This window comes from Microcoleus sp. FACHB-672, from assembly GCF_014695725.1.
Taxonomy (GTDB): Bacteria; Cyanobacteriota; Cyanobacteriia; order Cyanobacteriales; family Oscillatoriaceae; genus FACHB-68.
This window is the reverse complement of the sequence record NZ_JACJOU010000014.1, coordinates 1-57,671: the sequence shown is the minus strand read 5'-3', so window position 1 is coordinate 57,671 and position 57,671 is coordinate 1. Positions and strand designations below refer to the sequence as shown.

The 57,671-nt window shown below is 46.5% G+C and carries 47 protein-coding genes (1 of these 47 running past the window's edge); 28 read left to right on the top strand and 19 right to left on the bottom strand.

Annotated features, from left to right (window positions below):
- Positions 1–752: the end of a RelA/SpoT family protein gene (locus H6F56_RS09665; RefSeq protein WP_190667268.1), read on the top strand. The gene continues 1,516 nt to the left of window position 1, outside the view; only the last 752 of its 2,268 coding nucleotides appear in the window; its start codon lies off the left edge, out of view; it ends in the stop codon at positions 750–752.
- 81 nt (positions 753–833) lie between these two features.
- Here H6F56_RS09665 and H6F56_RS09660 read toward each other — a convergent pair whose 3' ends face one another.
- From H6F56_RS09660 to H6F56_RS09635, 6 genes are all read right to left on the bottom strand, one after another.
- Complete coding sequence (locus H6F56_RS09660) at positions 834–1,328, bottom strand: KTSC domain-containing protein (RefSeq protein WP_190667266.1); 495 nt, start codon at positions 1,326–1,328, stop codon at positions 834–836.
- 289 nt (positions 1,329–1,617) lie between these two features.
- The gene (locus tag H6F56_RS09655) at positions 1,618–3,147 is read right to left on the bottom strand and encodes a sensor histidine kinase (protein WP_190667265.1); all 1,530 of its coding nucleotides are present in this window, start codon (positions 3,145–3,147) and stop codon (positions 1,618–1,620) included.
- Entirely contained in the window at positions 3,113–5,560 is a 2,448-nt protein-coding gene (locus H6F56_RS09650; RefSeq protein WP_199312705.1) for a GAF domain-containing protein, read from the bottom strand. The genes H6F56_RS09655 and H6F56_RS09650 overlap by 35 nt, the downstream gene beginning before the upstream one ends.
- Positions 5,561–5,770: 210 nt before the next feature.
- Positions 5,771–6,232 carry a response regulator gene (locus H6F56_RS09645; RefSeq protein ID WP_190667262.1) on the bottom strand — a complete coding sequence of 154 codons (462 nt, stop codon included), beginning with the start codon at positions 6,230–6,232 and terminating at the stop codon, positions 5,771–5,773.
- Positions 6,207–12,011, bottom strand: a complete 5,805-nt coding sequence (locus H6F56_RS09640; protein WP_190667261.1) for a PAS domain S-box protein — start codon at positions 12,009–12,011, stop codon at positions 6,207–6,209. The genes H6F56_RS09645 and H6F56_RS09640 overlap by 26 nt, the downstream gene beginning before the upstream one ends.
- A gap of 312 nt (positions 12,012–12,323) precedes the next feature.
- The gene (locus tag H6F56_RS09635; protein ID WP_190667259.1) at positions 12,324–12,902 is read right to left on the bottom strand and encodes a glyoxalase-like domain protein; all 579 of its coding nucleotides are present in this window, start codon (positions 12,900–12,902) and stop codon (positions 12,324–12,326) included.
- 284 nt (positions 12,903–13,186) lie between these two features.
- On the opposite strand from H6F56_RS09635, the gene H6F56_RS09630 reads away from it, so the two are divergent.
- From H6F56_RS09630 to H6F56_RS09605, 6 genes are all read left to right on the top strand, one after another.
- Positions 13,187–13,849, top strand: coding sequence for a sigma-70 family RNA polymerase sigma factor (locus H6F56_RS09630; RefSeq protein ID WP_190667257.1), 663 nt, complete (start codon positions 13,187–13,189; stop codon positions 13,847–13,849).
- 507 nt (positions 13,850–14,356) lie between these two features.
- Positions 14,357–15,061, top strand: a complete 705-nt coding sequence (locus H6F56_RS09625; RefSeq protein WP_190667255.1) for an eCIS core domain-containing protein — start codon at positions 14,357–14,359, stop codon at positions 15,059–15,061.
- 253 nt (positions 15,062–15,314) lie between these two features.
- Entirely contained in the window at positions 15,315–15,665 is a 351-nt protein-coding gene (locus H6F56_RS09620) for a hypothetical protein (RefSeq protein WP_190667253.1), read from the top strand.
- 275 nt (positions 15,666–15,940) lie between these two features.
- Positions 15,941–16,117 carry a CHAT domain-containing protein gene (locus H6F56_RS09615; protein ID WP_190667251.1) on the top strand — a complete coding sequence of 59 codons (177 nt, stop codon included), beginning with the start codon at positions 15,941–15,943 and terminating at the stop codon, positions 16,115–16,117.
- Positions 16,118–16,445: 328 nt separating this feature from the next.
- Positions 16,446–16,736: a nucleotidyltransferase family protein gene (locus tag H6F56_RS09610; protein WP_190667396.1), complete on the top strand. Its 291-nt coding sequence runs from the start codon at positions 16,446–16,448 to the stop codon at positions 16,734–16,736.
- Positions 16,733–17,077 carry a DUF86 domain-containing protein gene (locus H6F56_RS09605; RefSeq protein WP_190667249.1) on the top strand — a complete coding sequence of 115 codons (345 nt, stop codon included), beginning with the start codon at positions 16,733–16,735 and terminating at the stop codon, positions 17,075–17,077. Before H6F56_RS09610 ends, H6F56_RS09605 begins: the two co-directional genes overlap by 4 nt.
- Positions 17,078–17,134: 57 nt before the next feature.
- Here H6F56_RS09605 and H6F56_RS09600 read toward each other — a convergent pair whose 3' ends face one another.
- On the bottom strand, positions 17,135–18,505 hold the full coding sequence (locus tag H6F56_RS09600; RefSeq protein ID WP_190667247.1) for a sensor histidine kinase: 1,371 nt from the start codon (positions 18,503–18,505) through the stop codon (positions 17,135–17,137).
- Between the two features lie 655 nt (positions 18,506–19,160).
- Between H6F56_RS09600 and H6F56_RS09595 the strand changes: the two genes are divergently transcribed.
- The gene (locus tag H6F56_RS09595) at positions 19,161–20,207 is read left to right on the top strand and encodes a S1 family peptidase (RefSeq protein WP_190667245.1); all 1,047 of its coding nucleotides are present in this window, start codon (positions 19,161–19,163) and stop codon (positions 20,205–20,207) included.
- Between the two features lie 175 nt (positions 20,208–20,382).
- Here H6F56_RS09595 and H6F56_RS09590 read toward each other — a convergent pair whose 3' ends face one another.
- Entirely contained in the window at positions 20,383–23,607 is a 3,225-nt protein-coding gene (locus H6F56_RS09590; RefSeq protein WP_190667243.1) for a glycoside hydrolase family 15 protein, read from the bottom strand.
- A gap of 430 nt (positions 23,608–24,037) precedes the next feature.
- On the opposite strand from H6F56_RS09590, the gene H6F56_RS09585 reads away from it, so the two are divergent.
- On the top strand, positions 24,038–24,244 hold the full coding sequence (locus H6F56_RS09585; protein WP_190667241.1) for a hypothetical protein: 207 nt from the start codon (positions 24,038–24,040) through the stop codon (positions 24,242–24,244).
- A gap of 55 nt (positions 24,245–24,299) precedes the next feature.
- Positions 24,300–25,061: a WecB/TagA/CpsF family glycosyltransferase gene (locus H6F56_RS09580; RefSeq protein ID WP_190667239.1), complete on the top strand. Its 762-nt coding sequence runs from the start codon at positions 24,300–24,302 to the stop codon at positions 25,059–25,061.
- 80 nt (positions 25,062–25,141) lie between these two features.
- Here H6F56_RS09580 and H6F56_RS09575 read toward each other — a convergent pair whose 3' ends face one another.
- Positions 25,142–27,220 (bottom strand): ABC transporter ATP-binding protein, encoded by a 2,079-nt coding sequence (locus tag H6F56_RS09575; protein ID WP_190667237.1) that lies wholly within the window; start codon positions 27,218–27,220, stop codon positions 25,142–25,144.
- Positions 27,221–27,396: 176 nt separating this feature from the next.
- On the opposite strand from H6F56_RS09575, the gene H6F56_RS26005 reads away from it, so the two are divergent.
- The 6 genes from H6F56_RS26005 (at position 27,397) to H6F56_RS09550 (ending at position 31,180) form a co-directional block, all read left to right on the top strand.
- A complete protein-coding gene (locus H6F56_RS26005; protein ID WP_206753394.1) occupies positions 27,397–27,630 on the top strand; it encodes a hypothetical protein in 234 nt (77 codons plus the stop codon).
- Between the two features lie 120 nt (positions 27,631–27,750).
- On the top strand, positions 27,751–28,548 hold the full coding sequence (locus H6F56_RS09570) for a hypothetical protein (protein ID WP_190667235.1): 798 nt from the start codon (positions 27,751–27,753) through the stop codon (positions 28,546–28,548).
- Between the two features lie 158 nt (positions 28,549–28,706).
- On the top strand, positions 28,707–29,732 hold the full coding sequence (locus tag H6F56_RS09565) for a hypothetical protein (protein WP_190667233.1): 1,026 nt from the start codon (positions 28,707–28,709) through the stop codon (positions 29,730–29,732).
- Between the two features lie 148 nt (positions 29,733–29,880).
- Positions 29,881–30,603 carry a pyridoxine 5'-phosphate synthase gene (locus H6F56_RS09560; RefSeq protein ID WP_190667231.1) on the top strand — a complete coding sequence of 241 codons (723 nt, stop codon included), beginning with the start codon at positions 29,881–29,883 and terminating at the stop codon, positions 30,601–30,603.
- Between the two features lie 80 nt (positions 30,604–30,683).
- Positions 30,684–31,013, top strand: coding sequence for an MgPME-cyclase complex family protein (locus H6F56_RS09555; protein ID WP_190667229.1), 330 nt, complete (start codon positions 30,684–30,686; stop codon positions 31,011–31,013).
- A 23-nt stretch (positions 31,014–31,036) separates the two neighbouring features.
- Positions 31,037–31,180 carry a hypothetical protein gene (locus H6F56_RS09550; RefSeq protein ID WP_190667227.1) on the top strand — a complete coding sequence of 48 codons (144 nt, stop codon included), beginning with the start codon at positions 31,037–31,039 and terminating at the stop codon, positions 31,178–31,180.
- 15 nt (positions 31,181–31,195) lie between these two features.
- Here H6F56_RS09550 and H6F56_RS09545 read toward each other — a convergent pair whose 3' ends face one another.
- The 3 genes from H6F56_RS09545 to folD form a co-directional block, all read right to left on the bottom strand.
- Complete coding sequence (locus tag H6F56_RS09545; protein WP_190667225.1) at positions 31,196–31,651, bottom strand: divergent PAP2 family protein; 456 nt, start codon at positions 31,649–31,651, stop codon at positions 31,196–31,198.
- An 88-nt stretch (positions 31,652–31,739) separates the two neighbouring features.
- Positions 31,740–32,672, bottom strand: a complete 933-nt coding sequence (crtE, locus tag H6F56_RS09540; protein ID WP_190667223.1) for a geranylgeranyl diphosphate synthase CrtE — start codon at positions 32,670–32,672, stop codon at positions 31,740–31,742.
- 118 nt (positions 32,673–32,790) lie between these two features.
- Entirely contained in the window at positions 32,791–33,669 is an 879-nt protein-coding gene (gene folD, locus H6F56_RS09535; RefSeq protein WP_190667220.1) for a bifunctional methylenetetrahydrofolate dehydrogenase/methenyltetrahydrofolate cyclohydrolase FolD, read from the bottom strand.
- Between the two features lie 512 nt (positions 33,670–34,181).
- Here folD and H6F56_RS09530 point away from each other — a divergent pair.
- Complete coding sequence (locus H6F56_RS09530; RefSeq protein WP_309236487.1) at positions 34,182–34,565, top strand: hypothetical protein; 384 nt, start codon at positions 34,182–34,184, stop codon at positions 34,563–34,565.
- Positions 34,566–34,710: 145 nt separating this feature from the next.
- The gene (locus H6F56_RS09525; protein ID WP_190667217.1) at positions 34,711–35,145 is read left to right on the top strand and encodes an NUDIX hydrolase; all 435 of its coding nucleotides are present in this window, start codon (positions 34,711–34,713) and stop codon (positions 35,143–35,145) included.
- A gap of 56 nt (positions 35,146–35,201) precedes the next feature.
- Here the strand turns inward: H6F56_RS09525 and H6F56_RS09520 are convergent, their stop codons facing one another.
- Positions 35,202–36,239: an ABC transporter substrate-binding protein gene (locus tag H6F56_RS09520; protein WP_190667215.1), complete on the bottom strand. Its 1,038-nt coding sequence runs from the start codon at positions 36,237–36,239 to the stop codon at positions 35,202–35,204.
- 325 nt (positions 36,240–36,564) lie between these two features.
- On the opposite strand from H6F56_RS09520, the gene H6F56_RS09515 reads away from it, so the two are divergent.
- The 4 genes from H6F56_RS09515 to mutS all read left to right on the top strand — a co-directional run bounded on the left by H6F56_RS09515 (position 36,565) and on the right by mutS (position 44,083).
- Positions 36,565–37,905 (top strand): diguanylate cyclase domain-containing protein, encoded by a 1,341-nt coding sequence (locus tag H6F56_RS09515; RefSeq protein ID WP_190667212.1) that lies wholly within the window; start codon positions 36,565–36,567, stop codon positions 37,903–37,905.
- 393 nt (positions 37,906–38,298) lie between these two features.
- Complete coding sequence (locus tag H6F56_RS09510; protein ID WP_190667205.1) at positions 38,299–39,339, top strand: AI-2E family transporter; 1,041 nt, start codon at positions 38,299–38,301, stop codon at positions 39,337–39,339.
- 343 nt (positions 39,340–39,682) lie between these two features.
- Positions 39,683–41,008 (top strand): phthiocerol/phthiodiolone dimycocerosyl transferase family protein, encoded by a 1,326-nt coding sequence (locus H6F56_RS09505; protein WP_190667202.1) that lies wholly within the window; start codon positions 39,683–39,685, stop codon positions 41,006–41,008.
- 387 nt (positions 41,009–41,395) lie between these two features.
- Complete coding sequence (mutS, locus tag H6F56_RS09500) at positions 41,396–44,083, top strand: DNA mismatch repair protein MutS (RefSeq protein WP_190667200.1); 2,688 nt, start codon at positions 41,396–41,398, stop codon at positions 44,081–44,083.
- 180 nt (positions 44,084–44,263) lie between these two features.
- On the opposite strand, the gene eis is transcribed toward mutS, so the two are convergent.
- From eis to H6F56_RS09475, 5 genes are all read right to left on the bottom strand, one after another.
- Positions 44,264–45,436 (bottom strand): GNAT family N-acetyltransferase, encoded by a 1,173-nt coding sequence (eis, locus tag H6F56_RS09495; RefSeq protein ID WP_199312703.1) that lies wholly within the window; start codon positions 45,434–45,436, stop codon positions 44,264–44,266.
- A 98-nt stretch (positions 45,437–45,534) separates the two neighbouring features.
- Complete coding sequence (locus H6F56_RS09490) at positions 45,535–46,767, bottom strand: tetratricopeptide repeat protein (protein ID WP_190667198.1); 1,233 nt, start codon at positions 46,765–46,767, stop codon at positions 45,535–45,537.
- 226 nt (positions 46,768–46,993) lie between these two features.
- A complete protein-coding gene (locus tag H6F56_RS09485; RefSeq protein WP_190667195.1) occupies positions 46,994–47,713 on the bottom strand; it encodes a tetratricopeptide repeat protein in 720 nt (239 codons plus the stop codon).
- A 108-nt stretch (positions 47,714–47,821) separates the two neighbouring features.
- Positions 47,822–49,507: an alpha/beta hydrolase gene (locus H6F56_RS09480; RefSeq protein WP_190667194.1), complete on the bottom strand. Its 1,686-nt coding sequence runs from the start codon at positions 49,505–49,507 to the stop codon at positions 47,822–47,824.
- 178 nt (positions 49,508–49,685) lie between these two features.
- Positions 49,686–50,591, bottom strand: coding sequence for a CoB--CoM heterodisulfide reductase iron-sulfur subunit B family protein (locus tag H6F56_RS09475; protein ID WP_190667192.1), 906 nt, complete (start codon positions 50,589–50,591; stop codon positions 49,686–49,688).
- A 357-nt stretch (positions 50,592–50,948) separates the two neighbouring features.
- On the opposite strand from H6F56_RS09475, the gene acpP reads away from it, so the two are divergent.
- Positions 50,949–51,209: an acyl carrier protein gene (gene acpP, locus H6F56_RS09470; RefSeq protein WP_190667190.1), complete on the top strand. Its 261-nt coding sequence runs from the start codon at positions 50,949–50,951 to the stop codon at positions 51,207–51,209.
- Between the two features lie 135 nt (positions 51,210–51,344).
- A complete protein-coding gene (gene fabF, locus H6F56_RS09465) occupies positions 51,345–52,595 on the top strand; it encodes a beta-ketoacyl-ACP synthase II (RefSeq protein ID WP_190667188.1) in 1,251 nt (416 codons plus the stop codon).
- Here fabF and H6F56_RS09460 read toward each other — a convergent pair.
- On the bottom strand, positions 52,572–52,751 hold the full coding sequence (locus tag H6F56_RS09460) for a hypothetical protein (RefSeq protein WP_190667186.1): 180 nt from the start codon (positions 52,749–52,751) through the stop codon (positions 52,572–52,574). The genes fabF and H6F56_RS09460 overlap by 24 nt on opposite strands.
- 41 nt (positions 52,752–52,792) lie before the next feature.
- On the opposite strand from H6F56_RS09460, the gene tkt reads away from it, so the two are divergent.
- The 4 genes from tkt to H6F56_RS09440 all read left to right on the top strand — a co-directional run.
- Complete coding sequence (tkt, locus tag H6F56_RS09455; RefSeq protein ID WP_190667184.1) at positions 52,793–54,805, top strand: transketolase; 2,013 nt, start codon at positions 52,793–52,795, stop codon at positions 54,803–54,805.
- A 299-nt stretch (positions 54,806–55,104) separates the two neighbouring features.
- Positions 55,105–56,709, top strand: a complete 1,605-nt coding sequence (locus H6F56_RS09450; RefSeq protein ID WP_190667182.1) for a WD40 repeat domain-containing protein — start codon at positions 55,105–55,107, stop codon at positions 56,707–56,709.
- A 203-nt stretch (positions 56,710–56,912) separates the two neighbouring features.
- Entirely contained in the window at positions 56,913–57,269 is a 357-nt protein-coding gene (locus H6F56_RS09445) for an IS630 transposase-related protein (RefSeq protein ID WP_190667180.1), read from the top strand.
- A 28-nt stretch (positions 57,270–57,297) separates the two neighbouring features.
- On the top strand, positions 57,298–57,671 hold a 374-nt coding region (locus H6F56_RS09440), incomplete at its 3' end, for a transposase (RefSeq protein ID WP_190667177.1).

The following is a 57,671-nucleotide window of genomic DNA, read 5'->3' as shown; positions in this document are numbered from 1 at the left end:
ATGTGGCCCGTGGGCGAGAACTGCTGGAAAAAGAACTAGGCAAAAATGGCCTGGAAGCACTGATCAAATCTGAGCCGATGCAGGCGGTGGCCCATCGCAGTAACTATCACAGTGTTGATGATTTACTCGCCGGCTTGGGTTATGGGGAAGTGCCCCTTAACCAAGTGGTAAACCGGCTGCGCGATGCGGTTAAGGCGAAACAGCCGATGGAAGCAGACGCCGAGACGCTACCGCCACCGGCTTCCTCTACACGGGCGCTGCGGGAGATAACCAGCCCTTCAACACCCGGCGGTAAATCTCCAATCGCCGGGGTTGAAGGGTTACTTTATCACCTTGCCGGCTGCTGTCACCCGATCCCCGGTGAACCGATTATCGGGGTGGTGACTCGCAGCAGTCGCGGCATCTCTATCCATCGGCAAGGTTGTCCGAATGTGGAAAATATCCAAGGTGATCGCTTTGTGCCGGTGAGCTGGAATCCTACCACCGAAACTGCGCGTCCCAAAACTTACCCGATTGATGTTCAAATTGAAGCGATTGACCGTGTCGGTGTACTCAACGATATTTTGTCTCGCTTAAAGGATAACAATATCAATGTTCGCAGTGCTCAAGTCAAAACTTATCCGGGATTCCCGGCTTTGATCAACCTGTGCATTGATATTCGTGATGTTGACCAACTTGAACGCACATTCTGTCAAATTAAAAAGATGAGCGATATCTTGAATTTGCGCCGGCTCACTCAAGTAGAAGAGTAAAGTTTACCGCTGTTGCAATCAGGCTGTTTGAATCCCGCTAGAGTGCCGGCAACTCCAACAGCCTAAAAAATTAGATTGATTTCAGCAATCTTCTTCAAAATTGCTGCAATCTAACGTGCCGGTGGCAATCATATTCACCTCATCAATGCGCTCAGAGTAATAACTACCTCTAATCTCAGCATTGAAAAACTGTCCGACTGAATCCGCGCTCTGAAAACATTCCCAAGTTTCAGACTCTACTTCACTATATTGATAAACCGATCCGTTTTTAAATTCGACTTGTAAAACTTTTCGCTCCTCATCATATCCAATTCCATTTGCCATAGATGAGGCAACCGGCAACATGGCAATTGACTGAGCACTTTCTATTTCTTCTTGGTTTTCCAGCTTAGGCGGAAACGCACTGAGTTCATTATTTGCGATGTAATGAACTTGTTGCAGTCCATTGTAAGCGGCAGCCGGCGCGGAAATTTCAATATATTCCACTTCCTCCCCCCGGTCGATTAACAGCCCCAACTGACCGTTAGAATGGCCGATAGCGAGGATATTGGTTAAATCAATTTTGGATAACTTCACGCGAATTTTTCCTCCAAAAATTGAGCCATTAAATAAGTAAGCCTGAGTTATTTAGCGGTTTTCACATCAGTAAGTTGCCGACAATCTATCAGGGCATATTTCAGCAAACTTTCTCAAGTTTGAAAGAAAAAAGCATCTTTCAAACCCGGTTTTCACCTTTGTCGTGGCAACTTGTAAACTGCTCTAAATTGGGCTTACTAAACTCTATTATAACCCGTGTTGATTTTTTAGTCAATAGTTTAATCGGGTCGTTTTTTATAGGACGTAGCTAATAATGATCCTCATTCCCTCAGGACTCAGCGCTCAGGACTCCTCCCTGTGCCAGCGTAAAGTAAAACGTCGCACCGGCATCAACAACCGCTTCAGCCCAAATCTTGCCCCCGTGCCGGTGGATAATCCGCTGTACAGTCGCTAGCCCAATGCCGGTGCCTTCAAACTCAGTTTGTTGGTGCAGCCGCTGAAAAGCATAGAACAATTTATCCGCATCAGCCATAGAAAAACCGGCACCGTTGTCACGCACAAAATACACAGTTTGCCCTTCTTGCTGGATCGTGCCAAATTCAATGCAAGTGTGCGCTTTTTTTCCGGTATATTTCCAAGCATTTCCTAATAAATTTTCCAGAACAATTTCTAATAGACGCCCATCTCCCTGAGCCATTACACCGGCAGCAATGCGAAACTCAACTTGGCGTTGCGGCTGTGTTTGCTGTAGCACCAAGGCAATTTTTTCTACCAAGGAACTTAACTGAACCGTCTCAATCTGCACCTTACTGCGAGAGATGCGCGACAGAGTCAATAAATCTTCGATTAGCTGCTCCATGCGCTTGCAGGCATGATGTATCCGTTGCAGGTAGTGTCGCTCTTTCTCGTCTAGCTTTTGGGCATAGTTTCTTAAGAGCAATGCGCTAAAACCATCAATTACTGACAGGGGATTTCGCAGATCGTGGGAGACTGAATAATTGAAAGCTTCCAATTCTTTGTTGGCAAATTCCAATTCAACAGCTCGACGCTTTAAATCTTCATGGAGCTTGCGAATTTCCACCTCAGCTCGCTGGCGTTCCGTTAAGTCACGCGTGACTTGGGCGAAGCCTCGCATCTGCCCACTTTCATCGCGTAACGTGCTGATGGCAACCGCCGCCCAAAACCGCAAGCCGCCTTTACGCACCCGCCAGCCTTCCTCTTCAAATCGCCCTTCAGCGGTTGCTAGTTGTAAATCTTGCTGCGGCTTACCGGCATCAATTTCTTCAGGCACGTAGAAACCGGAAAAATCTTGGCCGATAATTTCTTCAGCTGGGTAGCCGTGGGTGCGTTGCGCCCCAGCATTCCAACTCATCACACATCCATTGGGGGCGAGGGTAAAAATAGCATAATCCTTGCCACCGGCAACCAGCAGGCGGAAGCGCTCCTCACTCTCTCTCAGCGCCTCTAAGCTGTGCTTACGCTCAATCGCATAGCGGATGGCGCGAACTAACAAATGGGCGTCTACCTGCCCTTTCACGAGGTAATCCTGCGCCCCTTGGCGAACTGCGTCCACCGCTAACTCTTCATTGTCTAAGCCTGTCATGACTACGATTGGGACAGAGGGGGCTTCTGCCTGCACTTGTACTATCGTCTCCAGCCCTTGAGCGTCTGGGAGCGAGAGATCCAGTAAAATGACATCAAAACTGGCTTGTTTCAGCTGAGTGGTTGCCGCACTCAAAAACTGTGCCGGCACGACGTTAAACTGAACCGTGCTGACTTCCGAGAGCAACTCTTGCAGCATCACGATGTCGGCGCGGTTATCTTCAACTAGCAGAATTTTGATAGTTTGAGCGTCCATCTCTCGCCTGTAACTCCAAAGCCGATGCGGTGACGGCGGCTGGGGTGAGCGGTAATTCTACTGTAAAGCAAGTCTCACCCAAAGCACTCGCCACTTGGATCGTTCCGCCTAAATGTTCGCTAAGTTTTTCTACCAGGGCTAACCCCAAGCCTGTTCCTCCTTGCTTCCAGGGATCGTTACTGGGGATGCGATAAAACTTATCAAAAATGCGGCCTAACTCAGTGCTGGGAATTTCAATGCCTGAATTTATAACTTGTAATTGCAGTTTACCTTCTTGAGCGCAAACTTTAAGTGTGATGTGCTCGCCTGGGGGTGTGTACTTATGAGCATTATTCAGTAACTCTGTCAAGATCCGACCTAATCCTAAAGTGTCACAGACAACTGGAGGCAGTGCAGGAGAAATATCAATAGATAGGATTTGCTCGCTACTCTCAACTCGTTGTGTAAATGGCTCAACGAGATGGGGAATCCAATTTTGCATTTGAATCACGCTCAACTCTAAAGGTTGAACACCGGCATTGAGTCTTTGCAAGTCGAGTAGATCGTTAATCAAGTTAATTTCTCGGTTACACTCGTCGTGCAAAACCTCGAAGTAGTGAGTGGTTTTATCAGTAATTGAACTGTAAGCGTGATCATGGACTGGGGAATTCTGTGCAGACAGCACAGATCTGACAGCAGATTGCTGGTGGCTAATGGCGACTTCCAACATCTGAATCCCCATTTTTATATTGGCAATCGGTGTGCGAAGTTCATGGGAAACGGTACAGAGAAAATCATCTTTTAAGCGATTAAGCCGTTCGAGTTCCTTAACTTGCGCTTGAGCTTCCTGGTAGAGTCTGGCTTGCCGTAAAGCGATGGCACATTGATTGGCGACTTGCTGCACCAGCCGGATTTCTAATTGATTAAAAGTTTCATCTGCCGGCTTGAACAACCACAAATCCCCCAGCACTTCTTGATCGTCAACTAAAGCGCTGGCGAGAATCATTGAACGAGACTCATTGCGCGTGGGGACAAACTCGCAAAACTGAAAGGGTGGATTTTGTTGAAAGCTTCTCGATTGAACCGCCGGCTTATCCGCGTCCTTGTCGGCTAAACAAGGCAACAACTGAGAGTATATCTCGGCAAAGTCAGACAAATCTACCTCATGCCCCGTCAGCGCCGGCTCTATTTGGCTGTATTCATAGCGGATCGTTGCCGTTCCTTGCTCAAGATCATACAAAGCAGCCTGACAGCTTTGTGCGCCCAATCCTAAAGCTAACTCCCGCACAGCCGTTGGCAAAATTAGGTCTTCATCTAAACTATCGCGAACCTTGTCGGTAATCCGCTTTAGCATCGCCTCCAGATGCAGCGCCTGTTGCAGTTGTTCAAGCGCTTGTTGTAGCTCGGCGGTGCGCTCTTGCACTTGGGTTTCTAAGCCGGTGTTGAGCTGCTGTACCTGCTGGTAAAGTTCTGATTGTTGAATGGCAATTCCCACTTGGGTTGCAAGGGAAGTAAGCAGATCTAGTTCCCAAGGTTGCCAGGATCGATTCCCGCGACACTGGTGAGCAATCAGCAGCCCCCACAATTGCGACTTGGGTGTTGAAGTTGCAGAATCGAGGGTTTTTTCTCCCTGTTTAACTTTTAATTCTTCATTGAAAAGAATGGGAACAACCAAGTTAGCTCTGACCTGTAAACTAGCCAATAACTTGAGATGACACGGATCTAAACCGGCCTCATAAATATTCTCGATAGCCCGCACTCGTCCCTCTCCGTAGCGGCGCGCATAGCCTTGTTGAATAAAGCAGGTTTCTTGAATGGTAATTCCATAAATTGCGTTGCAATCATTGGCTACGGATTCTGCTACAACGAGCCCGCTCCAGTCTGGGTTAAAGCGGTAAACCAGCACGCGATCTGTGTGGAGAAAATGCCGGATTTCCGTGACCGTTGTGTGCAAAACTGCCCCTAAATCCAACGACTGGCGGATACGCTGGGAAATTGACCCCAACAGATGCGCTCGCTCAACTTGCTGCCCCAAAGCTTCTGCGGTTCGTTTGCGTTCAATGGCATAGCGGATAGCACGCACGAGTAGCTGGCAGTTAACTTGCCCTTTAATCAGATAGTCTTGCGCTCCTTGCCGAACCGCTGCCAGAGCTAACTCTTCATTATCTAGGCCGGTCATCACCACAATCGGCAGAGCCGGCGCAGCCAATTGCACCTGTAGGAGCGTCTCTAGTCCCTGCACGTCTGGAAGCGAAAGATCCAGCAAAATAATGTCAAACGCTTGTGTCTGGAGCCGGTTGAGAACTTCAGTGAGTTGTTTTTCATGCGTCACCTGAACCGGCACTGCTGGGTCTTCTGCCAAAAGCTCATTTAAGATAGCCACATCCGCGCAGTTGTCTTCTACTAAAAGAAGTTGAATCAAAGCATTTTTCATACTTGTAAGTCAGCCATATTGTCGGCAACCATGCCAGTTCAGACTTTCTATAGGGTTCGGCTTGTAGGGCAAATTTTTTTTGCTGCTCTTTAGCTCGCTTTCCCGTGAGTTTCTGCTATTACAAATTTTAAGATAAGTTTCGGGTTTGCACCTTGGCGGGTAACATAATTTATTTTTTATTAAAAAATAAAAAAACTGTTTTGAGATCAATCAGTCCATTCCTGCATCTGAGGGCAAGGTAACAACGCTGAGCCAAAAATAGGTAATTGCTTGGACGATCTTGATAAACTCATCTAAATCTAAAGGTTTGATAATATAACAGTTTGCATGGTGTTTATAGCTGCTAAGGATGTCAGCAGCGGCAGGAGAGGTGGTGAGAACCACCACAGGGATTGTTTGCAGAAGGGGATCAGATTTTATTTCGCAGAGCAATTCCTTACCGTCCAGCTTAGGCAAGTTCAAATCGAGCAGGATCAAACCGACAGCCGGCGCGGATTGATAGTGACCCTGCCGGCGCAAAAATTGCAGCGCCTCAACACCATCACGGACAATGTGCAAGTGTTCAACCGAGCTAGTTTCCCTGAAAATTTCGTTCATCAGGTAAGCATCGCTGGGGGAATCTTCCACTAATAGAATTTCAATGGGTTTATTGATGGCTGTCGTGTTCCTCATGAAGCTCTTTCCCATCAGGAATCGTGAAATAAAAGGTTGAGCCTTCAGCTAGACGCGAATCAACCCAAATTCTACCTCCGTGCCGCTCAACAATCTTTTGGCAAATAGCCAAACCGATGCCGGTGCCAGGATACTCTTCCCGCGTGTGCAAGCGCTGAAATACGAGAAAAATCCGCTCGGCGTATTTGAGATCAATCCCGATCCCATTATCACAAATAGACAACTGCCATTGCTCGTCTTGTCGCTCAGCGCTGATATGAATAATTGGTGGCTCTAGGCTGCGGTACTTGATTGCATTACTAATAATGTTTTGTAACAATTGCACCAATTGTGTGGAATCACCTTGGACAGTTGGCAACTCGCTGTGGGTAATGGTGGCGCTAGTTTCTGCAATCGCAACCTGGAGATTCGCCACAGCCGTGTTCAAGACACTTTCCAATTCTACCGGCCTATAGGCTTTAGCCCGCCTCCCGACGCGAGAAAACAGCAGCAAGTCTTGAATAAGTTTCTGCATCCGAGTTGCGCCATCAACGGCAAAGGCAATATATTCGTCAGCTTTGGTATCCAGTTGGCCGCTATAGCGTCTGGCTAAGAGCTGAGTGTAGCCGGTGACGGCACGCAATGGCTCTTGCAAGTCGTGGGAGGCAACATAAGCAAATTGTTCTAACTCGGCATTGGAACGCGCCAAATCTGCCGCCCGTTCTTCGAGAGAGGCGATCAGTTGCGTTTTTTCCTCTTGGGCGCGCCGGCGTTCCATTGCCGTCACAATAATTTCTCCAACAATTCTTAGCAGGGTGATATGGTCTTCTGTCCAGGCTTTGCCGGCGGGTACGCTATCACCGCCAATAAATCCCACAACTTCTCCACCGGCCACGAGGGAGACATTCACCATTGATTGAATGCCTGCCAACTCACACTCAGCTTTTTCCGCCCTAGCTTCCGGTGGCAGTTCAGCCAGATCAGAGATTTGAATCACTTCGCCCCGGCGAAGGATTTCCACTAGCCAAGGAAAGGTACTCACCGGCACATTTTGCAATTTGTGGATGTAAGGTTCAATGCCGGGGGCACACCATTCATGGGTGTTGCTCATCTCGGTGCCGGATTCGTTGAACAAAAACACATAAGTGCGCTCAACATTGATAAATTCTCCAAGGGCATACAGCGCCTCATTAATGCCTTTATCAATCTCAGCCGGCGGCAGGTTGAGAAAGTGAGTTGAGATATCGCTGATCAGTTGTTCCAAGACAAGGCGATATTTAAGAGATTGCTCTGCCTGCTTGCGCTCGGTAATATCAAAAGCAGCAGAAAGGGCAGCAATTTGCCCATCAAACTCCATGAGGGCAACTGACAAGTTTACCCAACGTTCTTGGCCGGTTTTGGTCAGCAGTTGCAATTCATAGCGCGAAGCGAGTTGCTGACCTTGCTGGCGCAGGTAGGGCAGAGAAAATCCCTCTCCTATTCGATTGATAAAGAATTCTCGAAACTTGGGGTGGATCAGTTCTGTGCCGCCGGCAAGCAACTCTTCTCGCGTGTAGCCGGTGAGTTCTTCGGCTGCCGAGTTGACATAGCGCAACTGGGTGCCTTGAGAAATGAAGATCGCGGCTGTAACGGTTTCCGTTAATGTGCGAAATCTCATTTCTCGTTCTTGCAGCGCTTCCAAAGTTCGCTTGCGTTCGCTAATATCTGTATGAATACCAACTAGCCCGATCATCTGACCGGAATTATCTTTAATAGCATACGCCCGCAGCAAGATGTCTAAGATTTTTCCCTGCCGGCTTTGCATCTTGACTTCTCCACTCCAAAAGCCCCCCTGGCTAATTGTCTCAAACACTTGTTTTGCAACCGCCTTGTCGCAGAAGAGAATCGATGCACCGCCAAAGGCGACAAGTTCCTTAATCGTGTAACCAAACAATTCTTGAAACGCTGGGTTTTGGTAGATATGTTGCGTCGTTATATCCACAATATTCACTGCATCGCTAGCACTTTCCACCGCTTGGCTGATGCGAATTAGCTGAGCCTCTGCCTGCTTGCGTTCGGTAATATCTATCCAAAAACCAACGACTTCCAAAGGGTTGCCGGACTCGTCGCGCACAACCTGCGTCTGCTCATACATCCACCGATAAGTTCCGTCCTGATGTTGAAAGCGATATTCAAAGGTGCCCTGCCCCCTTTCAGATACCCTTTGCATCTGGGCAAGAACCCTAGTGGCATCTTCTGGATGAATACGCTCAATCCAGAAACTTGAGTTTTCTATAAAATCTCGCGCTTCGTAGCCTAGTTGAGTCTTGATGTTTTTGCTGATAAAGGTGGCACCGTAATCCTCTGATAATGTGCAGCTGTAGATGACGGCTGGGCTAGCAGTGAGCAAATGTTCCAGACGAGCCTGAGCAATTTTTAGCGAATTTTCCATCTGTTTGCGCTCAGTCATATCGCGAGTGATGCACAAAGTTGATTGCACCTCCCCGTCTGGATGCCGTTCCCCATCTATGGAAAATTCTGGTACGATTCGAGCTTCATAATATTTAATTGTATGAGCGGTGGCAAACTCAAATTCGATAACCGCTTCAGAGCCGGTTTCAAATACCTGCTTCATTGCTTTTTCCCAAGCAGATACAATGGTTTCTGGAAAGCCTAGCTCGCGGTTGGTTTTGCCGATTAATCCTTGAGGCGACAATCCACTTGCTCTTTCAGCAGCGGGATTCGCATAGAGATGGCGTAATTGTCGATCAAAGCGAGCAATAATATCAGGAATATGTTCGGCTAGGGTTCTAAATTTTTGTTCGCTGCGGCGTAATGCTTCTGTTGCCAGTTTGCGTTCAGTAATGTCAGTATAAGCAATTGCCACCCCATAACCTTCAAGGGGAATGGGAGCGGTGGTAACACTGAGCCAGGTAATTTTCTGATTGTCTTTAACAAGTCCAAATTCTACATTTTCAAAAACTTTGTTTTCTCGCAAAGCTTTCACACAGGGAAACTCATGCAATGGCATCGGTGTTCCATCAGCGTGTATTCTATACCATTCTGGGCTTTCACAATTTCTTTCGATCTGTTCTTTTCGGGGCATTCCCAACATTTTTTCTGAAGCAGCATTCGTATCAATAATATTGCCAACTTCATCTGTTATTGAAATACCAATGGGGAAACTTTCAAATAATAGCTTGTATTTTTCATGGTTTTCTGTAAGTGCTGCTTCGGTTAGTTTCTGCTCTGTCATATCGCGAGCAACTATATAAATCAACTGTTCTTCTAGAACCGGAAATGCTGTCCAAGATATCCACTTGTAAGCGCCATCTTTACAGCGGTAGCGGTTTTCAAAATAAAATGTTGGATTTCCGTTTCTTAATTTTTTTAGCTCTGCTACGGTAACGTCGTACTCGTCGGGATGAATAATCTCTAGAAACCGGATTGCGAGAAATTCTTCGGGGGTATAGCCAAGAATGGTAGAGATAGCGGGATTTACACGCTTGAAATAGCCGTCAAAACCGGCAACTCCTAAAATATCGAGAGAAAGACTAAAAAAGCGATCCCGTTCTTCTGTTGCTTGCTTGGCGAGGGTGATGTCTTGGGAGATGCCGACGATGCGGTAAACTTCTCCCTGTTCGTTACAAACTGGAAAGGCGCGGGTTCTGATCCAACGAACTGAGCCGTCGGGCTGAATGACTCGATATTCTTGATCAAAATTGTCTTGGTTTTGGTTTTTACAGAGGGTAATGATGCTCTGGCGATCATCTGGATGGATGGCGTCTACAAAAGAGGAAGGTTGCTCGTATAAACTCTCGCAAGTTCGGCCCCAAATTTGCTCGTAGGCAGGACTGACATAGAGGAACTGCGTTTTGTCGGCATTCATCATCCAAAATACATCGCTGAGGTTTTCTGCAAGCTGGCGGAAGCGTTCTTGACTTTCCCTGAGTGCTTCTTCTGCTCGTTTACGTTCGCTAATGTTAATCGAGTAACCGATCATTCCGATGTTCTCACCGGCCAAATTTTTTTGCAGCGACAGCGACAAATGAACCCAGAGAGTTTCTCCGCTCTTGTTAAGCTTCAGCAATTCTATTTCATGACTGCCTTTTTCTAGAGCAGGATAAAACACTCGCTCTCGCACAGCTTCTCGGTGTTCTAAGGGGTAGAGGCAAGAGATATTCTGCCCGATTGCTTCTGCTTTTGAATATTCAAATAATCTTTCTGCACCTGAATTCCAACTGGTGATATAACCCTCTAAATCGGTAGAAATTACTGAGTCATGGATCTGGCTAATAATTTGCGCTTGCCGTTGCAGTTCCTCTTCCGCTTGTTTACGTTCGCTGATATCGCGAACAAAGGCAAAGAAAAATCTCTCTTGATTAATTTCGGCAAAGGTAATGCTGACTTCTGCACTCACCGTTTTCCCGTTTTTATGACGCAGCACCAGTTCAAATCGAGCCGAGCCGGTTTGAATCAGGGTTTTGATGTATTTGGGGCAGGCTAGGGGGCTTTCAACGGCTTCTAAAACACTGACGTGTATTCCAAGGAGTTCTTGCCGCGAGTAGCCCACAAGGACGCAAAATGCCGGGTTAACTTCCAGAAAGTGCCGGCTTAGATTGAGAATGCAGAAGCCATCGAGAGCAGTTTGCAGAATCACATCCGTGCGCTGTATTTGCACTTGCAACAAGCGCTCAGCTTGCTTACGATCTGTAATGTCGCGCACAATCGCTAAAACTTCATTTCGAGCTTTGCCACTAGCGGCGATCCGGGCTTCGTAATCGAAGGAATTGCCTTGCACCGGCATCTGAAATTCAAGGAGTTGGGTGTTGCCGGTTTGCAGAGCTAGCTCGATGGCGTTGATGAATTCTACCGCTACCGCAGCCGGCAGTAGGTCTGTTACTTTTTTGTCTAAAAACTCATAAAGGGGTACATCCATCGCGATATCTGCGGCAGGGATGCAGTCCAAAAAGGTGCCATCTCTGGCGATGCGGAACAGGAGATCAGGAAGCGCCGAGATTAAAGCGCGATTCATGGCTTCACTCTCGCGCAGCGCCTCTTCAGCAAACTTGTGGGCAGTGATATCCAGGTTCAATCCGTCAAAGACGATCTCGCCGGTGTCTGTGGCGTGTACCCGTGCAATCGCCCGCAGCCATTTCCACTGTCCTGAAGGGGTACGGAGACGGTATTGATGATTGAGGGGTGCCAGCGTTTTCCTTGAGGTTGCCAGTGCCTTTTGCAAAGGCGCGAGATCCTCAGGATGAACTGCATCGAACAAGCTTTCAGGATGTGCCATCCTTTCCTCTGCCGAAATGCCGAGTAGTTCTAACAAGCCGGTGCTGACATAGGGGATAGAAATTTTGCCGGCGGCATCAAACACCCAGCGATAGACGACTCCAGGCAAATTGCCGATGATGGTGTACAACCGTTGCTGGCTCTCGCGCAGTGCTGCTTCGGTGCTTTGACAGTCGAGAATATCTTGCCTAACGCTGGTTGTATTTAAGCACGCTACAGGAATGCAAACGCTGTCTGCCATCTGCGCCTCTTCAAAGATGGGGTTGTCATCCCGCCATGTGCCGGCTGCGGTGACAATCGGGTTGAGAGCGCTTTGTAAGGAAGCAATCAAGGTTGCTGTTTCACCGGCACTGTTTTGCGCCAGATGCTCTACCTGCTGCCGGTATTGTTTGAGTTCGGCTTCGGTTTGCGCGAGGGCGGTTTCCATTTGCTGGCATCTCGCTTGCCACTGTGCCAACTGCTGCCGCAGAGAAGTGTCTGAATCCTCAGAAGGGTTAGGATCTAGAGAGCCGGTGTGGGGGTTCATCGTTAGTCCTGAGTCGAAGCGTCAGTCAAACAGTGGCTAAAGTCTAACGCTTGTTTCTTTGCCAAAGGGCAGGACTTTACAAAATAGAAATCTTGACTGCTGATTAAACAACGGTGAGTGTATCGTTATTTATTCATAAACTCTTTATGTTTTTTCCCTAATAACGTTGACTGCAACCCTTAACGAGTAAAGGTTGCAGTCTTGATAGGAAATGGAAATCCCATTTTTGTCAATTTGTAGTGCCGGCATCTTGCCCGCTTAGGGAGCAAGATGCTCCCAGTGCCAATACTTTTGTTAGAAAGTCTCAGTTTTTTAATTGGAGACTTCAGATATCTCAAGCACGCGACTTTCAAGATCCTTGACCAAAAAATTCAGCGGCTTTTCCCGACGAATTTTGTATTTAATGCCTCGTGTCTGGACACGCATCAGCACCAGTTCCAAACACTCGCTGTCAAAACAGACATGACGCTGCCGATTTTTTTGACCGAGACTCGCTCCTGAAATAATGTGCAATTGGGTATTTTTTTGCATTTGATACCACAATCCGTCTGGGGTATCAAGATTTCTTGTGGGGGTTGCTCCCATAGTGGTGGACATATACAGGGGATCGATGCCGGTGGCACCGAGGGTTTGCTCGTAGTTGTAGTAGTAGTGCAGGGGCACATCTGCCACCGGCAGATCCAGCAAACCTTCATAAAACTGTCGCGCGACTTCCAGATCGGACACCATGATGGTGTGAACTTTGGGGGCGCTGGTGAGAAACATCCACATCGCCCCGGCATAGGCAGCCAGCAGCATCACCATGATCCCCTGGGTGGATAACAGGCTATCCAGGGGCAGGGATGGCAAAAAGGCACTCAAGGTAGGAGTAATACTAAAGGTTAGAATCATGAACCAAGAAGGGATGAACAACACTCAGCGGTATCAATCGGCAGCCGATCTGCTTTTAGGGACTTTATAGGACAAAACGATAGCATTGTTAATAATTTTATCAAGGCCGCATCGATCTGGTTGCGTCTCGATGAGTTTTCAGCGCCGGCAGCGCTTCCCCAGGAAAACCGCGCAAAGTGGAGGCGCAACAGGGATTTTTCTGTTTTTTTGGCGGCAAGGGAGTTTGTAATTGTGGGAAACACTGGATATATTTATTTAGAAATCGCTGTTGGTGGGTAGAAACTGTGCAACCGCCTAATTTTTCTGAAAGCAATCATCCTCTTGTCAAGTCCCTGTTTCATCACTCGGATGGGGAGTTGCTGACGCTGTTTCAGCGCCATCCTGAGCAGGGCAAGTATTTTACAGCAATTTTCTGCCGCTACAGTCCAATTGTCTATAGCCTGATTTCCCACGCTTGCAAGTCGCCTGTGCAGGCTGATTATCTGTTTGCTTTGACCTGGCGGCATATTTATTATGAATTGCGGGGTCTGGATTTGCGGGAAAATCAAGAAAATGGCGCAAATGAGCCGGCTTTGACGCTACAAAATTGGTTGATCAATATGACGGCTTTGTGCGTTAACTCCGTGGAGTTGCCGCCGGTTGAGTCGATCCACTATTCACTACAGGCGGCATCGCCACCGTTATGGTGTTATATCCAACAAGCGCTGGAAGTGCTGCCGGCTTTGGCGCGGGTGGTGGTTTTAATGGCTGAGACTTTCCAGTGGAGTGAATCCCGGATTGCCGGCTATTTGCAAGCTGAGGGCGATGAAATTACACCTGCTGAGATTAAACGGGTACTGAAAGAAGGCCACCACCTGCTAGAAAAAGAGTTGCCGGTGGATATTCGAGAGATCTATCTCGATACCCTTCCCACTGAATTTGGGCAAACCTCTGCGGTTAAGGCTTGAAGGGGGATAAAAGTCTGACAGCCGGTTTCTAGATGAGCCGGCAGCAAGGTTTATCCTATCAATTTGCGGTAATTGAATAGCCTTGGAACCGGCGATGCTCAATGAGCGTCGCCAATTTTGTTGCGAGCAAGCTGAGCGTTATGGATGTGCTTGCTTGAGGCTGCTGTGCCTTCAAGTTTGTCCTGACAGTAAGCCTGAGTGCTGTCAAGCTTCTGCTTCTCCACATCTAAGTTGCATACTGATGTTGTACGGATATCAGGATGAAATCCTTGGGTTTAACGCTTATGCTTGAGATTGCTCCTTTTTTGAAGCGCTCAAGACCGGCACGGGTGCGCCGGCAAGGGGGGAGTTTCTGTACGGGATCAATCTAAAAATGTAATTTAACCGTTCATTAACTTTCAACTCAGTAAATTTACTGTAAATATTTAAATTTTAAGAAATATGAATATTTGACGAAATTGAAAATATTTTAAAGAATAAATAGAGAAGAGATTGAGCGATTAAATTATGAAACTAACTGAAAAAATTGGCATTGGCGGAGCGTTGCTCAGCTTAGCGATTTTTGTTTTAGGAATTTATTATCCTTTAGCTAATAATTCGATTGATATTGAATATTCTTCTGAAACTCTTGCGGTAAAATTGGGGAAAGGAAAAGTCCCGAAAAAGTATTCCGAGGCAGCGTGGGGAAAGGTGGGTGCTGGCGGATATCAGGCAGCAGCTCAATGGATGACATCACATAATGGAAAAGGCCAAGGCTTAGATGAAATTCAGAAGGAATACTTGCGGCCCCATTTTGGGGATTTAGTTGATCGGGTAGATGTTGTTTATAATGCCACATTACTAGATGAATGGGCGGCTGCGAGTTTAAGATTAAATTTTGGCAAGTCTAATGCTCAGGTTTATGGGGATAAAATTTATGTAAAATCGGCTTATAAAAGAGGGAGTGTTAAGCAATTAATTTTACTCGCCCATGAGCTAGTTCACGTTGAGCAGTATGAAAAATTGGGCAGTTTAAATGAATTTGGTTATGAATATTTTAAGGAATACGAGCGGGCGGGACAAAGCTATCGGCACAATATCATGGAACGGGAGGCTTTTGAGTTTGAAGCAGAGTTCGCCAAGTGGCTATCTCTGGAACTGAGAAAGCCTTATGAGAAGCCCAAAGTTTTAGATTTAAAAAAAGACTTGTTTGAAAGCCGACAACTTGACTGACAAAACCACTGAACTGGCTTTTTAAGTTTTTAAGAATGTAACAATTTTTCTGATATTGCTGTTGGATTGGGATCTATCAGCCCTCCGTCCATTCAAGCCAACGTTAGTATCGATTATAATAGCGGGTGTGTTAAAAATCGGGAACTCTCTGTCAGCGAAGCGATTCTCAGAGATTAATGCCGGCATAACTTTAGCGAAATTGTCTGCCGGTTTCTATTGCAGTTAAGTCAAATTGTCCTTCTAGTTTATCAGTATGAAACGAGCAATCCTCTCTTCTTGTCTGGCTTTCGTCTTAACCGCTGCTATTGCTTTAATTGTTGGGTTAGCACAACCCCGCTTAGCTGCTTACGACACCGGCAGCTTTGTCGCAACCTCTACGCATCAGCTTAATTTAAACACGGCCAAACCCAACCGTAGCGTAAATACTTTAGCAACGGCAAAGTCACTCAACTCGGTGCGCGGTAGCATCGCTCAAGCTTGGCTAAATCATGGAGAATTCTCAGATGCGGTACTGATCGGAAATTCAGGTGCCGGTGATTCAATCAAAGATCAACTTCGGTGTGGGTGTGCAGCTTGCAATGCTCAGACAAGTCTTGCAGCATAGTACACTTTTGGTTGTTGGATTTTGGATGAGCATCTCAATTTTATAGGTCAAAGCATTCGGGTTGGAAATGTTGAGTTTGAGCCATCATTTTTCGCCCGAATTGCTATTTTTCTTTGTTTTTTTATTTAATTTTTTAATACAATTTAAAGAGTGATAAAAAATTTTGAAGTGACACAATGAGGTTAAATTATGCAGTTAAAAGGCATTAAGCGTGGTAAAACTATTGAACTGTTAGAAGAGGTTGATATTCCGGATGGGCAAGAAGTTTTGCAGTGATGGCAAGTTTGTGGAGTGTAGAAGATACTTCAACGAAAGATTTAATGGTTAAATTTTATAACAACTTAAAGCAAGGAATGAGCAAAGGGGAAGCCCTGCGGCAAGCAAAAATTAGTCAAATTAACAAGCATCCTTTTTTCTGGTCTCCATTTATTTTAATTGGAGATGCCCAGTAAGTCTACTCACTTGGGGGCATTTCAGATTTGTCAAAATATGGAAGTGGGAGCATCTTGCTCCCTAAGATCACGGCAAGCTACCAATTTACAAAAATGAGATGCTCTCCATTTCTGAGGCAGTTTCAACAACGATTACGCTATCATATTGCTTGGCTTAATCTGTTTCCTCAATATCGTCGGTTAAATACTATTACTGAAAAGATGGCGAAGTTAATACCGATGTTTAAATTTAATCACTTGGGTTTACAAAATGCGATTAAATTTTTAAGGGGAAGTGTTGTAGATTACTATGCTTAATCACTTTGACAAGAACATCACGATTGAGAGTATGAAAATTAGAGAAATCCTGCAACAAAAGCGAGAAGAGATTCTACTCCTCGCTGCTCAACATGGAGCATCCAACGTGCGAATATTTGGCTCAGTCGCCAAAGGTGAAGAACGAGAGGATAGCGATGTAGATTTTCTGGTGGACATGAATAGTGATCGCAGTTTACTTGATCGGATTGGTTTAATCCAAGATTTAGAAGACTTGTTAGGACGGAAAGTTGATGTGGCAACGGTTAAGGGATTGCGAGAATATTTTCGAGAACGAATTTTGAGCCAAGCTATCCCCCTATGACAGATGACAGGATGTATTTACAAGATATCTGTGAGCGCATCAGTCGCATTGAGACTTATACTCAAGGGGGAAAAGCAGAATTTTGGCAATCTTCTTTAATTCAAGATGCAGTGATTCGCAATTTTGAAGTGATAGGAGAAGCGGTGAAGCGGCTTTCTCCCAAGTTGAGGCAAACTTATCCAGAAATTCCTTGGCGAAGAATTGCTGGATTTCGAGATGTCCTGATTCACGACTACACCGGCATAGATTTAGATGAAGTTTGGAATGTGGTTGAACGGAATTTGCCAGAGTTAAAACCGAAAATTGTACAAATTTTATCGGAAATAGATGATGAGACTTGAAATTGCCAAACGTCCCATAGCTGCCTTTGAAAAACAGTTTGCTTCTAACCCCAATTTCTATAATTTTTCAACATTCAACCACAATTCATCGGGTTTAGACACCGGCAGCGTAACGGTAACAGTCGTGCCGCGCTGCAACTGACTTTCAACGCGAATGTGTCCTTGATGATTCTCCACAATTGCCTGAGCGATTGCCAACCCTAACCCCGATCCTGCGGCTGCCCCATGCGTACGGGCAGGATCGACTCGATAGAAGCGATCAAACAGGTGAGGCAAGGCGTATTCGGGAATACCGGCACCTGTATCGCTGACACTCACCTGCAAATGGATGCCGGTGCTGCGGGAGAGGAGAGAACCGGCACGCAATTCCACCCGCACCTGTCCGCCGGCGGGGGTATATTGCACCCCATTACTGACAAGATTGGTAAATAGCCGCGCTAACTGATCCCAGTCTCCCTGGAGGGTGAAGAGATTCGACAGTTCAAAGTTGCCGACAAGTGGGGCGGGAGGATCGAGCAAGTCTAGGGAAAGGGTGACGCCTTTTTCTGTGGCAATTGCCTGCTGTTCTTCCATTACTTCCATGAGCAGCGCGTCCAGAGGCACCTCAACCCAACTGCGCTGCACCATGCCGCTATCCTGTCTCGCCAGAAATAGCAAATCATCCACCAGACGCCCTAACCGGCGCGTTAGCCTTTCGATCAGCTGGAGTTGCTGCCGGTGGGGTGGCGAGTTTAACTCTGGGTCAGAAAGCGCCACTTGCACATTGGTTTGAATCGTGGCGATGGGATTTCTCAGTTCGTGGGAGGCGTCGGCGGTGAACTGCTTTAACCTTTGGTAAGACTCTCGCACCGGCTCCATTGCCAGTCCGGAAAGCAACCAGCCAATCCCGCCGACACCCAGCACCATGAAACTTGTGCCTAAGCTGAGATCGACGAGCAGCTGGCGGATCGGTTTTGTCACCTCAAACCAAGGATGACTGACGCGCAGGTATCCCAGCACTTGACGCCCGATTTGCACCCGTTCCGTAACCTGTCGCAACAGATGACTGCCGGGGAGTTGTACGGTTTCGCCGGTGCGGTTGGGATGCAGGGGAATGTTGATTCGTACCGGCAGGGTTGACCACAGCAATTCGCCGGTGGGACTGAACCATTCTAGGTCGATGTGGTCGTCTTCTAAGGCGTCTGAATTGTCTCGAAAACTGGCTTCCACGTTGATTCGCAGTTGCGGTGCCGCAGCGGTTGCCGGCCCGACTGGTTCAATCACAAGCGACCGCTCCACCACTTCCACCACATGGTTCAGGGTGTCATCAATCCGCTCAATCAAGGTGCTGCGGACATAAAGGTAGACGCCGGTGGCAAAGAGCAATAGCAGCACAGCAGTTACGGCACTATACCAAATTGCTAACCGCCGGCGAGTCGCTTGAAACATAAGAATCGCTTTTAAATTTTCTCTTCTCGATTTAACATTTAAACTTTTATGAGAATTTTTGTAAAATCTTATTGAAAATCTTTCTTATTTTTTTAACAATTTCGCGCCATTTGACAAGGTTTAAGTTTTATGTTTTTATAGTAAACCAGATTAATTTTTTATAGTTAATTTCTAAGTAATTATCTAAGCAGTCATAGATAACCAATAATCACTTATAGCACAAAACCCTAATTCTGCCGTTGGCTGGCCCTGTCTAAATCATCCCGATTCCGGCAACCCGCTCAAGTCAGCTTCTGACTAAGTAAATCTTACAGATTGACTAAAAACATTAAATATGTAAATAAACTAGAATCGGCGCGATTTAAGATTACAGAATCAATAAACCTATACAATTAATTTCTTACAAAAATTCCCAGATAGAAGATTCAGCTTCATTTATCCATCAGATTTATCTGTGAAGCCGGCATCCTGAAAAGCTTACTTCTAAGGTTTTAAAAATAAATCCTTCAACAGATGTAAACAAAGCAGAACCCTGCCTTTATCAATTATTAATAAAACTTACGGAAGACTTTATACAAGCTTTAAATGCCATCCGAGAAATCAATGTTACGGTAAATACTGAGAACACCAAAAAAATTAACCTAAGATGGGTGCCGTGCAAACTAATCGCCTGATCGCCTCAACACTTGCCGCCGCAGTCGCTACAGTCGGCATGAGCGCGATTGCTGAAGCCGGCACGATTCGTCACGACCGATCTGACACTGACTACCGAACCCGGGCAAACTTGTTTCCCAACGTAGGCCGGCTGTCTTTGAGAGGCCCTGCGAGCACTTGGAGTTGTTCAGGAACGCTGATCGGTTCAAATTGGTTGCTCACCGCCGCCCACTGCTTGGAGGATCAAGCAGCGAATTCCCAAAACGTTACCACTGGGAGTTTTTCAATCGGCGGTAACAGCTATTCCATTCGCGGTGGCGTTAAATATAGTGGCTGGTTAAATAACAATCGCAATCCAACTGCCGGCGCTGACATTGGACTCTTGCAGCTCAGCAGTAATGTCTCAAATGTCACAGCGGCTTCGCGGTTCACCGGCACAAACGAAGCGTTGCAGGTGGGAACTTATGTGGGGTTTGGCAATCGGGGGACAGGTTTAACCGGCCAAATTGCCGGGACTGCCGGCACGAAACGTGCAGGGGAAAATACAATTGCCAATGGCACCATTTTGGATTGGTCTAGCAACTTACTGCTCTCGGATTTTAGCGATCCTCGCAGAGCCGGTTCCAACGCCCGAAATTTAGAATATGGCATCGCCCAAGGAGATAGCGGCGGGGGATTATTTATTAATGGACTTCTTGCCGGTGTTAGCACAGTCGTTTATAACAGCAACGCGAATTCCATGTGGAGTGATTATAACGATTACTCCCTGGCAACTCGCGTTTCATCTTTTAATCATTGGATCCAAAATGTGATGAATCAGGGATTGGTATCGTCAGGAATTACGACTGCCGGATTGCCGGCAACTACTTCCACTACTAATACTTTAATGGCTGCGGATATGGCAGAGTCAGAACGATTAGAAGATTTACTGACAATAGCCATGTATGAGGATATTTATAGTAACTCGGCCAAAGTGCCTGAACCTTCCACAGCGCTTGGTTTGCTTTCGTTAGGTGGGTTGCTAGGTTTGTTGCGCCGGCGCAAGTAATTCAATAATTCCTCTCAAGTATATATACCCTGAATTACAAGCTTTTATCAATACAATTTTGCCTAGGTGCGGGTGAACTCATTTCTTAATACCTATTCGCAAAAATAAAACGATTAATTACAGGGAATGGAGCAGTCGTAACTTTGCCCATTCCCTATAAATTTAACTAATTCGGCTAACCGGCAATTCCCCCTCCAAATCGCGTTAAGAAGCGGAATGCTTTAACAATACTGCCGGCACATTCAGTTGGGGACGTGTTATAAAAAGCCCGCCAAGCCGATGCCTTATCCTCATCATATCGATCCGCCTTCTCTGGAAAGCTGTCTAACCAAGCTTGCCGCACCGCATGACCGATTAAAACATCGAGAACGATATATTCTTCGATTTGCAAAGTCGGGTTACGTTCGACAATTGCTGCCAATTCCATCAGGGTCTCAATATTCGCTTGCCGATATTCTGGTGCTTCGATTTTATTTAGTAAATGCTCGACTTTAAGGGCAAAATTCTTTTCCCCAGGTGTCATTTCCGAAAGAATTAATTCGCTATCTAAGCGATTGCGTCGCTCTAATTTATCCCCAATAACCAAGCCTTTGCAGTGCTTCATTAAAATCCAAATTCGTTTGAAAAAGTCTTCGGGAACGCGACCCCGTGAACCGTCCATCTGTCGCTGCCGGTGCCAGTTGCCGGCTGCTAATTGGGTGTCATTATCTGCCGGCATCACCACCCATTCAATTTCTTGCTCTTGCTGTTTAACGTGCAAAGATTCTTGCTGTTGTAATAGCCGGTTCATCCCCTCATATCCAGCCAAAACCTGCCGCAGCCGCATCTTCACTTCAAACGGACTTAATTGCATTAATCGCTCATAAGCTTCATCTTGAGTCACTCTTAATTCTTGCGCCAGTTCGCTTGTCAGCAACAAGATAAAATATCCTACGCGCAGCGTCAGTAACCCATCAAATAATTCAGGTTCCGACTTAATTAAAATTCCCAAGTAAATCAGAATTTCCTGAGTGAGAACGCGATCTCGAATATCTTCTCGACAGAATTGGGAAATTTTATCGATAATTTCCGTGTGCGGCTTTGGACGAGTCATTAAGGAGGCTTCACTGTAAGCTTTACCTACCGCAATTTGTTTCTGTCGCACTAAAATATCTGTGACTGAATCGGATAAACTAATATCAACCTTATTCAACAAGCCGGCAGCCCGACGTACCACCGCCCAAGCGATTTCAGATTGCGAACCTTGACTGGCTTTGGAATACACTTCATTGAGTAAATCTGCCACAGTTACCCGATCATTTGGCCCTCCAAAGCCGGTATCAAAGTCTAATCCTTCTCGGCGATTCAGGGTGTGCAATAACTCAATTTGTTCGTATAAGTTTTCAGATTCGCGCAAACTTTTCAGCAATAAGCTTAAATTGGTCTCCGTTTCTAATGTGAATTCTTGGGTATGGTTTAACGGCCAATTTTTCCCCGGTTGATAGGCTAAATAATAACAGCTTGGCGCTGCATCTTTCACAGGTGATTGGGTAAAATCAAAATTATGTAGAAAATCAATTCTCTCCGTTCCGGCTGTCAGCAAGAGTTGATTTAACTGCCCTAACCTCACCGGCACCCCATTACACTCGCCTCCTTGAAGTTCCTGCATGAGTTCCAGCAGTGCTGTCGTCCCAGATTCCAGCATAGCTTCCGTTAATAATAAAGTCATTAAGGGTCGCCCTAACTGATACCAGTGTCGATAAACATAAGCCAGTTCACTTTTTATTTGAGCCACTAAAAAGTGATAATCTAGGGTAATATAAAACTGCTGTAAATCTAAGAATGCCGGCAGAAAAGCAATCGTTTCTCCTTTAATGCGAAATACTCTTGAAGTTGTCAAACTTCGCAGCCGGCGCACAGGTCTGCCAGTAAGATTAAGTTTATCATTGCGCCCGATTTGAGTGTAAGCGGCTGAAAGTTCTGTGGATTGACGAACCTGAATGGGTCCTACTTGTTTCGGTGTTTGGGTGGCAATCCCATGCGTTGCTAATTTGTCTCGTAACTCGTCATTTTCTGCTAATAAAGCAATTTGCACAATGGGCTGCCGGTATTTTCCTACACATAAATGACGCCCCAAGGGATCGATATCTCCGACTGCAATTAATCCCTCATCTAACAATTGTCCTAACATGAACAAAGACTGCGCCCAAACCAAGGGAAGATTTTCATTCGGCAAGCGCGTTTGGCTCTGAGGATTTTGCCTTTCTGCTTCCACCTTTTCCGCCGGGACATAATACAACTCTGGCAACAGTCGCAATCCTTCCCGTTCCACCAATAAAGATTCTAAACGTTCCTTATATTCCTTGGTTTGCTCCCTATCTCCCCGACATAAGCCATCTAAAAATAGGTAGGTAAAAAATAACGGCCACTCGCTTTCAATATGCTCAAATTGTTTCAATTCCCACGGTTCATAATGCAAGCGTTTCGTATCTTCCAAAACCGTTTGATGCCCATCTCGCAGAAAGCGTTTGCAACCGTATTTTCCCTGAAGCTTGTTAATAATATCCGTGCGCGTGCGATTCATTAAATCAAGGTTTTCTACGGCAAACGCAGGAAAACTAATAATGCTTAACAAAGCTGCATCAATTTCTTTTGACAGTGATTCCCTCGGCAACAACGATTCCAAGGTCATCCGCGCCCGCGCAATTTCATCTGGCAGCACATGAATCACCGATGCTTGAGAACCGCGTACCCCAAAAAGATTTAGACCATTAATCGCTTCCAAGGCGGCTTTTGCCATGCCAATTGAACTAGCATTTAATTCGGGATTGCCAACATTTATTTTGTTGCCCCGTTCCCAAATTCCATAATCGGGCGTCCGGTAAGCTCTGCCAATGTAATAAACTAAATTTTGAATAAAATTAACTTCATCAATACTATAGATGATGTGCAACCCAGAAGCGGTCATTTGAGCCAGCATTAATAAAAAGAGTGAGGTTGCATCTACTTGCAAATGCCCCCACTCTCGATCCCCCACCACAACATCGCCCGTGCCGGTGTTATATTTGGCGTGCAAGCAATCTAAGAGAGATTGTGTTTCTTTAAAACGCTCCACTTTGTCAGATTGCCGCATCATACAAAACAGCAATCCACGCATGAGTTTGACAACGCTGTGTTCGAGTTCAAAACTGCGTCCGGAATAATCATCGATTTTGCGGTAAGCCAGCGCTAATCCCCAAACTGCTAAAATGCTGTAAACGTTATCTCTCACCCAGGCGTCGGTATAGTCGCCATGAGCATTAATTGCTGTGGAAGCCGGCAACAAGCCGGTGATAGGATTCTGACGGGCGACGATCACTGTCGTAATTTGCTGGTAGTAATCATCGAGACGGGCTTGCAGTTGGGTTGCTGTTTTTGACATAGTATTCACCGGCAATTTCCGGACTTTAACGCACTCAGCTTGAACTGATTGATCACTAATTGGGGAACACGCTTACAAGATATTCTCTGGGGCTTTAGCTTTGAGGATTTCTTGTGTGTAAACGTTGTCAGCAAAAAAAGTTGTCGGAGTTTCGGCTAAGGGGTAGCGTTGAATTTTCTCCTAAATCCCTTTCTTGCCTCACCGGCATTGGAACAGATGAAAAACGACTGGCTGCCGGCGCTAGCCCGTTGTTTATCCAAATCTTCATCAAAAGCCGACTCATGCCTTTCTTATCTTTAACTGATTTTGGAGAAAATAGAAATAAGATTAAGAAAAGTTTAATGTTAAAAGCGACTTCTTTAAAGACTTGGCAAAAAAATCTTTTAATCGTTCACTTTGAACAGACATTAAGCATTAATATGCTTAATCAGTGCCGGCAAAAACAATTACAGTCCTCAAAAGTATCCGGTTTAAAGTCAGGAGTAGTGGCAAAGTCGAAGTCGTGCCGGTGAAATCATCAGATGGCTCTATCAAACCAATTGTAAACAAATGGGGTGTAGAGAATGGCACAGAGCAATTGCAAAAAGGCAATTCGCAAGAGAGCAAAGCATCAATAATCGCTGACGCCCCTTGCTAAAAGCCCGTCCTTCGAGATAATAGGTTGATGAGGTGTGGTTGTGAGAGAGTGGATAATGTCAGAAGTGCCAAAACAACTTTCGGTACTAGGACTGCCGGTTCATTTGCTAGATAACTATCCAGACTGGTTGATGTCGCGTTTGCATCAAGGGCTAGGATGTCATGTAGTGACGCTGAATGCGGAAATGACCATCCAGGCAACCGAGAATGCAGCCTTGGCAAATGTGATTCATCAAGCGGAACTCGTGATTCCAGATGGTGCCGGCATTGTGCTTTACTCGCGGCTGAAAGGCCAACCCGTACAGCGCTGTCCGGGAATTGAACTAGCAGATTCTCTGGTGCGACAGGCAGGAGAAATGGGAAATGAGTGTCCCGTGTTTTTCTTTGGCGGTGCACCGGGAGTGGCTGAGACAGCAGCCGAGTTATGGCACCGGCAAGTTCCCGGCTTAAACCTGGTGGGAGTGCAACATGGTTATATGTCCCCAGAGGAACAGCAACAACTGTGTCAAACGCTGCAACAGCTCCAGCCGCGTTTAATTTTAGTCGGTTTAGGCGTGCCGCGTCAGGAATTTTGGATCGCCCAAAACCGGCACCTGTGTCCCCAAGCAACCTGGATCGGCGTCGGTGGCAGCTTCGATATTTGGGCCGCCATCAAAACTCGTGCGCCGGTTTGGATGCAAAATCTTCACTTAGAATGGCTCTATCGGCTCTATCAAGAACCTTGGCGCTGGCGGCGGATGTTAGTTTTACCCGTATTTGCGTGGAGAGCTTTATTAGCAACACGCGAACCCAGAAAGGCGGTTAGCCAAGAAAATTAAGAGAATAATTGCTAATTTTCAATGCTAGAGAAAGTAGGTTGGGTTGAGGCAGAAAACCCAACTTACTTCACAATATTCCTTCACTTAACTCTTAATTCTTCCCGTGCCGCTTGCTGCTGCTGAATTCGCTCAAGGGTGCCGGTGGGAATCGAGGCAATTAGCTGGCGTGTATAAGCCTGTTTCGGTTCGCGGTAAAGTCGCTCAGAAGAGCCAACTTCTTCAATTTTCCCTTTATTCATCACGACAATTCGATCACTCATAAACTTAACCACACTTAAATCGTGAGAAATAAAGATGTAAGTCAGGCCAAACTCACCCTGCAGCTCTTTTAACAAATTCAGCACTTGCGCCTGCACCGACACATCCAGAGCCGAAACCGATTCATCACAAACAATAAACTTAGGGTTTAAAGCCAAAGCGCGAGCGATAGAAATTCTTTGCCGTTGTCCCCCAGAAAATTCATGGGGATAGCGCTTCATTAACCCCGGATTCAAACCCACCCGTTCTAACAAATAGGCAGCGCGTTCCCGCTGCTGCCGAGCATTTTTCTCCGCAGAGTGAATCTTTAACGGTTCCATCACCGCGTCGCCAATATTCATACGCGGGTTGAGAGAACTAAACGGATCTTGGAAAATAATTTGCATTTCCCGACGCAGCCGGCGCAGCGCGTTCCCCTGAAGGCCGGTAATATCTTGCCCTTCAAACATCATCTGACCGCTCATCGGTTCGATCAGCCGCAATAAGGTTCTTGCCAAAGTGGTTTTGCCGCAACCCGACTCACCCACCAAACCAAGCGTTTCACCAGGATAAACATCAAAGGAAACCCCATTCACAGCCATCATATAGCGCTTAGTTTGGCCGAACATCCCCCTGACCGGGAAGCCAACTTGAAGCTCGCGGATGCTGACGAGGGGGGCTTGCTGCTGCAATTTTGCCAGCCGTTGATCCATTTCCGCCTCACTCACCTCCACCGGCACTACCTCAGAATTGGAGGCAATCTCATAGCTAGTGCCCATAACCGGCGCTTCTTCTGTGCCCATATCAAGCAGGGGAGCCGTGTTTGTAAATGGCACCGGCGCACCGCTAGGGGGTACAGGGACGCTACCGGCACGGTTCTGTTCACCCGGTAAGTAGGGAAGCGCTGTCCCAACTCCTCCATTCCCTTGAGTCTTTTCTCGAATCTCAACTTCGCCGCTGCCGGTGGTGACAATTTCCATAAAGTCAGAAACCGTCGGTAGATAACGCAATCGCCTGTTTAACTGGGGCCGGCAAGCCAGCAACCCTTTGGTGTATGGATGCTGCGGGTTCGAGAAAATCTCCAACACTGAACCGTACTCGACAATTTTTCCCCGGTACATCACTGCCACCGAATCAGCAACTTCGGCAATGACGCTCAAATCGTGGGTGATAAACATCATCGTCATCTGCCGCTGATCCCGTAACTCCCGCAGCAGCGCCAAGATAGTCGCTTGTACCGTCACATCCAAAGCAGTCGTGGGTTCATCGGCAATCAGCAAAGTCGGATTGCAGGAAATAGCCATTGCAATCGTTACCCGCTGAATTTGGCCGCCGGACAGTTCGTGGGGATAGCGCTTAAGAATGGCTTGTTTTTGCTCGTTGATGTGCTGCTGAATTTCTCGCTCATCGGAGGTTTGGCGAGTTTCTAGGTAACGCTGGCGCAATTCTTCATCGCTGGGGAGGAGTTTCACTTCTTGCAGCAAGGAAGTAGCTAGACGACGTGCCTGTGCCGGCGAGACATTTTGGTGCAGCCGAATTGCTTCTGTGAGCTGAAATCCGATGTCATACACCGGATTGAGTGCACTCATCGGTTCTTGGAAGATCGTGGCTAGCTGACCCCCTCTGTACTGCTGCATTTTTTCTGCCGGCAACTGTAGCAGATTCACGGGTTCTTGCAGTTCCCCTGCCGGTGTTACTCCCCGAAACCAAATTTCGCCACCAGCAATTTTGCCCGGTGGACTCGGCACTAAACCCATGACGGCGAGGGACGTCACGGATTTGCCTGAACCCGATTCGCCCACAATCCCTAGGGTTTGGCCTCGCTTGACCTCAAAGGAAATGCCGTCAACGGCTTTGAGCAGTTTCTCGTCGGTTTGAAACAGGACTTGCAGGTTGCGAACATCTAAAACGGTTTCGGTCATGTCATGGAGCTTCAGCACAGAGGTTAACTGGATTTTAACAGCGTCTCCAGTTTTGATTCCTTCAATTTATACCTTTTTGAATTTTTGATGGGCAGATGCCGGCGGAAAGCTGAGATTGTTGCCTCTTGGCGAGTGCCGGCATCCTCCGAATTTTTGCCCATTTGCATTAAATATTGTTGCAAAGGCCACATCTGCCGGCACTCTCATTGCGATGGAGAACCCTAGAGTCGGGCGAACTACTCAGGCCAAATGATTACACCCTGAACATTTTCTCAGATCCTAGGCCGGCATCGTCAATTCCCCAGTATTTGCCATACAGTTTAGATAGCATCTATTTATCACTGACTTTATGCGATGTCCTGGTTATTATTCGTTATTTGCGTTTTCTCATTTACACCCTTGACAAATAACGAATAATAGAGAAGAAAGGACGATATGCTATCAAAAAAATAGCAATTATACAGTAACTTTTACTTAAATTAAAGAGTAAAATTACTTAAGGTTTTCCTTGTCAATTATTTATTTCTATTATGACGAAATCAACGCCCGACACCCTAGAAATTGCCAAACAAGAAAATGCCCAAGCGCTTGCAACCTTGATGAACCGTTGGCTGAAACCTAGAGGGATGACTGCAACAGCGACGAGAGAAGAGAATTGCTTGCACGTAATCTTTGAGGCAAATCAAATCCCCAACTTAAAAGTTTTGATAACTTTTATTCGCAAAGTTATTCTAAATTTAGGAGTGGTTGCGATTAAGACTGTAAAGATTTCTGTATATTTGCCAGGAGAAACTTCACCCGTATGTTACGAAGAAATTGCACTGAAGCCACAGGCCAAGTTGCCCCTAGATAGGGATGGGAGCATCACACCGGCAGCCGGTTGGGAAATCGCTGAGCCAACAACGAATAAGATAGATCAATCAGTGGGTGCTTTAGCAAAATTGCAACCTCCCAGTTGGTTAGATACAAAGCGAGAGAAAATGCTGGTGATCTTGCCAGTTTTTATCGTTGCCGGTGCAGTTTTATTGCTTAACTTCAAGCGAGAACCGTCTTTGCCTACCCAATCTGTGCCGGCACCGACAACCGCGTCGCCATCGGCGAATTTCCTACAGCAAGCTGTTAACCAAGCCACCCGCGCCTCCAACCAAGCTCAAACCGCTAAAACGCGACAAGACTGGAAAGCAATCGCCACTCAGTGGCAGGAAGCACTGAGGTTGATGCAAGCAGTGCCGGTGTCTGATCCCAAACACGAGTTAGCCCAGCAAAAAGTAAAGGAGTATCAGCGCAAGTTAGAATATGCCCAGCAAAAAGCAAAGACTAGCCCCTAAGCTTGAGGTTAGTTCGCCCCTAAGCACGGCTACCCCTGCATTCAGCTCTCAGGCGTATGTAACACGCACACCGCAAGCAAGCAAAGCAGCCGTTAAATAGAGGGTATTCTGATTGGTAAGAACACTCACCCACTTCTGTGCGCCTACCCTTGCGATCTATGTCATCATCAAAATCTAACCCCCTCGAACTTGCTAAACAGGGCGATCCGAACGCCATCGCCGCCCTGCTCAACCGCACCCTTCAACCCAAAGGCATCACCGCCTCAGCTGAGCAGGAAGATGGTTTTTTACAAATCATTCTGAAGGCGGCTCAAGTGCCCAATCAACAAGCCGTTGTTACCTTCATCCATCAGGGAATGACGAAGTTGGAGAGCGAAGCGATACACACGGTCAGAATTGATGGGTATCAGAACGGACAAGATACTCCAGCTTGGAGCGACGAATTTGGCCTAGAAACGGCTGCTCTATTCCACTCAGACGTGATGCCGCCTATTGAGGAGACTCAATCTTACGAGGATGAGGATCTGCACTCACCCGGAATTGATGATGAGTATCCTGAGTCAGCAGGAATTGACGATATCAATGGTTACGAAGTTGAGGAGGATGGGGAAGAAGCAGAAGAAGCCCCACCGGCTAAGGGTAAGCGTCCCATCAATAAAGGGCTGCTGCTTGGAGGCATTGGGGCGCTTGCTGCCCTTGCTGCAGTTGCGGCAATTGTAGTGCTCAAGCCGCCTATCCCCGGTTTACCGTCTGGAAATGACGCTGAAGAGGCTTCAGCGCCAGCCGACCCTCAGACAGCCCCAGCAAAGCCGGCAGCACCGGCAGCACCGGCAGCAACAGGGAATAAACCGGCAACTCCCGTGCCGGCAGCGACAGCAAACAAGCCAGTAACTCCCGTGCCGGCAGCAACACCGAACAAGCCGACAACTCCAACTCCCGCGCCGGCAGCTCAGTCTGATCCCTGGCGTGAGGGGGTTAACAACGCCACAAAGGCAGCAAATTTGGCTCAAACCGCTAGCACTCAGGCAGAGTGGGATGCCGTCGCGGCTCAGTGGCAGCAAGCAATTGAGCTGATGAAAAAGGTGCCCCAGTCCAGCCCTAATTATCAAGCGGCTCAAGATAGGGTGGTTAGCTATCAGTCCAACCTTAACTACGCTCAGCAAAATGCAGCGAATAGCTACTGAGTGTTAAGCGGTTTCGCGCCTCTTTCCCTCCAGGCGCGAACCGTCTGAAATCAGCACTTTTGACATCAGGGGTTATCACGACAAGAGGCTGGAGCGATTTCAGGTAAGATCAAAGGCGAAAAACTCTGGTTTGAGGGAGAGATTCAGCTTGCCTACACTTGGCGTCAACATTGACCATATTGCCACGATCCGGCAGGCGCGGCGGACGGTTGAGCCAGATCCGGTTGCCGCAGCGGTGCTGGCAGAACTTGCCGGCGCTGATGGCATCACCGTGCATTTGCGAGAAGATCGGCGGCATATTCAAGACCGAGATGTGCGCTTGCTGCGGCAGACGGTTCGCACCCATTTGAATTTAGAGATGGCAGCGACATCGGAAATGGTGGCCATCGCACTCGATATTCAACCCGACTACGTCACCCTCGTACCGGAACGCCGAGAAGAAGTGACCACTGAGGGAGGGCTGGATATTAACGGCCAAATGCACCGCCTCGGTGAGATTGTAGGGACTTTGCAAGGGGCGGGAATTCCGGTTAGCTTGTTTATTGACGCCGATCCCGTTCAGATAGCAGCATCGGCGATTGTGAAGGCGAAGTTTATTGAACTGCACACGGGTCGCTATGCTGAAGCAGCAGATGAAGTGAGCCGGCAGAAAGAATTAGCGGTGTTAGCCCAAGGCTGCGAACAAGCACTCGCTGCCGGCTTGCGAGTGAATGCCGGCCACGGTTTGACCTACTGGAACGTTTATCCCATTGCCGGCATTGAAGGCATGGAAGAGCTCAACATTGGTCATACAATTATCAGTCGAGCTGTTTTAGTGGGTATGGAGCGAGCCGTCCGCGAGATGAAGCAAGCCATGCGAGGAGAATTTTAAATCTCTGAATTTTGAATGTATTCAGAATTTAAAATGTCAACTCAAACAGCCACATCTGACAACAATTGGAATAATTTGAGATGCAAACTTACTACTTCATTCTGGCCAGCCAGCGCTTTTTGTTAGAGGAAGAACCCTTTGAAGAAGTTCTCCAAGAGCGTCACCGTCACTACAAAGAACTGGAAAAAGAAATTGATTTTTGGCTAGTCAAAGAGCCGGCATTTTTAGAAGCGCCGGCGATGGCACCCGTTAAAGCCAAATGTCCACAGCCGGCAGTTGCGGTCATTTCTACTAATCCCCAGTTCATTACCTGGTTAAAATTGCGCCTGGAATTTGTACATACCGGCGAATTTCAAGCACCTTCAGAGGCGATCCCAGAACCCTTGGCATCCCTAACGCCGGCATCTTAAGCAACGTCAGGAGGGAGGCTGCGGTGTCTTTTGTAAGAACACTGTTGGGCATGGGGCATGGGGGATTGGGCATGGGGCATGGGCACTCCCACTCCTCCACTCCTCCACTCCCCCACTCCCCCACTCAGAACTTCAGCACTCAGCACTCCCTCATAGATATTCTCTAAAGGGCAAGGGAACAATTAATAGGCCGGCCCTGCTAAGCAAGAGATGGCAGCGCCGAGAGTGGAACCCACTATTACCTGAACAGGAGTGTGCCCTAGCAATTCCTTCAGGCGGTTTTCGTTAAACTTGGGGTGTTCTTGAAACAGCTCATCAATAATTTGATTGAGGATGCGTGCCTGCTTGCCGGCAGCTAAGCGCACGCCTGCTGCATCGTACATGACGATAATCGCAAAAATTGCCGCAAGGGCAAACTCAGGTGTTTCCCATCCCACAGACTGCCCGACACTGGTAGCTAGGGCAGTCACCAGCGCAGAATGAGCGCTAGGCATTCCGCCGGTGGTTACCAAGACGCGCAGATTTACCTTGCCATGTGTGACTAATTCAAAGATCACCTTTAATATTTGAGCGATCAGACACGCGGTGAGTGCAACCGCCAGCACCTGGTTGTCGAGAATACGGCCAAAGTCCTGCATAAGAGTAAAGAATGAAGAATGAAGAATGAAGAATGAAGAATGAAAAATTAAATTGCTTTTTTCTCAATTCTTAATTTTTCATTCTCGCTTAATGATTGCGATTGGTAATGAAATCTGCGATCGCCTGAAGCGGTTGAGCCTTTGGCCCAAAGCTTGCAAGTTCTGCCTTCGCGGCTTCTACGAGTTGGCGGGCTTGACGTTCAGATTCTTCTAGTCCCCAAAGGCTGGGATAAGTTGCTTTTTGGGCTTGCAAGTCTTTACCGGCAGTTTTGCCCAGTGCTTCTTGGGTGGCGGTGATATCCAGAATGTCATCGACAATCTGAAATGCCAAGCCAATATTCTGGGCGTAGCGAGACAACCGTTGCAAATCTTCAGCCGGCGATCCGGCCAAAATCGCCCCACAAACCACACAAGATTCTAGTAGCGCACCCGTTTTGTGGGTATGGATAAAGTTGAGGGTTTCCAAAGAAATATCCGGCTTGCCCTCAGATTCGAGATCCACCACTTGCCCCCCGACCAATCCAGCCGCCCCAACTGCATTGCCCAGTTTAGCAATCACCTGTAAGACTCTTTCGGCGGGAACGCCTTGAGTTTGGCCGGCAATGAATTCAAAGGCATAAGCCAGTAAGCCATCTCCTGCCAAAATCGCGATATCTTCGCCGTATACCTTGTGATTGGTCAGTTTGCCCCGCCGGTAATCGTCATTATCCATTGCCGGCAAGTCATCATGAATCAACGACATGGTGTGGATCATTTCCAAGGCGCAGGCGGTCGGCATGGCCATTTCCAGGGTGCCGCCGGTTAGTTCACACGTCGCTAGACATAAAATCGGACGTAGGCGCTTGCCCCCAGCTAAGACGGAGTAGCGCATAGCCTCATAAATTTTTTCAGGATAAGTGAGGGGGATGGCACGGTCAAGCGCCGCTTCCACCTGAACTTGTCGCCCTGCTAAATAGGCCGATAAGTCAAAGGTCGATTCCTCTTCCTGCTGAGGCGAATGAATGTTCTTTATTGATACCATCCCGATCACCTTTGTGCTTTTGGATACCACTGCTGAATTCAGCCTCTCATCATTCTACGTGGCTTGGGGATGCCCGAATTTTGGATTTTAAATTTTGGAGTTGAGATTACTCTAAAATCTAAACTTCTCCACCCTGGCTGTAGCTGAAAACGGTGTTGCACAATAGCATTGCCACTGTCATCGGGCCAACCCCACCCGGCACCGGCGTGAGAAACTGCGCTACGGTTTGAACCGATTCAAAGTGGACATCTCCCACTAAGCGACTTTTGCCGGCACCATCGCTGACGCTGTTGATCCCCACATCCACAACCACCGCCCCAGGTTTAACCATTTCTGCTGTAATCATTTCCGAGCGGCCTGTTGCCGCGACTAGAATATCAGCGCTGCGAGTCATTGCGGCTAAGTCTGGCGTTCGTGAATGGGCAATCGTAACTGTGGCATTTGCCTCTAACAGCATCAGCGCCATCGGTTTACCTACCAAAATGCTGCGTCCGATAATCACCGCGTGTTTGCCGGCTGGGTCAATGTCATATTCTTCCAGCAGTCGCATCACCCCTGCCGGTGTGCAACTGCGTAAACCGGCTTCTCCCCGCACCAGTCGCCCCATATTAGTCGGGTGGAGTCCGTCGGCATCTTTTTTGGGATCAATTTTATTCAGTGCCGCCACAGCGTCCAGATGTGCCGGTAGTGGTAATTGCACGAGAATTCCATCCACGCGCTCATCTTGATTGAGCTGTTCAATTAATTCTTCTAATTCTGTCTGGGTGGTTTGTGCCGGCAAATGTTTGCCTAAAGAAGCAATGCCGGTTTTCTCACAAGCACGCTCTTTATTGCGGACATACGCCGCACTCGCGGGATTATCTCCCACCATGACTACGGCTAGTCCCGGCGGGCGTTCCCGTTTAGCTTGCAGGGTTTGGATGCGATCTCGCAGTTCGGCTTGGATTTTCTGGGCGAGCGCTTTACCATCTAATATCTGAGCAGTTTTGGCATCCATCGCGGTTCAAACAGCGTCTACATCTGCGGTGCGTTTCCGCTTTACCAGTTTCGCAGATTTAGTTACTTTTTGAGACTTTTTATAAACGTAATATTAATTTTTGCCGGTTGCCCTTTCTTGGGATTGAGGGAAGAGGGATTGAAAAGAGAGGGGGAGTCGAGGAGAGAGGGAGGAAGGGAGAGAAATTAATTGCAATTATTTTTTAATTAAAGAATGGTGAAGGAACTGCGTCCTCATTGAGAGCGTGAAAAACTTTTGTAAATGCTTTTCTCTGCCTATCCCTTATCTTTCATAGAATTGACTGTCATAAATTTTAAATGAGTGAAAACTCCTTAACAAGCGTCAAAAAGTCTTCTGTCGGTTGCCGGCTCTACCTTATCAGCCTTCTTGATCAATTTCCTTGATGTTTTCAGGCAAGGATGGCAATATTTGAAGATTATAGACTGCCGGCACACGCTGGGCATTCCCCAGTTTGGCGCCGTATAAAACATTAAGTGGAGAGTGGATTGAACGTGGGAACTGCAATGATGACGGCAAAGCAACAGGGATGGCAGCTTGGAACCCTCACACTGCTGCTAGGGGGGTTGATCAGTTGCGGGCAGCTAGCCAAAATTGGTGCGAATGTTAATATCACCAACATCCGCGATCTCCAGCAAAATCGGACAGCTTACTCGACAGTTTACCTAAAAGGACGCGTAGAAAATCAAGCTCCCTTCTTAGGCACCGGCGCTTATGAAGTGCGAGATGCTACCGGCAGTATTTGGGTGATTACCACAAAAGCTTTACCCAATAAAGGAGATGAAGTTTTGATTAAAGGTGAAGTTCAGTATAAAAGCATTCCGGTAGGCGGACAAGATTTAGGAGAAGTTTATCTAACGGAAGTTGAGAAACTGTAGCGCCCCCGCCTGAAAATCATCAGAGGGATGCTACTAGGGCTAGGGAGAAAAAGCGGTTAGGTTAGAATTTGCTTGAATTTGAAGTTTTCGGTTGGGTTATTTGTGATAATTAACCTTGAAAAATTTAAGGAAAAAACCAGTAATTATGGGTGATGAACTCGTTCATGTGGCAATTGCAATTTTATATCGAGATAACAAGTTTCTTCTGCAACTGCGAGATAATATTCCGGGAATTGCTTATCCAGGGTATTGGGGATTTTTTGGGGGACATATCGAAGCCGGCGAAAAGCCAGAAGATGCTCTAAGGCGGGAACTACTCGAAGAAATCACTTACACTGCATCGGTAGTTTCAGAATTTGGCTTGTATTCAGATGCTAAAGCAATCCGCCATGTCTATCATGGCCCTTTAACGGTAGATTTAAACGAGTTGGTACTTAATGAAGGGTGGGATATGGGACTACTGACTCCTGAAGAAATCAGGGCGGGTGAACGTTATTCAGAACGTGCCGGCCAAGTGCGGCCATTAGGGCAAATCCACCAGAAAATTTTATTAGATTTCATGGTCGGCGCAGAGAAATAAAACTTAAAATAGAAGAACTCAGCGTTAATTTTTATTTTCTGGGTTCCTTTGCGTTTTTAACCGCTACTTTTAACCGCTTTTACAAACTCAGGAGCTAATAAATTAGAAAAGTCGGGTACTCGGTTAATTTGATTTTGCTGTTTCAAAAACTCTGTCATGTTTTGCATCGTTTTCAGCAAGTACCGCTTACTGGCAGGGTTTCCCAGCATTTCTAAATTCATCTGAAGATCTGGCAACTGCAACAATTTTAAGTTTTCATCTAACTCGGCAGAGGTAATATCAAGGTATTTGGCTGCAATTTCCAATCCTTCCTGTCGGTTTGTCTTCAAAAACTCCAAACCTTGAAAAATGCCTTGCACAAATGCACCTACTGCTTCCGGGTGGCTTTCAATAAACTTTGTCTCGAAGACATAAAGATCAACAATGGCACTTGGCATTTGGGAAGAATCATAAATCACTCTGCCATCTTTTTGCGTGTTCTTGGCTTTATCTAAATAAGGCGAATAAGTTACAGCAATATCAATTTCGCCGGCTTCATAAGCGGTTGCTGCCGCAGATGGGGTCATCGCCACTAGGGTAATATCGGCAGCACTTAATCCAAATTCGTTAAGCACTTGCAGCAAGAAATAGTGGCTGACACTGCCTTGATCTACAGCAATTTGTTTGCCTTTAAAATCTTTAATATCTGCTATGCTATTTCGCGCTAAAATGCCATCAGCTCCAACCGAAATATCTTCCACTAAAACAACTCGAAAATTGACGCCATTTGCAGCCAACAGCATAGCCTCCGATGTCACCGGCGCAAGCCCCCGAAGGTTTCCTGCTGCAAAAGATGCCAGAGAATCGGCACTAGCGCTGAAGTCTTTAATTTCTAAATTGATGTCTAGTTCTTTGAAGAAACCTTTCTGCTGAGCGATGTAAAACGGTGTCAGTCCCACCCAAGTCACGATTCCGATTGAAGTGGAAAGGGTATTTTCTGGGGGCGTTGGGGTGACTGTCGTGCAAGCGTGGAGGGCACCGGCACCAGCAGCACCAACGAGAAACCAAAGCGCTTGCCGGCGCGTACAACTCATTGAATCTCCCACTCGGTTCATCGCTTTGCTCGCGCCTCGCACACCGAACAAAAGTATAGCATTCTCACTAAATTGGGTTTAAAAGCCTTAAAATCGCCGACATTCCATTGTCTGTGAACGTCGCTTGAAATCTCTATCAAGACTTCTTCCTGAATTTTGTTGTTATCTTCTTCATCACCATAAAAAAGATTGAACGGGCCTCGCAGTGATAACGATCACCCGAAAACAGCGCTTTGCATCCTTCGCGAGGGGCCAAATTATCACGCCGGCGAATCATCCCTATCACCAGACTCTTCTGCAAAAAGCCTGATAGTTAACTTTATTAAATATTCGATATCAGGGAACAATGAAGCTTTATTTCCAGGATGCGACGACTGACCTCACACACCTGCAAGCCTTACTAGACTTGTCTTGTGAGCTGTTTTGCTTGTGGGGATCGCAACCCTACTGGCAACCACTTAATTGTGCTTGGGAACGAGTGTTGGGTTGGACAGCAGATGAAGTGAGGGCGCAACCTTGGATAGAATTCGTGCATCCAGAGGATGTTTCAACCAGTTTGGCGACGATGGAAAGCTGTGAGGGAGAAACGGTGAGGGAGTTTGAGCAGCGATGCCGGCACAGAGATGGCAGCTACAGGTGGCTGGCTTGGCGCGTTTTATTTATTAACGAAAACAACGCCTGTGCGGTGGCGCAGGATATCACCGAGCAACGGCAGAGCAAACAGCCGGAGCAAATGCTTTCAGAACTTACCTTAGAGTGTGTGTTTTCCACAAAAATGACTTCAGATAACCAAGAGATGGCAAAAAACGATGCCTTCTATTCAGCGCGGTGGCAGGAAATCCTGGGGTATGAGGACGCGGTTAAAAAGCACCTCGACGCGTGCGCGACTCTGGTGCATCCTGAAGATCAGGCTAGAGAGTTGGGGTTTGTTCCGATTCGACAGGGCAGCAGGGATGCACCAGAGTGGGGCAACACAACCGGGGAATTCTTTCCGGCTTCTTATGTTTGGGGATTGCCGCTCGCTGATCACAGTCGCGCCTCCCGGCAGTGGCAACCGTTGGAAACTGAGTTGATGGCATCTTTAGGAAACCAGTTAGCAATCGCAACTCAGCAAGCAGAACTGTATCAACAGATGGCGCTGGCGAATCAGGAACTTCAGCGTTTGGCATCGTGTGATTGTTTGACGCAAATTGCCAATCGCCGCCGGCTGGATGAGTATTTGAAGCAGGCGTGGGGCAAATGTGCCGGTGAACAAATGCCTTTATCCCTGCTGCTGTGCGATGTTGACTTTTTTAAAGTTTACAACGACACTTACGGACACCAAGCGGGAGATGAGTGTCTTAAACAAGTGGCGGCTGCAATTAGTCAGGTTCTCAAGCATCCAGTAGATTTAGTTGCTCGCTATGGGGGTGAAGAATTTGCTGTGGTTTTGCCAGGAACTGATTTAGAGGAAGCGATGGGTGTGGCGGAAGCGATTTTAGAGGCTGTCAAGGCGCTGGCAATTCCCCAAGCGGGATCTGCGGTGAGGGATTGTGTTACGCTCAGTGCCGGTGTTGCAACTGTGGTGCCGGCACCCAATGGGAGTGTGGCTGATTTGATTGCTACGGCGGATCGGGCGCTGTATCAAGCCAAAACGAGGGGACGTGATCGCTGCTTTGCCGATGCCGGTGAAGATGGCGCACGGTAAGTCAGAATGCCCGAAAGCCTTTTTGACACGTCTAAAATTGCTTACAAAAATGCTTGGCTTGCTTTCTCAGCTATCCTTGTTAAAATTTACAGCAATCACGTTTATGGAGAGCCGGTGAATCTATCTTAGATTTGCTTAAATCGGTTACGCAGTTAAAAATTTACGCAACTAAACAAGTCAAATTCCTCAAAATTTACCAGTCATTTAGGGCATTTGCAAGTTATCGGCTCGGTTTGAAGGATTGCTAGATGAGTTGACAGACATTATTCGATGCCGGCTCGCCAGATAAAACAGGGATTTTTTAACCGCAGCTCAACGCAGATGAAGTTATTTTTTAAGAGGTCTGATAAAAATAAATTTCTTAAATAAACACCAGCCAATCGACGCTAAATTATGATTGCTCTTTTTAGAAATCTGCCAAAATACATAGTTTGGACATTAGCTTTTCCAGTATTTGTTCTATATGGCTGGCTTGCTCTTCTAATTTTTAATTATTTTCAACCACTTATCAGTCTTTTTATTGCTTCTATTTTATTTGCTTTTATTTTAGATTATCCGGTTAAATTTTTACAAAAAAGAGGCGTACTCAGAACTAATGCAGTTGTTTTAGTTTTTTTAATTGCACTTTTAGTATTTTTAGCTTTAGCAATTACTCTTTTTCCGTTAATTATTGAACAGCTAAATGAGTTTTCTAAGCGTCTTCCAAGTTGGATAGATTCGGGAATTAAACAACTTCAAGTTTTGAACAAATGGGCGGTGACGCGAAATTTACCTCTCGATCTAAGTGAAGTAGCAACCAAACAAACGGAACGATTATCAGGACAGATTGATAGCGTTACTGGAAGTATTCTTGGGTTTGCCATCGAGACGCTTGGCAGTGTTTTAAATCTATTTCTAACGGCAGTCCTAACTTTCTATCTGGTTTTGCATGGAGAGCGTCTTTGGGATGGAATTTTCCTGTGGTTTCCTCCTAATATTGGGCCGATTGTGCGGCGTTCCCTTCGCCAGAATTTCCACAATTATTTTATCGGTCAATCAACATTAGCTGCTTTGAGCGGAGTGGCAATGACTTTGGCATTTTTGGCTATACAAGTTCCTCTAGCACTGCTGTTTGGATTTGGATTGGGTTTAATGGGTTTGTTTCCTTTAATGACTGGGGTAGGAATCAGTTTAGTCGGGTTACTGTTAGCATTACAAAACTTTTGGTTAGGAATGAAAGTTTTATTAATTGCTTTTTCGATAGATTGGGTTAATGCAAATTTAATTGCCCCTCGAATTCTGGGGGGATTCACCGGCTTAAATCCAGTGTGGATTTTAGTCTCCTTATTATTAGGGGCAAAAATAGGCGGAGTCTTGGGACTTTTAATTGCTGTTCCACTAGCAAGTTTTATTAAAAGTACGGCTGATAGTTTACGTGACGGCACCTGGAATTAAAGATTAGTATTGTGCTGAAGTGCTAGCCGGCACTTTTGCAAGAGCGACTGGACATTGAGATATTGCCCGATTATCATGAGGTGGTGAGACGGAATTTTGAAGAATTTATCACCCAGGGGTAGTTTAATCTGAATCAGAGCCGGTTTTTAATGCCGGTGTAGGACGTGTTTTTGAAGGATTGCCGTAGGTGGTAGACTTTTATGAAGAACCGTGGGATTGGTTTAAGGAGAAGGCCGTTGATGGTTGATTTAGGAGGAAATGATGGGTTGATGAAGTTGATCGAGCAGTTTGCAGGTTAACAACTAATGATTGAGTTTAGATAAATGAAGGATTTATTTAATTTATGAATAATAACAGAACGCTTTCATTACCAGAACAAGCAATGGAGCTATTGAACCGCCATAATGGTTCATTTAATATAGTAACAATTAGTCGGATAAAAGGCGAAATTAGTGAAGAATGCTTGAGGGGTGCACTAGATGCAGTTCAAAGAAGACATCCTCTACTTAGCTCTCGGATTGTTGGAACGCTGGATAATCTTGAATTTACATCTGAAGGAACAAATAGAATACCTTTACGTGTAGTTTTAAGTGGCAACAAGGAAAGCTGGGAAGATATTGTCAGAAAAGAATTGAATGAAAGCATTGATAGCAGTAAGGTTTTGCTCCGGTGCCGTCTTATTTCCAAACCATCTGAAAATAACATAAGCTATTTGATTACAACTGTACATCATGCCATATCAGACGGGTTATCTTGTATAAGCCTACAATCAGAAATTTTTAAATATTACCAAATAATTGCTTCTGAAAATTCTATTGATGTTGATTGTTTGCCTAATCTTCCATACCTAGAGGAACTACTACCTATATGGATGAAAGGCAAAAAAGGGGTCAGTAAAGGAAAATGGTTTTTGCTAAAACTTAAATTACAAATGCTTTTGCACAAACCCGAACGATTAGAATCTGAAGAGGTGGTTCCCCTAGAGTCTCGTAGTTGTGGCATGACTCATAGATTTTTAGAAAAAGAATTAACCCAAAAATTAATTGAAGTTTGTCGTCAAGAAAATACAACAGTACAGGGTGCTTTATGTGCGGCAATGCTAATTACAGTAGCTAATAAAATTAGAATGGGAGAACAGAGAAGTATTAATGTTTCATCTCGTTCTTATGTAGATTTACGCAGGCATCTTGAACCTCCTATTAATCCTAATAATATGGGGTTTTTAGCTTTGTTTTTAACTTCACTACATAATATACAGCCCCATACATCATTTTGGGAGTTATCAAGGAAGGTTACTCAAAATATTAAATTAGGTTTAAAGCGAAAAGATTTTTTTAAGCCTCTAATGCTATTTCGCAAGATTGTTGAATACTATATTGATCATCCAGATGAATCTCCCTTGACAATTGCTGTTACTAATATTGGAAAAGTCAATATCCCTCGTTTGTATGGAAATCTAGAAATAGAAGAAATAAGTTTTGTTTCCAGTAATGCCATATTTGGTAAGATATTTACAGTTGCCGTGGCAACTTTTAACGAAAAAATGTTTCTTAATTTCATAGCCTCTAAGCCTTCACTTAGTCAGGAGACAATAGAGATGCTTGCTAATGATGTTATTAATTGTCTGGTGGAGGTTTGCCAAGAGAAGGTAGTAAGGACTATTAAATAGTCTCAAAATAGACTTAACTTATGCTTTTTGACTCAGAACTGCCTTCAAAAGTTGAGCAAATTTGGGATAGATTATGGTCGCCGAGCCTCTCGAAGCTGATTGACTCCATTAAACGATTCCATGATCTGCTGTTCCTCAAACGCCTCAATAATGCAGAGAACCGGCAGAAAAAACCAGCAAAACGCCCCAATAAACCCTTTGACCTATAAATTAAGTCAGAATTGCGCTGATCGCATCAAAAGCATTTAAGACGCTGTCCATCAATAAGCCGTCATAAAATTTACGAGAAAAAATCGAAATTTTACTGTATAAAGCAAGGGTACAGAGGCTCGTCATCAAAAACCGGCCTATTACAATGATCCTAATCCTCGCAGCCCACTTCTGGCCATGACCCTTTACTCTGCATCTACCCCCAACCAACCCAACCAACCGACTATAAAAAATGCGGACTACCGGCTGATAGATCGTGAACAGCTATCACCCATGTACCGGCATTATGCGGATATGAAAGATAAATATCCTCATGCGATCCTGCTGTATCGGGTTGGGGACTTCTTTGAAACCTTCTTTCAAGACGCAATTACCGTCTCACGAGAACTCGAACTCGTCCTCACTAGCAAAGAAGGGGGTAAAGAAGTGGGGCGTGTGCCAATGACCGGCGTTCCTCACCATGCCTTAGATCGCTACTCTACGCAACTCGTCGAAAAAGGCTATGCGATCGCAGTCTGCGATCAAGTGGAAGACGCCGCAGAAGCCGCCGCAGAACGCCGCATCGTTGAACGCCAAATCACCCGCGTCATCACGCCAGGGACGGTTCTAGAAGAAGGAATGCTGAAAGCGCGGCGCAATAACTTCCTCGCCGCCGCCGTGATCACCGGCAGTCATTGGGGTTTAGCCTATGCAGATATCTCCACCGGCGAATTTTTAACCACCCAAGCGGATGACTTGGAACAGCTAAGCCAAGAATTGATGCGGCTGCAACCCTCAGAAGTGCTGATTCCCACGGATGCGCCGGATATCGGCAGTTTGCTGCGTCCCGGCGAAACTTCTGAACACTTGCCTAGCTGCCTGCCGCCTTCTTTTTGTTACGCCTTGAGATCGCAAAGACCGTTTACTCAAGTCGAAGCACGTCAACGACTGTTGCAACGCTTTAAAGTGAGATCGCTGGAAGGGATGGGGTGCGAACATTTACCCCTGGCAGTCCGCGCCGCCGGCGGTTTGCTGGAATATTTGGAAAATACATTTGAACAGGGAACCGGGGAAAAGCTGAAATCTTCCAATCCCCAATTTACCGCCAAAACCAAAATTCCCTTACAGCCGGTGCGAACCTACACACTTGCTGATTTTCTGATTATTGATCATCAGAGCCGGCGCAATTTGGAAATTACCCAAACCGTCCGGGATGGCACTTTTTATGGTTCACTGTTGTGGGCGCTGGATAAAACCGGCACTGCAATGGGTGGAAGGGCATTGCGCCGGTGGTTGTTGCAACCTTTGCTAGATATTAAAGGCATTAGCGCCCGACAAGATACGATTCAAGAATTGGTAGACAATAATTCCTTTCGCCAAGATTTGCAACAGTTATTACGGCAAATTTATGATATTGAAAGGCTGGCAGGGCGGGCCGGCTCTGGTACAGCGAATGCAAAAGATTTAGTAACTTTAGCAGAATCTTTAGGAAAACTTCCAGAACTGGCAAACTTGGCATCTGCCGGCACCTCGCCTTATCTTAAAGCCTTGCAAAATGTGCCGCAGGTACTTGAACAACTGGCACATCGCCTGCGCGAACATTTAGTTGATTCCCCCCCCATCCATCTGACTGAAGGCAATTTAATTCGCCCTGGCATTCACCCTCAGCTTGATGCCATGCGCCAGCAAGTTGAGGAAGATCGGCAGTGGATTGCTCAATTAGAAGTAACCGAAAGAGAACGCACCGGCATTCCCAATCTTAAAGTTGGATTTAATAAAACCTTTGGCTACTATATCAGCATTAGTAAGTCTAAAACTGAGCAAGCCCCGAAAGATTATCTCCGCAAACAAACCCTGACGAATGAAGAGAGATATATCACCACAGATTTAAAAGAAAGAGAAGCTCGAATTCTCACCGCACGAGATGATTTAAACCAACTCGAATACGAAGTTTTTGCCGGCTTGCGTGCAGAAGTGGGAGAACAAGCAGAACTAATTCGCAAAGTCGCCAAAGCCGTTGCCGCAGCCGATGTCCTGTGCGGTTTAGCAGAAGTTGCTGTGCATCTAGGTTACTGCCGGCCTACGATGGTCGAAAGCCGAGAAATTGCAATTATTGACGGACGCCACCCCGTCGTTGAGCAATCTTTACCTGCCGGTTTCTTTGTCCCTAATTCAGCGCATTTAGGAACTCCAGAAACTGCCTCTCCTACTCCTGATTTAATCATTCTCACCGGCCCAAATGCTAGTGGAAAAAGCTGTTATTTAAGACAAATTGGTTTAATTCAATTAATGGCACAAATTGGTAGTTTTGTGCCGGCAGCTTCAGCAACCTTGGGAATTTCTGACCGCATTTTCACCCGTGTCGGTGCCGTCGATGATTTAGCAACCGGACAATCTACCTTTATGGTAGAAATGAATGAAACCGCAAATATTCTCAACCACGCCACACCAAAATCCCTTGTTCTGCTTGATGAAATTGGCAGAGGAACGGCAACCTTTGACGGTCTTTCAATTGCTTGGTCGGTTGCAGAATATCTGGCAACGGATATCGCTTCACGGACAATTTTTGCGACGCATTACCATGAATTAAATGAATTGGCATCAATTTTATCCAATGTCGCCAACTATCAAGTAACAGTGAAAGAATTTCCGGATAGAATAGTGTTTTTGCATCAAGTTCATCCCGGAGGCGCTGACCGTTCTTATGGAATAGAAGCGGGAAGATTAGCTGGTTTGCCGGCTTCTGTGATTGAACGTGCAAGGCAAGTCATGAGCCAAATAGAAAAGCACAGTAAGATTGCGGTTGGTTTGCGTCAAGGCGGAGCGAAAAAAGACAATAAAAATGGTAAGCCGATTCTTGAACAATTAGATATTTTTGAAAAGTAAAACAGGAGAATGTTCTATGAAAACAACTAAACAATCGAGATAAATTTATCTACATTGAGCAGAAGCGCAGGTAAAATTTGAATAGAGATAACTGCTTTTGGTATTTTCACTAAGCAGCATGATTTAGAATATTGGGGAGTTTTAAGTTAAGGCACATTAACTCCCTAATTAAATTAATCATCAAAAAAAGTCTGGCATCCAAGGCTGAGAACCGGCAAATATTTGAGTCGCAAGAGATAACGCATTCTCCGTTGCTTCTAATTGGCCGTTTGCGTGCAGTTGATAAGCTGTAAATAAACCCGTGTAAAGCGGTGCGAGGGCGCGAATGTCTAACTGTAGTTCGCCTTTACCGCCTTTAGTGACTTCGCCTCGCCCTCCAGAAACCTTTAAAACAAAATTGCCATTGTTTGCCGGCAGTAAATTGTCAGTGACAGATAAATGTAACTCAGCAACCATAGCCGCCGGATAGCCGCGTTTTTCCAAGGCAAGCGCCACATTCACCACTCGCAAAAACCAGATGTCTAAACTGCGAATTTTAGCGGTTTGTTCTGCAAGCAGAAACAGACGAGAATCGAGAGTTGAACCCTGCCAAATAACCTTGTCGATCTGAGATCGATGATCTGCTAAAAACGCCCACAAACGACGTTGCGCTGCCGGCGTTACAGCCGCCCAATCCCATATTGTTAATAGATTGCTACCGACTTCCTGTTTGGGACTAAAAATAATGTAACCTTCGGGTTGGCTTTCACTGCCGGCAATATAGGCATAAACCGCATTGTCTGGGTGTTGAACAGCATTCTCCCAAATGGCTGTATTGCGATCTAAATTCCCGTTATTTCGGCTTGCCTGCTGCCGGTAAAGTTCGTGAAAAACTTCATGCTGAGATGATTCTACAGAACGAACCGGCATACTGCGTTCACTCATGCGAATACTCTGAGTTGGCAACTCCCAGGTGCAACGGGTGCCGGCTTGTTCATATCCCACTTTCCGGTAAAGGCGCTGAGTGGCGGGATAAAGCGAAGAAACCGGCACCCCACTGTCATAAAGTTCTTTGAGGGTTTGACTCAGCAGTTCAAATGCCACGCCGGTTCCCCGATACTCCGGCGGCACACCCACAGCTGCAATCCCCGCCATTGGCACAGATTGCCCCCCAAACCACTGCCCCATCTGGTAAATTCCCAAGCCGGCGGCAATTTTGCCCTCTTGACGCAAAACTCGAAAACTCTCTAATCCCAAACGATCTCGATAAAAAGGCCAATCTTTCGTAGGAAAGTTGAAGCACTGGCAGAGAATTTCCCCTAGGCGTTGTGCTTCTTCAGGATTCGACACGTTGCCAAATTCAAAATTAGGCATGATCTCAACTTAAATTAAATATCGTGCCAAAGTTGGAAATTTTGATCTTAACCACAGATGCACACAGATGATAAAAGATGCCGGCACCCTTCTCTCCCTCATCTCCCCTGAATGAGCATTTGGAATCGGCTATCCTTTCGGATGTTGTCAAAGTCCGAGTCGGTTTCTGCAAGTTGCCGATATTCGTCAGGGTTGAGTTGGATAGCGTGCTGGAGGTTTTCCAGGGCTAAATCAATGTTGCCTTGTAAGGCGCTGTAGCAAGCTTTGTTGTACCAGGCTTCATGAAAGTCCGCTTCAATTTCAATAGCTTGGTCAAAGCAAGCAATCGCTTCTTCATAGCGTTCTAATTTGCCTAAGGCATTGCCCCGCTTGTTCCAGGCTTGATGAAAGTCCGGTTTAATTTCAAGTGCTTTATCGTAGCAAGCAATCTCTTCTTCATAGCATTCTAAATTATATAAAGCAAAGCCCCGGTTGCACCAGGCTTCATAATAGTCCGGTTTAATTTCAAGGGCTTTATTGTAAGAAGCAATCGCTTCGTGATAGCGTCCTAAATTATTTAAGGCAAAGCCCCGATAGAACCAGGCTTCATGATAGTCTGGTTTAATTTCAAGTGCTTTATCGTAAGAAGCAATCACTTCTTCATAGCGTCCTAAATTAGCTAAAGCATCGCCCCGCCAGTACCAGGCTTCATGATAGCCAGGTTTAATTTCAAGTGCTTTATCGTAGGAAGTAATTCCTTCTTCATAGCGTCCTAAATTTCCTAAGATAAGACCACGAATGTACCAGATTTCAGGAAAGTCCGGTTTAATGCCAAGTACTTTATCGTAGTCAGCAATCGCTTCTTCATAGCGTCCTAAATCACTTAAGGAATCGCCCCGCTTGTTCCAAGCTTCATCATAATCCGGTTTAATTTCAAGTGCTTTATCGTAGTCAGCAATCGCTTCTTCATAGCGTCCTAAATTTTTTAAAGCATTGCCCCGGTTGTTCCAGGGTTCAGGAAGGTTCGGTTTAATTTCAAGGGCTTTGTCGTAGGATTCAATCGCATCTTCATAGCGTCCTAAATAATCTAAGGCAATGCCCCGGTTGTTCCAGGCTTCATGATAATCTGGTTTAATTTCAAGTGCTTTGTCGTAAGAGGCCATTGCTTCCTCATCGCGTCCTAAAAAATAAGCTAAGACAAAGCCCCGGTGATACCAGGCTTCATGATAATCTGGTTTAATTTCAAGTGCTTTGTCGTAAGAGGCCATTGCTTCTTCATAGCGTCCTACATTGGCTAATGCTATACCCTGTTCAAACCAAGCTTGAGCAATGTCTTGTTGATATTTGTGCATAATTATAAATAAAATGTGTGGTCTGTGAATGGTTGACTGAGCTTGCTCTAGCAGTTTTTAACTTTCCTTTTGTAACGAGTTAGTTCTTAATAAGTTTTTTTTTATAAATCTTAGCCCAGACTCAAACAAAATACAAGAATAACTATCTACTAATTCCCAAGCGCATTAGGAAATATAATTCAGGGAATGCCGGCAATCAGTCAAGATGCCGGCATCCTTCTCTCCCTCATTTCCCCTGAATAAGCATTTGAAACCGGCTATCCCCTCGGATGTTATCAAAGTCCGAGTCGCTTTCTGCGAATTGCCGGTATTCGTCAGGGTTGAGGTAAATAACGTGTTGGAGGTTTTCTAGGGCTAACTCAATGTTGCCTTGTAAGGCGTAGCAGTAAGCTTTGCTGTACCAGGCTTCATGATAGTCTGGTTGAATTTCAAGTGCTTTGTCATAAGATGCAATCGCTTCTTCATGGCGTCCTAAATTATATAAAGCATAGCCCTGCCAGTACCAGGCTTCATGATAGTCTGGTTGAATTTCAACAGCTTTGTTGTAGGAAGTAATCGCTTCTTCATGGCGTCCTAAATTAACTAACGCATGGCCTCGGTAATACCAGGCTTCATGATAGTATGGTTTAATTTCAAGGGCTTTTTCGTAAGAAGTAATCGCTTCTTCATCACGTCCTAAATTATATAAAGCATTACCCCGATTGTTCCAGGCTAAATGATAAGTCGGTTTAATTTCAAGGGCTTTTTCGTAAGAAGTAATCGCTTCTTCATCACGTCTTAAATTATATAAAGCATTGCCCCGACTGTTCCAGGTTTCATAATCGTCCGGTTTAATTTCAAGGGCTTTATCGTAAGATGCAATCGCTTCTTCAGTGCGTCCTACATTGCGTAATGCTATGCCGTGTTCAAACCAAGCTTGAGCAAGGTTTTGTTGATCTTTGTGCATGATTATCAATAAAATGTGTGGTTTGTGAATGGTTGCCTGATATTGCTAAAGCAGTTTTTAAGTTCCCTTTCGCAACGAGTTAATACCTCAATCTTTATTCTCTTCCCCTCATCTCTCTAAACACCGGCTCTCTAAACGCCGAAACCAGGCTGAGCGCAAAATAACCACAATTACCGCCACCGGCAGCAACACCATCTGGCTAATTAACTGCAACACCAGTAACCCGCTACCGGCTGCCAGGGAGAACACGCCATCCTGAAGGCGCTGATGCACAATCAGAACCAGCAACAGCACCAGCACCCCCAGCAGGCCGGCTGAACGGCGGGAAATGCTACCGTAACCGGCAACCCTAAAAGGCCGGCGCAACTGCCGCACAGCCCATTTAACAGCCCGTTCCAGTGTTGTTAAAGTAATTGCCGGCCACACAAATTCCACCAATATCAGCAGCAAAAATAACCAACTTAGCTGCAATTTCAAGGTGTAAGTCGGCAATAATGCAAGTTTAAAAACTGTTGTGTAGTTATAAATAAAAAACACCGGCCATTGCAGCAGAAATTGCGGCAAATCGATGAGATAACCAGGATTTTTAACAACTTCGCTGCTACCACTCAGTAAAGCCGGCAACATAAACGGTTCTAAAAACACCAAACTATATAAACCGGCGACCCGTAAAGCCGGCTTCCATTTTTCAGAATAAAGCAGGGCGTAATTCGTAACCAGTAACAGCACATAGCATAAAATTAGCGAATTACTAGCCGCTCTAGACGGGCCTAAACCACTGCTTCCCAACCTCCACACCACACCCATCAGCGCCACAAGGGTAAAAGCCACAAAGCGCCGGAAAAGCTGACGGGCAGCCGGATATTCCACCGGCTTTCCAGTTCGCACAAACATCAAAACGCCGGTTGCTACAGCGCCCGTGAACGCAACCAATAATCCTAAAATATAGCCAGGAAATACTGCCGGCAGACGCGCAACCGACACATTCAAAGATCGTTGCGCCCAATTCACCGCCTGCCCGATTAAAAAAGAATCGTAGGGTTCGATTACATGATCAGCCGTCGGAGAAATCACCATCATCCGGGCAGTGCCGGTATTAAAATCTCCAACAATCTCGCCTGCCTGATTTTTGCCGGCAGTTGCCGCTTGGTACATCCGGCGGACATCTGCCACAGGATTAAGCTGTTCATACACACCCACGCCCAGGAAAAGATTTTTGGGCACAGAAGGGGCCGCTTCTCCGCTCATTCCCATCACAATCGTAGAGCGCAACTGCCGGTCTGTTTGAGCTAGCTGTAAAGCAATAGTGCCCCCCAAAGAGTGGCCGGCAATTCCCATGCGCTTAACATCAAAGCGATCAGGATTTGCCCGCAGATAAGTCAGAACTGCCTGGGCATCCGCGAGATTGCTTTCCTCAAGATTTTGGATCGCACCCTTACCCCCTGAAAGCCGGTAAGATTCCCCCGATCCCCCAAAATCGAAAGCGAGTCCTGCAATTCCATGACGCGCCAATTCCACTGCTAAGGGCGTCATCACCTCCTTACTGGCATTGATGCCATGACACAGCACCATAACTGGCTGTGGGGCAGCAGTCGCTTTCGGAATAAATAGGCGTGCGACGAGTTGCCGGTTGCCTTCGAGTGGGATAGCGAGGGACTCTGATTGAACTGTTGCCGGGTTAAAAACAAAACAAAGCACTAGCCCAACAACAAGCAGCACAAAGCTTAAAAGCAAGCCGGTGATTTGTCCCAGAATGTTAAATTTTGGATCTTTGCCTGTTATTTGCTCATCCATACCCCATGCCCCTAACCTAAAAATCTACGGTGTACACACATCTGCTGCTCAACCTCAAACGTCAGTAGAGAAGACTTGTGTGCATACCGTAGAACCCAAAAATGAGGGATCGAAGCATGAAGGATGAATTTCTCCCTTTCACCCATGCCCCATCCCCCATGCCCCATGCCCAATCCCCCTAAAGTCCCAATTTCTCCAACACCGGCTTGGTTGAAACAATGTGTCGGTCGAGTCCCAACTGCTTCGGATCAACCCCTAAAGCCAGCGAGATTAACTGAGGCAAATGCAACACCGGCAGCCCCAGTTTACGTTGAATCACCTGTTCCACCTCTGGTTGACGAGAATCCAGATTGAGGTGGCACAAAGGACAAGGCGTTATCAGACAATCCGCCCCCGCGTCAAGCGCTTCTTGAATATGAGCGCCGGCCATCTTAAACGACTCAACCGGCGCATAACTAGAAAGAGGCCAACCGCAACATTGCGTGCGCCCTCGATAATAAATCGGTGTCGCCCCAACCGTCCGAAATACATTCTCCATTGATTCGGGTTTGAAGGGATCATCGAAAGGCATCGAAGTTTGGGTGCGAAGCAGATAGCACCCGTAAAACGCTGCACATTTTAGGTCACTCAACTTGCGCGTCACCCGGTTTTGAATTTCCTCCAAACCGTAATCTGCGATTAAGGCCCACAGGAGATGTTTGACCTCCGTCGTTCCCCGATAGGGCGAACAGCCTTCTTTTTTCAATAACCCGTTCACGCGCTCAATATAAGCCGAGTCAGTTTTCTGCAAATCCTTGAGGCGCTCATCCACATGGCCAACGACGCCCTGACACGTGCTGCAATGAGTCAGCAGCGGCAGATTCAATTCTTCCGCCAAAGCAATATTACGAGCATTCACCGTATCTTCTAGCAGCTGAGAGTCTTCCTTAAACGTGCCAGAACCGCAGCAGGAAGCTTTTTTCAATTCAACGAGTTCAATGCCCAAAGTTTCAGTCAGAACTTGAGTAGACTGGTAAAGCTCTCGGCAGGCTCCTTGGGCAACACAGCCGGGAAAGTAAGCGTATCTAAGTGTTGAGGATGGCATAGTTGGAATTCCCTAGCGAGCGTTAAGCCTGGGATAATGTGGGTAAGCAGAGCGGACGCTCTTTTTCTATGATGACTTCCAGACGGGCAACCGACAGCAATTCCTTACAAACCTTTAATCCCAAAAGTTTTGACCGACAGGGTGTCAATTTTAAAACCGTCTGCGATCAGTCTCCCTTGCGATCCCCCTTTCCGATAAGATGATCAAATGCCCTGACCTGTAAAAATCCTTTCCCAAGTTCTAGCGACTGCCAGGGACAAGTGAAACCTTTACAGGTCAAGGCAAATGGATAAATGTTAGACAAAAACTAACAACGCACGAATTTATAAGCAGCTGCGGCACACTGAGGACATCCCTATGAGTCAAGAGGAAATTTTTTCAAGAGTCAAGAAAATCGTGGCGGATCAACTGGAAGTTGAGGCGAGCGACATCAAGCCAGAATCCAACTTCGCCAACGATCTCGGAGCTGACTCTTTAGATACTGTGGAATTGGTAATGGCTTTAGAAGAAGAATTTGATATCGAAATTCCGGACGAAGCCGCAGAAGGGATTCTCACAGTTCAAGCAACTGTGGACTACATCAACAGCCAAGTTTCAGCCTCCGCCGCGAAGGAGTGAGCGCTCAAGGCTGAAGGATGAAGGCTGAAGTAAAAAGGCTGAAGCATCAATTCAGCCTTCAGCGTTCAGTCTGACTTCCTTCTCCCGTGCCCCTGTGTTTTGCGTTCTGGGTGTGGAAGCCCGCGAAATTGAATCATGACCAACTTTGAACGGAAACGTGTTGTTGTCACCGGCCTTGGTGCGATCACACCAATTGGCAATACCCTCGCTGAATATTGGGAAGGATTGATTGCCGGCAGAAGTGGCATTGGCCCCATCACCTTGTTCGACGCATCACGGCACGACTGTCGAATTGCCGGCGAAGTGAAGGGCTTTGACCCTTACGAGTATCTGGAACGCAAAGAAGCCAAGCGGATGGATCGCTTTGCTCAGTTTGCGATTTCAGCGAGCAAGCAGGCAATCGCCGACGCCCAGTTCACAATTAATGACCTGAATGCAGAACAGGTGGGCGCGATCATCGGCACCGGCATCGGGGGGCTAAAAGTTCTTGAAGATCAACAAGAAATCTATCTCACGAAAGGCCCAGATCGGTGCAGCCCTTTCATGATTCCCATGATGATTGCCAATATGGCTGCCGGTTTAACCGCCATTCACACCGGCGCAAAGGGGCCAAATTCATGCACAGTTACAGCCTGTGCGGCTGGCTCAAATGCAGTAGGTGAAGCATTTCGTCTGATTCAGCGCGGCTACGCCCAAGCGATGATTTGTGGCGGAACGGAAGCGGCGGTAACGCCCCTGTCTGTTGCCGGTTTCGCAGCAGCCCGGACACTTTCGACGCGCAACGACGATCCCGCCCACGCCAGCCGGCCTTTTGACCGGAATCGGGATGGATTTGTTATGGGCGAAGGTGCCGGCATCCTATTGCTCGAAGAACTCGAATGCGCCCTCAGTCGGGGTGCCCGCATCTATGCCGAACTCGTTGGCTACGGCATGACTTGCGACGCCTATCACATGACCTCCCCCGTACCTGGTGGCGAAGGGGCTGCACGGGCAATGCAGCTAGCGATGAAAGATGCGGGAATCACCCCCGATCAAATCAGCTACATTAACGCCCACGGCACCAGCACGCCGATGAACGACCCCACAGAAACCGCCGCCATTAAAACAGCCTTGGGAGAGAGTGCCTACAAAGTGGCCATTAGCTCAACCAAGTCAATGACCGGCCACCTGCTGGGCGGTTCCGGCGGCATCGAAGCCGTAGCAACCGCAATGGCAATTGCCAACGATCAAATTCCGCCGACGATTAATTTGGACGATCCCGATCCAAACTGCGACTTAGATTATGTGCCTCACCAAAGTCGCGCTCAAAAAGTCGAAGTGGCGCTGTCCAACTCCTTCGGGTTTGGCGGTCATAACGTCACACTAGCTTTTAAAAAGTACGTTTAGGGCATCGGGCATCGGTGATTTTTTCTGAACCCATGCCCGATTTCCCCTTCCCCATTCCCCATTCCCCATGAGAACTACTTGCCCATCGATCCCGCTAATGGGATGATGGGTGAGAATGTCTTGGGGCGATTCCAGAGCGCTAACACCCAAGGTCATTCAATCGATCTCTCACACTGTTTGCACTCAAGAAAACGATCATGCCTGTTGCCACCCAATCACTCGAAGAACTTTGCATCAACTCCATCCGCTTTCTGGCCGTTGACGCCGTAGAGAAGGCAAAGTCCGGTCACCCAGGGCTACCGATGGGCGCTGCGCCGATGGCGTTTGTGCTGTGGGATCGCTTTATGCGGTATAACCCAAAAAATCCTAAGTGGTTTAACCGCGATCGCTTCGTGCTATCAGCTGGACATGGCTCCATGCTACAGTACGCCCTGCTCTACCTGATGGGCTTCGACAGCGTCACCATAGAAGACATCAAGCAGTTCCGTCAGTGGGAATCCAAAACCCCTGGGCACCCGGAAAACTTTATGACTCCAGGTGTGGAAGTCACCACGGGTCCTCTCGGTCAAGGAATTGCCAACGCCGTCGGTTTGGCAATGGCAGAAGCTCACCTAGCGGCCAAGTATAATAAGCCCGATAGCACAATCGTCGATCACTACACTTATGTGATTTTGGGTGATGGGTGCAACATGGAAGGTATTTCTGGTGAAGCGTGTTCTTTCGCCGGCCACCTGGGATTAGGTAAACTCATCGCGTTGTACGACGACAACCACATCTCCATCGATGGTTCTACCGATGTGGCTTTCACAGAAGATGTTTCCAAGCGGTTTGAAGCATACGGTTGGCACGTCCTCCACGTCGAAGATGGCAATACCGATTTAGCCGCCATTGAGAAAGCAATTAACGAAGCTAAAGCCGTCACCGACAAGCCAACCATGATTAAGGTGACAACCATCATCGGTTATGGTTCGCCCAACAAACAAAACACTGCCGGTGTTCATGGTGCCGCCCTTGGTGCAGATGAAATTGCATTGACTCGCGAAAAACTGGGCTGGCAACACGAGCCTTTCGTAATCCCAGAAGATGTACTCAACCATACCCGCAAAGCCGTGGAACGCGGCGCAGGCTATGAAGCAGAGTGGAACAAGACTTTTTCCGACTACAAAGCTAAATATCCCCAAGAAGGGGCTGAATTCGACCGCTACATCAGCGGCAAATTGCCTGACGGTTGGGATAAGGTTCTCCCCACCTACACCGCCGAAGACAAGGCGCTGCCAACCCGCAAGCACTCCGAAAACTGCCTCAACAAATTGGCATCCGTTTTGCCTGAACTGATCGGGGGTTCCGCTGACTTAACCCACTCCAACCTGACTGAAATCAAAGGAAGTGGTGACTTCCAGAAAGGGCAATATCAAAACCCCAACATCCACTTTGGTGTGCGGGAACATGGTATGGGCGCAATCTGTAATGGGATCGCGCTGCATCAATCTGGATTAATTCCCTACGGCGCAACCTTCTTGATCTTCACAGATTATATGCGGGCTGCCATTCGCTTATCTGCCTTGTCCCAAGCTGGGGTAATTTGGGTGATGACCCACGACTCTATCGGACAAGGTGAAGATGGCCCAACCCACCAACCGATTGAAACGCTTGCTTCCCTGCGTGCGATTCCTAACCTGACGGTGATTCGTCCTGCAGACGGAAACGAATGTTCTGGTGCTTATAAATTAGCGATTGAAAAAGCCAAGCAAAACCATCCCACCTTGTTAGCCTTCACGCGTCAAAATGTGCCCAATTTAGCCGGCACATCGATTGAAGGCGTGGCAAAAGGTGGCTACACGGTGGTTGAGTCTGAGGGAACACCGGATGTTATCTTGATTGGTACGGGTTCAGAAGTGAGCCTGTGCGTAACAGCAGCCGAGAAACTCACGGCTGAAGGTAAAAAAGTCCGTGTCGTTTCGATGCCTTCAACCGAAGTGTTTGATGGACAAGATGCGGCTTACAAAGAGTCTATTCTGCCGAAATCTGTTACCAAGCGCTTACTTGTAGAAGCCGGCAGCAGTTTTGGCTGGCACAAGTACGTCGGAACGGAAGGCGATACCGTAAGTATTGATCGCTTTGGTGCTTCTGCTCCAGGCGGTGTCTGTCTAGAGAAGTTTGGCTTCAGCGCTGACAATGTTTTAGCTAAGGCAAAAGCACTGTTAGGCTAAAACCTAAGTAATCGTTTCTTGTGGGGTAGGCATGATGCCTGCCCCTTTTTTTTATGGATAGCGAAGATAGCCTGGATGAATGGGAATAAGTATTATTTGAGCGCTGTTGGGTTCTATTGTGCCGGCTATAACTAATCCCTACAATTCCTAGCAATTACGGGCACGAAAGCAAGGATAAGTTGTGTAATTATTAATTGCTTAAGAAATAGCTAAATATGGAAACGTATCTTCAAATATAAAGTTAAAAAAGTAGGGAGGAAATCTCGCTAGCTCTACGCCGATTGGAGAAGTTACGGCTTGTGAAACTCTTACCTTCTGATAGCTTTACCATTAAAACCGAATATCCCTTGCCGGCTGTCATCGACAAGCTAAATGCCCAAATCGAACCTCCAAAGGCAATACGATGGAGTATTTCTCGCAATCATGCTCCCTATGAAGGCACGATCAATGATTCGGGATTTGATATCCGTCGCATTATTCACTACCGAAACTCATTTTTACCAAAGATCCGGGGGCGATTTGAGCCGTTATCTCAGGGAACACTTATTCATGTCACCCTGCGGGTGCCTACCTTTATCATCGCTTTCTTACTTTTTTGGTATGCAGTCTGGTACAGCATTTCGATCCCGTTTTTTCTGTTCGGGGCGTTATCTGGGGATGTGGATGCCTTACTAGCCTTCCAATTTGTAGGACTGCCGGTTCTTCTATTATTTGCCTTGTGGTGCGCCTTTTGGTACGAAGCAAATCGCAGCCGGCACGAATTAACCCAAATTATTTTAGGAGAACCACTCGGTAATCAGTCAGGTAAAGCCTCTTTCACCGGCTCGCGGATTCTAATGGTAGCCGTCATTATTCTCTCGAACGTTGTCCTTTGGCACTTTTCCCCCCTTGTTCGACAAAGATCGTCTTCTATCGTCCCGAACTATTGTTCTCAAAAGACAACCCAGTCCCCTTACTGCAATTTCTCCGTTGTTCGCACCATAAAAGGACATCCCACAGCCTCTACCTTTACAATCAGTGCTGATGGTAAAACCGTGGTTAGTGGTGGGGAAGATAAGGCAATTAAAATCTGGGATTTGCAAACGGGACAGTTAAGAAAAACACTTCAAAGCGATTCAGGTAAAATAGATGCTGTCGCAATCGCTCCCGATAGCAAAACCGTCGTCACCGGCAGTGGAGATCGCATGGTTCGCATCTGGGATATTACCTCAAACCAGCGGCCCCAGATCCTCAAGGGACATTCTAGCGATATCCGTCAGGTCGAGATTTCATCTGATGGAAAAACCATTATTAGTAGCGCTTATGATGAACTTAAAATGTGGGATCTGACAACCGGCAAGCTAAAAACAACATTGCCTAATTCGTCTCCAACAGAGTTCACAATTGGTTCAGTTTCGATCAAAACTGGGCCTCCACCTTTTTATCCCCTAGCCATCAGTTCCGCTGGCAAAATAGCATTGGTTGAATTGGACAGCGAACTGGTTGTGTGGGATTTGGCGACAAACCGGCAAAGAGTTCTTTCAAAACAATGGAATTTTGAATCGATTGGCACTTCACGTATCAGTTTGGATGGACAAACAGTCGTCACCACTTCATTTTCTAGCAAACCAATCAATCTGAAAGTATGGGATCTAAAAACAGGAAAGGTTAAGGCACGTACAAAGCTGAATTTATCTCCGAACGAAAATCATCTCTCTAACATTACCCTCAGTCAAGATCGCATCATTGCCGGCACTTACAAGGGGCTGACAGTGTGGAATCTGCAAACAGCCGAATTAGAAGCCATTCTGGACAAACATAAGATGAGTAATTTAGTGATTAGTTCTGATGGCAAATTATTAGCCGGGATGATCGGTGATCCATACTCTCGCAATAGTCAAATTAAAATATTGCAGCGTCCATAAATTCTATCCAATCAGGAATGCTGAATAATTTGTCTAGTGTCATGGAAATTTGCTCTGAGAGGATGTCTGAGAAGCAGGAAAGCTCTCAAAACGATCTACTTAGACTTTTAAAAAAACAAATGAGCTGGATTTGTATAGCACTACCTGTTAAGGTTAGGACAATGATAGAATAGAAAAGAAAGTTCCAAGCCAGTCAAAATAGTATGCCAGTTCCCTATAGTTATGATCTGCGAACAAAAGCCATTGAGGCGTTCAAGAGAGGACAAAGAAAAAGCGAAATATGTCGTTTGCTACAAATTAGCCGCAATAGCTTAGACTTGTGGCTAAAAAAAGAAAAAGAAACCGGAGACTATCAAGCCAGCACAAACAGACAAAAAGGCAGACCCCCCAAAATCAAAGATGAGTCAAAGTTTGAAAAGTTTATTGAAGAACATAAAGAGCTGACTCAAGGGAGAATGGCCGAATTATGGGGAGAGAATTTAACTCAACAAAATGTAAGCTATGCGTGTAAAAAGCTAGGCATTACTCGAAAAAACTTACGGGTATCAAGAAAGAGATGAAGAACTCCGAGTACAGTTCATCAAAAAAATGTCAGAAGTGGATGAAGAAAAAATAGTTTATGTCGATGAAGCAGGATTTGATGAGCGAGAATACTATCCCTATGGTTATAGCCCTAAAGGGGAAAGATGTCACGCGCTTAAACCCGGAAGAAAAAGAGAGAGAAGTAATTGGATTAGTGCGTTAAAAGCTGGGAGGTTATTAGCGCCTTTAACATTTGTTGGAGGGTGTCATCGAGATTTGGTTGAGGCTTGGCTCGCGCAAAGTCTAGTGCCTCACTTAGAAAGAGGAGATACAGCGCTTTTGAGAGATATGAGGTACACTCAAGGGAACATTAAAGGTATTGAGAATCATAATGAAACCGTACTCAGTAGATTTGCGAGAAAAAATAGTCAATGCTTACG

What these genes read in the sequence shown, in the direction of transcription:
- H6F56_RS09555 (WP_190667229.1), top strand. Translation starts at nt 30,684, where the DNA reads ATGCAAACTTACTACTTCATTCTGGCCAGCCAGCGCTTTTTGTTAGAG.
- H6F56_RS09650 (WP_199312705.1), bottom strand. Translation starts at nt 5,560, where the DNA reads ATGAAAAATGCTTTGATTCAACTTCTTTTAGTAGAAGACAACTGCGCG.
- H6F56_RS09460 (WP_190667186.1), bottom strand. Translation starts at nt 52,751, where the DNA reads ATGACCTTGGGTGTTAGCGCTCTGGAATCGCCCCAAGACATTCTCACC.
- H6F56_RS09600 (WP_190667247.1), bottom strand. Translation starts at nt 18,505, where the DNA reads ATGTTTCAAGCGACTCGCCGGCGGTTAGCAATTTGGTATAGTGCCGTA.
- H6F56_RS09575 (WP_190667237.1), bottom strand. Translation starts at nt 27,220, where the DNA reads ATGACCGAAACCGTTTTAGATGTTCGCAACCTGCAAGTCCTGTTTCAA.
- fabF (WP_190667188.1), top strand. Translation starts at nt 51,345, where the DNA reads ATGACCAACTTTGAACGGAAACGTGTTGTTGTCACCGGCCTTGGTGCG.
- H6F56_RS09490 (WP_190667198.1), bottom strand. Translation starts at nt 46,767, where the DNA reads ATGCACAAATATCAACAAGACATTGCTCAAGCTTGGTTTGAACAGGGT.
- H6F56_RS09475 (WP_190667192.1), bottom strand. Translation starts at nt 50,591, where the DNA reads ATGCCATCCTCAACACTTAGATACGCTTACTTTCCCGGCTGTGTTGCC.
- H6F56_RS09570 (WP_190667235.1), top strand. Translation starts at nt 27,751, where the DNA reads ATGACGAAATCAACGCCCGACACCCTAGAAATTGCCAAACAAGAAAAT.
- H6F56_RS09580 (WP_190667239.1), top strand. Translation starts at nt 24,300, where the DNA reads ATGTCAGAAGTGCCAAAACAACTTTCGGTACTAGGACTGCCGGTTCAT.
- H6F56_RS09615 (WP_190667251.1), top strand. Translation starts at nt 15,941, where the DNA reads ATGGCAAGTTTGTGGAGTGTAGAAGATACTTCAACGAAAGATTTAATG.
- folD (WP_190667220.1), bottom strand. Translation starts at nt 33,669, where the DNA reads ATGGATGCCAAAACTGCTCAGATATTAGATGGTAAAGCGCTCGCCCAG.
- H6F56_RS09445 (WP_190667180.1), top strand. Translation starts at nt 56,913, where the DNA reads ATGCCAGTTCCCTATAGTTATGATCTGCGAACAAAAGCCATTGAGGCG.
- H6F56_RS09640 (WP_190667261.1), bottom strand. Translation starts at nt 12,011, where the DNA reads ATGAACCCCCACACCGGCTCTCTAGATCCTAACCCTTCTGAGGATTCA.
- H6F56_RS09485 (WP_190667195.1), bottom strand. Translation starts at nt 47,713, where the DNA reads ATGCACAAAGATCAACAAAACCTTGCTCAAGCTTGGTTTGAACACGGC.
- H6F56_RS09610 (WP_190667396.1), top strand. Translation starts at nt 16,446, where the DNA reads ATGAAAATTAGAGAAATCCTGCAACAAAAGCGAGAAGAGATTCTACTC.
- H6F56_RS09480 (WP_190667194.1), bottom strand. Translation starts at nt 49,507, where the DNA reads ATGGATGAGCAAATAACAGGCAAAGATCCAAAATTTAACATTCTGGGA.
- acpP (WP_190667190.1), top strand. Translation starts at nt 50,949, where the DNA reads ATGAGTCAAGAGGAAATTTTTTCAAGAGTCAAGAAAATCGTGGCGGAT.
- H6F56_RS09590 (WP_190667243.1), bottom strand. Translation starts at nt 23,607, where the DNA reads ATGTCAAAAACAGCAACCCAACTGCAAGCCCGTCTCGATGATTACTAC.
- H6F56_RS09525 (WP_190667217.1), top strand. Translation starts at nt 34,711, where the DNA reads ATGGGTGATGAACTCGTTCATGTGGCAATTGCAATTTTATATCGAGAT.
- H6F56_RS09635 (WP_190667259.1), bottom strand. Translation starts at nt 12,902, where the DNA reads ATGATTCTAACCTTTAGTATTACTCCTACCTTGAGTGCCTTTTTGCCA.
- H6F56_RS09565 (WP_190667233.1), top strand. Translation starts at nt 28,707, where the DNA reads ATGTCATCATCAAAATCTAACCCCCTCGAACTTGCTAAACAGGGCGAT.
- H6F56_RS09620 (WP_190667253.1), top strand. Translation starts at nt 15,315, where the DNA reads ATGAAACGAGCAATCCTCTCTTCTTGTCTGGCTTTCGTCTTAACCGCT.
- H6F56_RS09655 (WP_190667265.1), bottom strand. Translation starts at nt 3,147, where the DNA reads ATGGACGCTCAAACTATCAAAATTCTGCTAGTTGAAGATAACCGCGCC.
- tkt (WP_190667184.1), top strand. Translation starts at nt 52,793, where the DNA reads ATGCCTGTTGCCACCCAATCACTCGAAGAACTTTGCATCAACTCCATC.
- H6F56_RS09520 (WP_190667215.1), bottom strand. Translation starts at nt 36,239, where the DNA reads ATGAACCGAGTGGGAGATTCAATGAGTTGTACGCGCCGGCAAGCGCTT.
- H6F56_RS09510 (WP_190667205.1), top strand. Translation starts at nt 38,299, where the DNA reads ATGATTGCTCTTTTTAGAAATCTGCCAAAATACATAGTTTGGACATTA.
- eis (WP_199312703.1), bottom strand. Translation starts at nt 45,436, where the DNA reads ATGCCTAATTTTGAATTTGGCAACGTGTCGAATCCTGAAGAAGCACAA.
- crtE (WP_190667223.1), bottom strand. Translation starts at nt 32,672, where the DNA reads ATGGTATCAATAAAGAACATTCATTCGCCTCAGCAGGAAGAGGAATCG.
- H6F56_RS09545 (WP_190667225.1), bottom strand. Translation starts at nt 31,651, where the DNA reads ATGCAGGACTTTGGCCGTATTCTCGACAACCAGGTGCTGGCGGTTGCA.
- H6F56_RS09505 (WP_190667202.1), top strand. Translation starts at nt 39,683, where the DNA reads ATGAATAATAACAGAACGCTTTCATTACCAGAACAAGCAATGGAGCTA.
- H6F56_RS09515 (WP_190667212.1), top strand. Translation starts at nt 36,565, where the DNA reads ATGAAGCTTTATTTCCAGGATGCGACGACTGACCTCACACACCTGCAA.
- H6F56_RS09645 (WP_190667262.1), bottom strand. Translation starts at nt 6,232, where the DNA reads ATGAGGAACACGACAGCCATCAATAAACCCATTGAAATTCTATTAGTG.
- H6F56_RS09625 (WP_190667255.1), top strand. Translation starts at nt 14,357, where the DNA reads ATGAAACTAACTGAAAAAATTGGCATTGGCGGAGCGTTGCTCAGCTTA.
- H6F56_RS09605 (WP_190667249.1), top strand. Translation starts at nt 16,733, where the DNA reads ATGACAGATGACAGGATGTATTTACAAGATATCTGTGAGCGCATCAGT.
- mutS (WP_190667200.1), top strand. Translation starts at nt 41,396, where the DNA reads ATGACCCTTTACTCTGCATCTACCCCCAACCAACCCAACCAACCGACT.